The organism is Lentzea aerocolonigenes (genome assembly GCF_000955955.1).
GTDB classification, from domain to species: domain Bacteria; phylum Actinomycetota; class Actinomycetes; order Mycobacteriales; family Pseudonocardiaceae; genus Lentzea; species Lentzea aerocolonigenes_A.
The window spans coordinates 1-57,039 of the sequence record NZ_JYJG01000042.1 but is presented as its reverse complement, the minus strand read 5'-3'; the positions used below and the strand labels follow the sequence as shown (position 1 = coordinate 57,039).

57 protein-coding genes and 1 pseudogene (1 of these 58 only partly in view) are annotated in these 57,039 nt (G+C 68.8%); 31 read left to right on the top strand and 27 right to left on the bottom strand.

What is annotated here, in order from left to right; translation table 11 throughout:
* From UK23_RS08025 to UK23_RS07990, 8 genes are all read left to right on the top strand, one after another.
* Positions 1-203 carry the final stretch of a class I SAM-dependent methyltransferase gene (locus UK23_RS08025; RefSeq protein ID WP_045310751.1) on the top strand. Its footprint begins 640 nt before the window's first position, so 203 of the gene's 843 nt are visible here — the last part of the coding sequence; its start codon lies beyond the left edge, outside the window; the stop codon is at positions 201-203.
* Positions 204-271: 68 nt separating this feature from the next.
* Positions 272-1,189, top strand: coding sequence for an ABC transporter permease (locus tag UK23_RS08020; RefSeq protein ID WP_045310750.1), 918 nt, complete (start codon positions 272-274; stop codon positions 1,187-1,189).
* Positions 1,190-1,208: 19 nt separating this feature from the next.
* Positions 1,209-2,009, top strand: coding sequence for an ABC transporter ATP-binding protein (locus UK23_RS08015; RefSeq protein ID WP_045310749.1), 801 nt, complete (start codon positions 1,209-1,211; stop codon positions 2,007-2,009).
* Positions 2,010-2,012: 3 nt separating this feature from the next.
* Positions 2,013-2,915: a glycosyltransferase gene (locus UK23_RS08010; RefSeq protein WP_045310748.1), complete on the top strand. Its 903-nt coding sequence runs from the start codon at positions 2,013-2,015 to the stop codon at positions 2,913-2,915.
* Between the two features lie 71 nt (positions 2,916-2,986).
* On the top strand, positions 2,987-3,181 hold the full coding sequence (locus UK23_RS08005) for a hypothetical protein (RefSeq protein WP_156212935.1): 195 nt from the start codon (positions 2,987-2,989) through the stop codon (positions 3,179-3,181).
* A gap of 67 nt (positions 3,182-3,248) precedes the next feature.
* Positions 3,249-4,451, top strand: a complete 1,203-nt coding sequence (locus UK23_RS08000) for an ABC transporter substrate-binding protein (RefSeq protein WP_231114417.1) — start codon at positions 3,249-3,251, stop codon at positions 4,449-4,451.
* The gene (locus tag UK23_RS07995; RefSeq protein ID WP_045310746.1) at positions 4,448-5,326 is read left to right on the top strand and encodes a carbohydrate ABC transporter permease; all 879 of its coding nucleotides are present in this window, start codon (positions 4,448-4,450) and stop codon (positions 5,324-5,326) included. The genes UK23_RS08000 and UK23_RS07995 overlap by 4 nt, the downstream gene beginning before the upstream one ends.
* Positions 5,323-6,135, top strand: a complete 813-nt coding sequence (locus tag UK23_RS07990; protein WP_082114494.1) for a carbohydrate ABC transporter permease — start codon at positions 5,323-5,325, stop codon at positions 6,133-6,135. Before UK23_RS07995 ends, UK23_RS07990 begins: the two co-directional genes overlap by 4 nt.
* A gap of 56 nt (positions 6,136-6,191) precedes the next feature.
* On the opposite strand, the gene UK23_RS07985 is transcribed toward UK23_RS07990, so the two are convergent.
* From UK23_RS07985 to glf, 3 genes are all read right to left on the bottom strand, one after another.
* Entirely contained in the window at positions 6,192-8,054 is a 1,863-nt protein-coding gene (locus tag UK23_RS07985; RefSeq protein WP_231114416.1) for a glycosyltransferase, read from the bottom strand.
* A gap of 73 nt (positions 8,055-8,127) precedes the next feature.
* Positions 8,128-9,999 (bottom strand): glycosyltransferase, encoded by a 1,872-nt coding sequence (locus tag UK23_RS07980; protein WP_045310744.1) that lies wholly within the window; start codon positions 9,997-9,999, stop codon positions 8,128-8,130.
* A gap of 6 nt (positions 10,000-10,005) precedes the next feature.
* Entirely contained in the window at positions 10,006-11,193 is a 1,188-nt protein-coding gene (glf, locus tag UK23_RS07975) for a UDP-galactopyranose mutase (RefSeq protein WP_045310743.1), read from the bottom strand.
* A gap of 228 nt (positions 11,194-11,421) precedes the next feature.
* Between glf and UK23_RS07970 the strand changes: the two genes are divergently transcribed.
* Entirely contained in the window at positions 11,422-13,398 is a 1,977-nt protein-coding gene (locus tag UK23_RS07970) for a DUF6541 family protein (RefSeq protein ID WP_156212933.1), read from the top strand.
* A gap of 9 nt (positions 13,399-13,407) precedes the next feature.
* Here UK23_RS07970 and UK23_RS07965 read toward each other — a convergent pair whose 3' ends face one another.
* The gene (locus UK23_RS07965) at positions 13,408-14,178 is read right to left on the bottom strand and encodes a glycosyltransferase (protein WP_045310741.1); all 771 of its coding nucleotides are present in this window, start codon (positions 14,176-14,178) and stop codon (positions 13,408-13,410) included.
* 52 nt (positions 14,179-14,230) lie between these two features.
* On the opposite strand from UK23_RS07965, the gene UK23_RS07960 reads away from it, so the two are divergent.
* The 4 genes from UK23_RS07960 to UK23_RS07945 are packed head-to-tail and all read left to right on the top strand — an operon-like array spanning position 14,231 to position 17,759.
* Entirely contained in the window at positions 14,231-15,523 is a 1,293-nt protein-coding gene (locus UK23_RS07960; protein WP_045310740.1) for a hypothetical protein, read from the top strand.
* Positions 15,524-15,533: 10 nt separating this feature from the next.
* Positions 15,534-16,670 carry a glycosyltransferase family 4 protein gene (locus UK23_RS07955; protein ID WP_045310739.1) on the top strand — a complete coding sequence of 379 codons (1,137 nt, stop codon included), beginning with the start codon at positions 15,534-15,536 and terminating at the stop codon, positions 16,668-16,670.
* 43 nt (positions 16,671-16,713) lie between these two features.
* Positions 16,714-17,403, top strand: coding sequence for a glycosyltransferase family 2 protein (locus tag UK23_RS07950; RefSeq protein ID WP_082114491.1), 690 nt, complete (start codon positions 16,714-16,716; stop codon positions 17,401-17,403).
* A gap of 2 nt (positions 17,404-17,405) precedes the next feature.
* On the top strand, positions 17,406-17,759 hold the full coding sequence (locus tag UK23_RS07945; RefSeq protein WP_045310738.1) for a DUF2304 domain-containing protein: 354 nt from the start codon (positions 17,406-17,408) through the stop codon (positions 17,757-17,759).
* A 10-nt stretch (positions 17,760-17,769) separates the two neighbouring features.
* Here UK23_RS07945 and UK23_RS07940 read toward each other — a convergent pair whose 3' ends face one another.
* A complete protein-coding gene (locus tag UK23_RS07940) occupies positions 17,770-18,705 on the bottom strand; it encodes an NAD-dependent epimerase/dehydratase family protein (RefSeq protein ID WP_045310792.1) in 936 nt (311 codons plus the stop codon).
* A gap of 53 nt (positions 18,706-18,758) precedes the next feature.
* The gene (locus tag UK23_RS07935; protein WP_231114415.1) at positions 18,759-19,562 is read right to left on the bottom strand and encodes an HAD family hydrolase; all 804 of its coding nucleotides are present in this window, start codon (positions 19,560-19,562) and stop codon (positions 18,759-18,761) included.
* Positions 19,563-19,633: 71 nt separating this feature from the next.
* Here UK23_RS07935 and UK23_RS07930 point away from each other — a divergent pair, with 71 nt between their 5' ends.
* The gene (locus UK23_RS07930; RefSeq protein WP_045310737.1) at positions 19,634-20,515 is read left to right on the top strand and encodes an LLM class flavin-dependent oxidoreductase; all 882 of its coding nucleotides are present in this window, start codon (positions 19,634-19,636) and stop codon (positions 20,513-20,515) included.
* Positions 20,516-20,547: 32 nt separating this feature from the next.
* Positions 20,548-21,708: an L-2-hydroxyglutarate oxidase gene (lhgO, locus tag UK23_RS07925; RefSeq protein WP_045310736.1), complete on the top strand. Its 1,161-nt coding sequence runs from the start codon at positions 20,548-20,550 to the stop codon at positions 21,706-21,708.
* Here the strand turns inward: lhgO and serS are convergent.
* Complete coding sequence (gene serS, locus UK23_RS07920; protein ID WP_045310735.1) at positions 21,701-22,948, bottom strand: serine--tRNA ligase; 1,248 nt, start codon at positions 22,946-22,948, stop codon at positions 21,701-21,703. The two genes, lhgO and serS, sit on opposite strands and share 8 nt — an antisense overlap.
* Before the next feature lie 110 nt (positions 22,949-23,058).
* On the opposite strand from serS, the gene UK23_RS07915 reads away from it, so the two are divergent.
* Complete coding sequence (locus UK23_RS07915; protein WP_156212926.1) at positions 23,059-23,586, top strand: hypothetical protein; 528 nt, start codon at positions 23,059-23,061, stop codon at positions 23,584-23,586.
* A 27-nt stretch (positions 23,587-23,613) separates the two neighbouring features.
* Here the strand turns inward: UK23_RS07915 and UK23_RS07910 are convergent, their stop codons facing one another.
* Genes UK23_RS07910 through UK23_RS07900 form a run of 3 tightly spaced genes read right to left on the bottom strand, consistent with a single transcriptional unit; the run spans position 23,614 to position 25,896 of the window.
* A complete protein-coding gene (locus UK23_RS07910) occupies positions 23,614-24,069 on the bottom strand; it encodes a DUF350 domain-containing protein (RefSeq protein WP_045310733.1) in 456 nt (151 codons plus the stop codon).
* Between the two features lie 21 nt (positions 24,070-24,090).
* Positions 24,091-25,254 (bottom strand): glutathionylspermidine synthase family protein, encoded by a 1,164-nt coding sequence (locus UK23_RS07905; protein ID WP_045310732.1) that lies wholly within the window; start codon positions 25,252-25,254, stop codon positions 24,091-24,093.
* Between the two features lie 6 nt (positions 25,255-25,260).
* Positions 25,261-25,896, bottom strand: a complete 636-nt coding sequence (locus UK23_RS07900) for a hypothetical protein (protein ID WP_330769934.1) — start codon at positions 25,894-25,896, stop codon at positions 25,261-25,263.
* Between the two features lie 192 nt (positions 25,897-26,088).
* On the opposite strand from UK23_RS07900, the gene UK23_RS07895 reads away from it, so the two are divergent.
* Positions 26,089-27,108: a septum formation family protein gene (locus UK23_RS07895; RefSeq protein ID WP_196777653.1), complete on the top strand. Its 1,020-nt coding sequence runs from the start codon at positions 26,089-26,091 to the stop codon at positions 27,106-27,108.
* The gene (locus UK23_RS07890) at positions 27,105-27,455 is read left to right on the top strand and encodes a metallopeptidase family protein (RefSeq protein WP_045310730.1); all 351 of its coding nucleotides are present in this window, start codon (positions 27,105-27,107) and stop codon (positions 27,453-27,455) included. Before UK23_RS07895 ends, UK23_RS07890 begins: the two co-directional genes overlap by 4 nt.
* Here the strand turns inward: UK23_RS07890 and UK23_RS07885 are convergent.
* Positions 27,452-28,045 carry a histidine phosphatase family protein gene (locus tag UK23_RS07885; protein ID WP_045310729.1) on the bottom strand — a complete coding sequence of 198 codons (594 nt, stop codon included), beginning with the start codon at positions 28,043-28,045 and terminating at the stop codon, positions 27,452-27,454. The genes UK23_RS07890 and UK23_RS07885 overlap by 4 nt on opposite strands.
* Entirely contained in the window at positions 28,042-28,932 is an 891-nt protein-coding gene (pheA, locus tag UK23_RS07880; protein ID WP_045310728.1) for a prephenate dehydratase, read from the bottom strand. Before pheA ends, UK23_RS07885 begins: the two co-directional genes overlap by 4 nt.
* Before the next feature lie 147 nt (positions 28,933-29,079).
* Here pheA and UK23_RS07875 point away from each other — a divergent pair, with 147 nt between their 5' ends.
* Complete coding sequence (locus tag UK23_RS07875) at positions 29,080-29,598, top strand: macro domain-containing protein (RefSeq protein WP_082114502.1); 519 nt, start codon at positions 29,080-29,082, stop codon at positions 29,596-29,598.
* A 48-nt stretch (positions 29,599-29,646) separates the two neighbouring features.
* Here the strand turns inward: UK23_RS07875 and UK23_RS07870 are convergent, their stop codons facing one another.
* A complete protein-coding gene (locus UK23_RS07870; RefSeq protein ID WP_045310726.1) occupies positions 29,647-30,141 on the bottom strand; it encodes a GNAT family N-acetyltransferase in 495 nt (164 codons plus the stop codon).
* Between the two features lie 61 nt (positions 30,142-30,202).
* Between UK23_RS07870 and UK23_RS07865 the strand changes: the two genes are divergently transcribed.
* Positions 30,203-30,820 (top strand): response regulator, encoded by a 618-nt coding sequence (locus UK23_RS07865; protein ID WP_045310725.1) that lies wholly within the window; start codon positions 30,203-30,205, stop codon positions 30,818-30,820.
* Here UK23_RS07865 and UK23_RS07860 read toward each other — a convergent pair.
* From UK23_RS07860 to UK23_RS07845, 4 genes are read right to left on the bottom strand one after another with little or no spacing between them, the layout of a single operon-like run.
* Positions 30,798-31,904, bottom strand: a complete 1,107-nt coding sequence (locus UK23_RS07860; protein WP_045310724.1) for a GAF domain-containing sensor histidine kinase — start codon at positions 31,902-31,904, stop codon at positions 30,798-30,800. The two genes, UK23_RS07865 and UK23_RS07860, sit on opposite strands and share 23 nt — an antisense overlap.
* Positions 31,905-31,909: 5 nt before the next feature.
* Entirely contained in the window at positions 31,910-34,903 is a 2,994-nt protein-coding gene (gene cydD, locus UK23_RS54780) for a thiol reductant ABC exporter subunit CydD (protein WP_045310723.1), read from the bottom strand.
* Positions 34,903-35,874 (bottom strand): cytochrome d ubiquinol oxidase subunit II, encoded by a 972-nt coding sequence (gene cydB, locus UK23_RS07850; RefSeq protein ID WP_045310722.1) that lies wholly within the window; start codon positions 35,872-35,874, stop codon positions 34,903-34,905. Before cydB ends, cydD begins: the two co-directional genes overlap by 1 nt.
* Before the next feature lie 12 nt (positions 35,875-35,886).
* Entirely contained in the window at positions 35,887-37,341 is a 1,455-nt protein-coding gene (locus UK23_RS07845; RefSeq protein WP_045310721.1) for a cytochrome ubiquinol oxidase subunit I, read from the bottom strand.
* 329 nt (positions 37,342-37,670) lie between these two features.
* On the opposite strand from UK23_RS07845, the gene UK23_RS07840 reads away from it, so the two are divergent.
* Positions 37,671-38,249 (top strand): TMEM165/GDT1 family protein, encoded by a 579-nt coding sequence (locus UK23_RS07840; RefSeq protein ID WP_045310720.1) that lies wholly within the window; start codon positions 37,671-37,673, stop codon positions 38,247-38,249.
* A gap of 4 nt (positions 38,250-38,253) precedes the next feature.
* Here the strand turns inward: UK23_RS07840 and UK23_RS07835 are convergent, their stop codons facing one another.
* Positions 38,254-38,703, bottom strand: a complete 450-nt coding sequence (locus tag UK23_RS07835) for a MarR family winged helix-turn-helix transcriptional regulator (RefSeq protein ID WP_045310719.1) — start codon at positions 38,701-38,703, stop codon at positions 38,254-38,256.
* Positions 38,704-38,766: 63 nt separating this feature from the next.
* Here UK23_RS07835 and UK23_RS07830 point away from each other — a divergent pair, with 63 nt between their 5' ends.
* Positions 38,767-39,129, top strand: coding sequence for a cupin domain-containing protein (locus UK23_RS07830; RefSeq protein WP_045310718.1), 363 nt, complete (start codon positions 38,767-38,769; stop codon positions 39,127-39,129).
* On the opposite strand, the gene UK23_RS07825 is transcribed toward UK23_RS07830, so the two are convergent.
* Positions 39,126-41,432, bottom strand: a complete 2,307-nt coding sequence (locus UK23_RS07825; protein ID WP_052684454.1) for a DUF5682 family protein — start codon at positions 41,430-41,432, stop codon at positions 39,126-39,128. The genes UK23_RS07830 and UK23_RS07825 overlap by 4 nt on opposite strands.
* On the bottom strand, positions 41,425-42,510 hold the full coding sequence (locus tag UK23_RS07820) for an ATP-binding protein (RefSeq protein WP_196777652.1): 1,086 nt from the start codon (positions 42,508-42,510) through the stop codon (positions 41,425-41,427). Before UK23_RS07820 ends, UK23_RS07825 begins: the two co-directional genes overlap by 8 nt.
* Before the next feature lie 35 nt (positions 42,511-42,545).
* Here UK23_RS07820 and UK23_RS54950 point away from each other — a divergent pair, with 35 nt between their 5' ends.
* Complete coding sequence (locus UK23_RS54950; protein ID WP_419503872.1) at positions 42,546-43,349, top strand: Cys-every-fifth RiPP peptide CefA; 804 nt, start codon at positions 42,546-42,548, stop codon at positions 43,347-43,349.
* A 201-nt stretch (positions 43,350-43,550) separates the two neighbouring features.
* On the opposite strand, the pseudogene UK23_RS54945 reads toward UK23_RS54950, so the two are convergent.
* The 3 genes and pseudogenes from UK23_RS54945 to UK23_RS07805 all read right to left on the bottom strand — a co-directional run.
* A pseudogene (locus UK23_RS54945) lies at positions 43,551-44,153 on the bottom strand (DUF5691 domain-containing protein); the annotation flags it as partial.
* Positions 44,154-44,496: 343 nt separating this feature from the next.
* Positions 44,497-45,660, bottom strand: a complete 1,164-nt coding sequence (locus UK23_RS07810; protein ID WP_156212922.1) for an SWIM zinc finger family protein — start codon at positions 45,658-45,660, stop codon at positions 44,497-44,499.
* A 33-nt stretch (positions 45,661-45,693) separates the two neighbouring features.
* Positions 45,694-46,866: a homogentisate 1,2-dioxygenase gene (locus tag UK23_RS07805; protein WP_045310715.1), complete on the bottom strand. Its 1,173-nt coding sequence runs from the start codon at positions 46,864-46,866 to the stop codon at positions 45,694-45,696.
* Positions 46,867-46,947: 81 nt separating this feature from the next.
* On the opposite strand from UK23_RS07805, the gene UK23_RS07800 reads away from it, so the two are divergent.
* Genes UK23_RS07800 through UK23_RS07785 form a run of 4 tightly spaced genes read left to right on the top strand, consistent with a single transcriptional unit; the run spans position 46,948 to position 50,742 of the window.
* On the top strand, positions 46,948-47,811 hold the full coding sequence (locus UK23_RS07800; RefSeq protein WP_082114501.1) for a hypothetical protein: 864 nt from the start codon (positions 46,948-46,950) through the stop codon (positions 47,809-47,811).
* Entirely contained in the window at positions 47,808-48,971 is a 1,164-nt protein-coding gene (locus tag UK23_RS07795) for a fumarylacetoacetate hydrolase family protein (RefSeq protein WP_045310714.1), read from the top strand. The genes UK23_RS07800 and UK23_RS07795 overlap by 4 nt, the downstream gene beginning before the upstream one ends.
* Positions 48,971-49,603 (top strand): IclR family transcriptional regulator, encoded by a 633-nt coding sequence (locus UK23_RS07790; RefSeq protein ID WP_045310713.1) that lies wholly within the window; start codon positions 48,971-48,973, stop codon positions 49,601-49,603. Before UK23_RS07795 ends, UK23_RS07790 begins: the two co-directional genes overlap by 1 nt.
* Complete coding sequence (locus UK23_RS07785) at positions 49,600-50,742, top strand: VWA domain-containing protein (protein WP_045310712.1); 1,143 nt, start codon at positions 49,600-49,602, stop codon at positions 50,740-50,742. The genes UK23_RS07790 and UK23_RS07785 overlap by 4 nt, the downstream gene beginning before the upstream one ends.
* On the opposite strand, the gene UK23_RS07780 is transcribed toward UK23_RS07785, so the two are convergent.
* Together UK23_RS07780 and UK23_RS07775 are read right to left on the bottom strand one after the other, a co-directional pair.
* Positions 50,739-51,203: a hypothetical protein gene (locus tag UK23_RS07780; protein WP_045310711.1), complete on the bottom strand. Its 465-nt coding sequence runs from the start codon at positions 51,201-51,203 to the stop codon at positions 50,739-50,741. The genes UK23_RS07785 and UK23_RS07780 overlap by 4 nt on opposite strands.
* Entirely contained in the window at positions 51,200-51,664 is a 465-nt protein-coding gene (locus tag UK23_RS07775) for a hypothetical protein (protein WP_045310710.1), read from the bottom strand. Before UK23_RS07775 ends, UK23_RS07780 begins: the two co-directional genes overlap by 4 nt.
* 77 nt (positions 51,665-51,741) lie before the next feature.
* Between UK23_RS07775 and UK23_RS07770 the strand changes: the two genes are divergently transcribed.
* From UK23_RS07770 to UK23_RS07755, 4 genes are all read left to right on the top strand, one after another.
* Positions 51,742-52,506 (top strand): DUF2470 domain-containing protein, encoded by a 765-nt coding sequence (locus UK23_RS07770; protein WP_045310709.1) that lies wholly within the window; start codon positions 51,742-51,744, stop codon positions 52,504-52,506.
* Between the two features lie 73 nt (positions 52,507-52,579).
* Positions 52,580-53,278, top strand: a complete 699-nt coding sequence (locus UK23_RS07765) for a CPBP family intramembrane glutamic endopeptidase (protein WP_082114500.1) — start codon at positions 52,580-52,582, stop codon at positions 53,276-53,278.
* Between the two features lie 147 nt (positions 53,279-53,425).
* Entirely contained in the window at positions 53,426-54,613 is a 1,188-nt protein-coding gene (locus UK23_RS07760) for an arginine deiminase (protein WP_045310785.1), read from the top strand.
* A gap of 99 nt (positions 54,614-54,712) precedes the next feature.
* Entirely contained in the window at positions 54,713-55,273 is a 561-nt protein-coding gene (locus tag UK23_RS07755) for a ferritin (protein WP_045310708.1), read from the top strand.
* 49 nt (positions 55,274-55,322) lie between these two features.
* Here the strand turns inward: UK23_RS07755 and UK23_RS07750 are convergent, their stop codons facing one another.
* A complete protein-coding gene (locus tag UK23_RS07750) occupies positions 55,323-56,468 on the bottom strand; it encodes an RNA polymerase sigma factor (protein ID WP_045310707.1) in 1,146 nt (381 codons plus the stop codon).
* Between the two features lies 1 nt (position 56,469).
* Complete coding sequence (locus UK23_RS07745) at positions 56,470-56,877, bottom strand: YciI family protein (protein ID WP_045310706.1); 408 nt, start codon at positions 56,875-56,877, stop codon at positions 56,470-56,472.
* Positions 56,878-57,039: the final 162 nt, after the last annotated feature.

Below are 57,039 nucleotides of genomic sequence, written 5' to 3'. Positions count from 1 at the left end.
CCAAGACCGTGCTCGACCTGGTCGGCCCGCGCCTGGTCGAGGGCAGCATCGTGGTGTTCGACGAGTACTTCAACTACCCGCAGTGGCAGCAGCACGAGCACAAGGCCTGGATGGAGCACGTCGAGGCGCACGGCATCGGGTTCGACTACCTCGGGTACACCTACGACCACGAACAGGTCGTGGTCAAGGTCACCAAGGTCTGAGCCTGGTCATCGCACCGTGACCCACCGGTGAGCAGGACGCTCAGTTGACGCCGGTACGCTCAGTCCTCGTGCAAGCCACCAGTACTGTCGACCGACCAGAGGTCCCGCCCGCCTCCACGAAGTCACGCAGCTTCCGGCGCGCGTTCGCGGACGTCCGCGAAGCGTGGGCGCACCGCGAGCTGTGGGGCCACCTGGGCTGGCAAGACATCAAGCAGCGCTACCGCCGCTCGGTGATCGGCCCGCTGTGGATCACGATCTCGATGGCGACGACAGCTCTCGCGCTGGGCTTGCTGTACTCGACGCTGCTGGGCACGCCGATCGACACGTTCCTGCCGTACGTGACAGTCGGCTTCATCATCTGGAACTTCATCCTGGGCTGCGTCATCGAAGGCACCGACGTCTTCATCGTGAACGAGGGGCTGATCAAGCACCTGCCGGCGCCCATCACCATCCACGTGATGCGGATGGTGTGGCGCCAGGTGCTGTTCCTGCTGCACAACCTCGTGGTCTACGTCATCGTGCTGGCGATCTTCTTCACCGCGCTCGACAAGCCGTACCAGATGACCCCGAACGGCCCGATGAACCCCGGCCTGAGCTGGGAGATCGTGCTGGCGATTCCCGGCCTGGTCCTGCTCGCGCTCAACGCGGTGTGGGTCGCGCTGCTGTTCGGCGTGATCAGCACCCGCTTCCGCGACATCCCGCCGGTCGTGAACAGCTTCATCAACCTGGTGTTCTTCATGACGCCGATCGTGTGGGACGCCAGCATCCTCACCAAGGTCACCGGCGGTGGCGACATGGGGTGGCGGATGCTCGTCGCGGAGCTCAACCCGGTGTACCACTTCGTCGAGATCGTCCGAGCCCCGCTGCTCGGCCACACGGTCGACTGGCACCACTGGGCGATCGTCGGCGGCTTCACCGTCGTCGGCTGGTTCGCCGCACTCGTCATCCTGCGCAACTACCGCGCCCGCGTTTCCTACTGGGTCTGAGAAGGAGGCCGAGACAACCGTGGTCAGCATCGACGTCTGGAACGCATCGGTCGACTTCCCGATCTTCGACGCCAAGTCGAGGTCGTTGAAGAAGCTCGCGCTCGGCAAGGTCGGCGGCAAGATCGGCTCAGAAGGCCGGGTCCCGATCATCGAGGCGCTGCACGACATCTCGCTGTCGCTGAAGGAGGGCAGCCGCGTCGGCCTGGTCGGCCACAACGGCGCCGGCAAGTCCACTCTGCTGCGCCTGCTGGCGGGCATCTACGAGCCGACGCGCGGCCACTCGCGCATCATCGGCAAGGTGGCGCCGGTCTTCGACCTCGGCGTCGGCATGGACCCGGAGATCTCCGGCTACGAGAACATCATGATCCGGGGCCTGTACCTCGGCATGACCCGCAAGCAGATGGAAGCGCGCGTCGACGACATCTCGGCGTTCACCGAGCTCGGTGACTACCTGCAGATGCCGCTGCGCACGTACTCGACGGGCATGCGCGTCCGACTAGCGCTGGGCGTCGTCACGTCGATCAACCCCGAGATCCTCCTGCTCGACGAGGGCATCGGCGCGGTCGACGCCGCGTTCATGGCGAAGGCCCGCGACCGGCTCAAGGACCTGGTGGCCCGCTCCGGTCTGCTCGTGTTCGCGAACCACTCGGACGAGTTCCTCGCGGAGTTCTGCGACACCGCGATCTGGATGGACGAGGGTCACGTGAAGATGCACGGTGACCTGCGCGAGGTGCTGACCGCGTACAAGGGCTACGACCCGTTCGAGCGGATGCACATGCCTCACGAGGCTCCCGTCCTCAGCGGAAATGGCGGCGAATAGACCGTGAACCTCCAGGCACTGCCCAAGGGCTCCGTCGTCGCGGTGGTGGTCACCCGCCACCGCCGCGAGCTGCTGGCCGAGTCGCTCAAGGCGCTCGCGACCCAGACCCGTGTCCCCGACCACCTGGTCGTCGTCGACAACGGCCCCGATCAGCCGGTCGACGACCTCGTCGAGCAGTGCCCGCTGTCCACCACGTACCTGCCCTCGCACCGCAACCTCGGCGGCGCGGGCGGTTTCGCGCTCGGCATCCTGCACGCGCTCTCGCTGGGCGCGGACTGGGTGTGGCTGGCCGACGACGACGGCCGCCCCGCCGACGAGAACGTGCTGGCGGTGCTGCTCGAAGAGGCCGAGCGCCGCAACCTCGCGGAGATCTCCCCGGTCGTCACGAACATCGACAGCCCGGACAAGCTCGCGTTCCCGTTGCGCCGCGGCCTGACGTGGAAGCGCTCCGCGGCCGACCTCGGCAAGGACTTCCTGCCGGGCATCGCGTCGCTGTTCAACGGCGCGTTGTTCCGGGCGTCCACGCTCGACGTCGTCGGCGTGCCGGACTACCGGTTGTTCTTCCGCGGCGACGAGGTGGAGATCCACCGCCGCATGGTGCGCTCCGGCCTGCCGTTCGGCACGTCGCTGCGGGTCGCGTACGTGCACCCGGACGGCTCCGACGAGTTCAAGCCGATGCTGGGCGGCAAGTTCCACGCCCAGGACCCGGAGAACCCGATCAAGCGCTACTACACCTACCGCAACCGCGGCTACCTGCTGTCGCAGCCGGGCATGCGGAAGCTGGGCGCGCTCGAGGTGTTCCGGTTCGGCCTGTACTTCCTCGCCGTGAAGCGGGACCCGAAGGCGTTCGTCGAGTGGCTCAAGCTCGTGCGCCTCGGCCAGCGGGAGCGCTTCTTCCGCAAGTGATCTGCTGAGGGCGGAACCGCTACCAGCGAAACCGCCCTCAGCACGGCACTCCATCGCGGTTTGCTGTGGGCATGAGCCGACTTGTGCTGTTCCTCGCCGCGAACCCGAACCCCATCACTCTCACGGTCTCCGCCGAGACGCGGGAAGACCTCGCGCCGCGGTTGACCCAGATCGTCCGCAACGGCCACACGCAGCCGATCGCGGGCCCGGACGGCCGTGAGTACGTCGTCAACTTCTCGAACGTCGTGGTCGCGCACTTCGAGTAACCGCTCGCGCACCCGAGGTGATCGGAGTAAGACGTGATGAGTGATCTCCCGACGCAGACTTCTCTCCTTGGCCGGCGCGAGCGCGTTGCTGGCGGCGTGCGGCTCGAACACCGGCCGGGGCGGCAGCGGCCAGGCCCTCAAGCAGTGGTACCACGCTTACGGCGAGCCCGGCGTGCAGCAGGCCGTGGAGAAATACGCCAAGGCGTACCCCAAGATCCCGGTCGACGTGCAGTGGAACCCCGGCGACTACGACTCCAAGCTCGCGACGAGCCTGCTGTCCGACGGAGGACCGGACGTCTTCGAGTCCACCCTGCAGATCAGCTCGGTGCGGGCGAATCAGGTCGTGCCGCTCGACGACGTCTTCGGCGCCGCCAAGAGCGATTTCTCCGAGTCGATTCTCGCGACGCACACCGTCGACGGGAAGATCTACGGGGTCCCGCAGGCGGTCGACATGCAGATGTTGTTCTACCGCAAGAGCTTCTTCGCCCAAGCCGGAGTTCAGCCACCGTCCACTGTGGATGAACTCGTCGAGGCGGCGCGCAAGCTCACCCGTGCCGGGGTGAAGGGGATCTTCGCCGGCAACGACGGTGGCGGCGGGGTGCTGGGCGGGCCTGCGCTGTGGTCTGCTGGACTCGACTACGTGCGCGACCACCAGGTCGGGTTCGACGATCCCCTTGCGGCACAGGCGATCGGCAAGCTGCGCGAGCTCTACACCAGCGGCAGCATGCTGCTCGGCGCGGTGAAGGACTGGGCGGAGCCGGACGCGTTCACCCAGGGTCTCGTCGCGATGCAGTGGACCGGGTTGTGGGCGGTTCCGGCCGTGCAGAAGGCGCTGGGCGACGACTTCGGGGTGCTGCCGTTCCCGAAGCTGGGCGACAGCGGACGGCCGAGCGTGCCGGTCGGCGCGTTCGGGGCGATGGTCAACGCCAAGTCGAAGCGGATCGACGAGGCGAAGGAGTTCGTGCGCTGGCTGTGGATCGAGAAGACCGACTACCAGGAGGACTTCAACCTGAGCTACGGCTTCCACATCCCACCGCGCAGGAGCATCTCGGAGAAGGCCTCGAAGCTGACGTCCGGCGCGGCCGCCGACGCGGTGAAGTTCGTGCGGGACAACGCGAAGGCGTCCAACCCGCCGGACTGGACGTCGGTGATGCGGACGGCGTTCAACGACGCGGTGTCGCGGGTGGTCCGCGATGGAGCCAAGGCCGATGAGGAGCTGAAAACCGCTGCGGGCAAGGTGCGGGACGAGCTGAAGCGCCTGTACGGATGAGGAACGGGCGCGCGTTCTGGCTGTTCGTCGGGCCGTTCGCGATCGGGCTGCTCGTGTTCGTCTACGTGCCGATCGGGTGGAGCCTGCTGCTGTCGTTCTTCGACGCCCGCAACACGGTGACGCCCAGCGAGTTCGTCGGGCTGCGCAACTACGCGGACATGCTGACTGACCAGCCGTTCCTGTCGAGCCTCGGCACGTTCAGCGTGTTCGCGGCGTTCATCGTGCCGCTGACGTTCGTGCTGGCGCTGGCTTTGGCGTTGCTGGTCAACCAGATCAGCTTCATGCAGGGGTTCTTCCGGTCGGTGTTCTTCCTGCCGACGGCGTGCTCGTACGTCGTCGCGTCGCTGGTGTGGAAGCTGTCGATCTTCAACGGCGTGCGGTTCGGGCTCGCGAACACCGTGCTGGGGTGGTTCGGCGGCGAGCCGGTCGCGTGGACCGTGTCGACGTCGCCGCCCTGGTACTGGCTGGTGCTCGTGACGCTGCGGCTGTGGCTGCAGCTCGGGTTCTACCTGATCCTCTTCATCGCCGGGCTGCAACGGATTCCGCAGCACCTCTACGAAGCCGCGTGGATCGACGGCGCGCGGCCCGGCTGGCAGACCCTGCGGTACATCACGCTGCCGCAGCTGCGGACCACGTCGGTGGCTGTCGTGCTGTTGCTGCTCATCGCGGCGTACCAGGCGTTCGACGAGTTCTACAACGTGCTGGGGACGGACCGCGGCTACCCGCCGTTCGCGCGGCCGCCGTTGATCTACCTCTACTACACGGCGCTGGGGTCGGGTGGGCAGGACTTCGGGCACGGCAGCGCGGGCGCGGTCATCCTCACGCTGCTCATCGCGGGCGTGACGCTGTTGCAGGGCAGGGTGATCACGCGATGAAGGCGCTGAGGTACCTGGCGCTGTCGATGGCGGCGGTGCTGTTCCTGATCCCGTTCTACCTGGTGCTGCGCAACGGTCTGGCCACCGAGCAGGAGATCACCGCCCGGCAGTGGACGTTCTGGCCGAGCGAGATCCACTGGGAGAACTTCGGCGCTTTGTTCGCCAACCCGGCCGTGCCGATGGTCCGCAGCATGGTCAACTCGCTGGTCGTCGCCGTGCTGCAGACGGTGGGCCAACTGCTGCTGTGCGGGCTGGCGGGCTACGGGCTGGCCCGGATCCCGTACCGGTACGCGAACGTGGTGCTGTACTTCGTCGTCGCGACGCTGATGATCCCGGCGGCGGTGACGTTCGTGCCGACGTTCGTGGTCGTGTCCACCCTCGGCTGGGTCTCGGACCTGCGCGGACTGGTCATCCCCGGCCTGTTCAGCGGGTTCACCGCGTTCCTGTTCCGGCAGTACTTCCTGAACTTCCCGCGCGAGCTCGAGGAGGCCGCGCGGATCGACGGGCTCGGGCACTGGGGCACGTACTGGCGGGTCGTGGTGCCGAACTCGAAGGGGTTCTTCGCCGCGTTGGGCGTGATCGCGTTCGTGACGAGCTGGAACCAGTTCCTCTGGCCGCTGGTGATCGCGCAGGACCAGGACTCGTGGACGGTGCAGGTGGCGCTCTCGACTTTCCTCACCGCGCAGTCGATCGAGGTCACGCAGCTGTTCCTGGCGGCCGCGATCTCGATCACGCCCCTGGTGGTGGTCTTCGTGGCACTGCAACGCCTTCTCGTCCGCGGTGCGACGGAGACGGGAATCAAGGGATGAAGCGCAAAAAGCAGGCCCCGCCGGTCGGCAGGGCCTGCTTTGTCCTCAGGCTCTGATCAGCCTTCGAAGACCTTGCGCCACGACTCGGTGGACGTGAGCTCCGGCAGCGCGTTGCGGTAGACCTTCTTGAGCTGGTCCCACTCCTGCCCGAGGCGGCGGTAGTTGCGCGCCGCCCGCTTGGCGAGTGCGCGGAACTCCTTCGGGTCGCGCTTGTAGAACGCCACCGCCGTGCCGTCCGCGGTGGACACCGTCGCGCTGTCCAGGTTGCCCAGCAGGAACCACCTGGCGCTCAACGCGGGCACGTTCATCTGCGGCCTGCCCGCGGCGTCCGGCGCGGGCTCGCGGAAGTTGTGCAGCAACGACTTCGCGGCACGCTTGGCCGTGGTGATCTTCGACGTCGACGGCACCAGCAGCGCCTCCGCCCGCACCTGGTCGAAGGTCGGCGGCGGGAACTCGCGGGCCGACGGCTGGGTCTGGGCGTCGCTGTACTCCGCCCGCAGCTCGCGCACGGAGGGCAACGCCGAGCGCAACGAGTCGAAGAGCGACGACGGCCCGGCCAGGAAGTCCTCGATCGCCTTCTGCTGCAACGCGACCGTCGAGTACTCCATCGACAGCAGGTGCCGCAGCGTCAGCTTCAGGCCGTGCTTCACGATGCCGTTCTTGACGTCGTACGGGCTGTGCAGCGCGGCGAGGATCAGCCGGTTGCGCGTGTGGAAGTACGCCTGCCAGTCCGTCGCGTCGTTCTTGCTGGTCCACGGCATGTGCCACACCGCGGAGCCCGGCAGCGAGACCGTCGGGAAGCCCTTCTCCAACGCCCGCAACGAGTACTCGGCGTCGTCCCACTTGATGAACAGCGGCAGCGGGTAGCCGGTCCTGCGCACGACCTCGCGCGGGAAGAGGCACATCCACCAGCCGTTGTAGGTCGCGTTGACCCGCTGGTGCAGTTCCTCGGTCTCCCGCAACGACTCCTGGGCGAAGTCGTGGTCGGTCACCGCACCGGGAGCAGGACGCCAGAAGCACGTGTTGAGGTCGACGATCTCCGCGCTGCTGTGGAGCTTGGCGCGCGAGTGCAGGCTCAGCATGTGGCTGCCCACGATCACCGGCTCTGCGGCGGCACGGGCGAACGCGTTGGAGCGCAGGATCGCGTCCGGCTCCAGCCGGATGTCGTCGTCCATCAACATGATCTGGTCGACGTCGGTGTGCTCGATCGCCTCGAACATGCCGCGGGTGAAGCCACCGGCACCGCCGAGGTTGTCCTGCTCGATGACCTCGAGCCGATCCCCGAGAACCGCGGCCGCCTCCGCGAAACCCTTGGTGTCGCGAACCTTCACCGGCCCCTGGTCGGCGACGAACACCTTCTTCACGACCGACAGGACCGCCGGGTCCTCGCCGAGCGTGCGCAGCGCGATGATCGCGTCGACCGGGCGCATCGTCGTCATGCCGATGGCGACCGTCTGCTCCGGGAGCGGCTGACGCGCGGTCCACGCCGCCTCGCGGATCTCCAGCGGCGACTCGTCGGTGAAGACGTCGAACCAGATCCAGCCGCCGTCCTCGAACGGCTTGAGCGACACCGCGAGCTCGAGGTCGGTCCACTCGCCGTCGGACCGGACGTAGTGGCCCTCGACGTGGATGATCTCGCCGGACGGGCGGGAGCGGTACACGTCGACGCGGCCGCTGCCGCGCAACGACATCCGCAGCACCGTCTCGTCGACGGTCGTCCAGCGCTTCCAGTAGGAGGCCGGGAAGGCGTTGAAGTAGGTGGCGAAGGAGACCTTCGCGGACGGGGGAACCGTGGTGCTGCGACGCGACGCCACGTGGCAGTGCACGGTGTCCGGCTCGTCCAGGTAGAGCGGCCTGACGTCGAGCGGATCTTCGTCCCTGGGCAGGATGACCCTCTGCAGCACGCAGTTCTGGTCCACTGACCGTTCCCCTGTCAAAGTCGTCGGGCGGCCCGGATGATTCCGGACCGCCCGTGCGAAGCGTTTTCGGTGCCTACAGGTCGTACAACCGCGACCAGGTGTCGCGGCTCGTGAGCTGGCCCATCGCGTCCTTGTAGGAGCGCTGCACCTCGGGAGCCCTGCGGTACAGCTCGCGGAAGAGCTTGGCGCCCTGCTTGGCGAGCCGGACGGCGAGCTCCTTGTCCCGCTTGCGGATCCGCACGCCTTCCTGCGACGCGTCGGTCACAACCGCCGTGTTGAACAGCGAGACGTGCCACCACGCCGAGTCACCGGCGGGAACAGCGCCCACGTGGTGCACGGACTTGCCGAGCAGCTGGTGGACGAGGCGCTTGGCGAACACCGGCGCGATCAGCTTCGGCGTCGGCGCGGCACCGATCATCGGGAGGTCGCCGGGCTTGAAGCCGGGGATCTCCGACGCGGGGTGCCGCACGGTCTCCGGATATTCGGCGCGCAGCTTGCGGATGTCGGCCGCCGCCTGCACGCCGCCGTCGCGGAGGAACTCAGGACCCTTGAGGAAGTCCTCGATCGCCTTGAGCTGGGTGGCGGCGAGGCCGTACTGCATGCCCAGCAGGTACGTGGCGAACTGCGTCGCCATGCCCTTGACGATGCGCTTCGGCTCGAAGCCGCTGTGCAGCGAGGCGGTGATCAGGGCGTTGCGCAGGTTGAAGTACCTGTGCCAGTCGTCCCAGTCCTTCCAGTGGAAGTCCGCGTGCCACACACCGGCACCGGGCAGCGACACGGTGGCGAAACCGTGCGCACGAGCCCGGTAGCCGTACTCGATGTCGTCCCACTGGAAGAACAGCGGCAGCGGGTAGCCGACCGCCTTCACGATCTCCGACGGGATCAGGCACGACCACCAGCCGTTGTAGCCGGCGTCGACGCGCTTGTCCTGGACGTTGCGCTTGCCCGTCTCCTCGTCGTAGCCGGTGAGGTCGGCGTTGTGCAGCGCGCCGTCCACGACCTGGCCAGGCGCGAGGGTGTCGAGGTTGGCGTACTCGGCACCGACGTGCAGGAAGTTCGGGTGCAGCAGGTAGAGCATCTGACCGCCGACGATCGTCGGCTGCGTCGTGCGGTTCGCGAACGCGGTGAGCCTGATGACGATCTCGGGCTCGCACAGCACGTCGTCGTCCATGAACAGGACGTTCGCGTGCTCCGCGTGGTCGATCTCGGTGACCTCGTACAGGCCGCGGGTGAAGCCGCCGGCACCACCGAGGTTCGGCTGGCGGATGTAGCGCAGCTTGTCCCCGAGCGCGGCCGAGACCTCGGCGAACCGGGAGCGCGACTCGACCGGGTCCGAGCCCTGGTCGACGACGTACACGGTGTCGACCAGCTTGAGCGGCTCCGGGTCCGACGCGAGCGCGGCCATCGTGTTGAGGCAGTCGTCGACGCGGTTGAACGTGCAGATGACCACGGCGGTCGGGCGCACCGTCTTCGGCGGCGCGACCGTCCAGCGGACCTTCTCCACGGTGAGCGAGTCGTCCGCCGTCAGCACGTCGAACCAGAGGCCGCCGCCGTCGGTGAACTTGTCGATCTTGGTGCTCAGGCGCACGGTCTGCGCCTTCGCCCCCGAGACCTTCTCCGCAGCGACCGTGCGCGTCTCACCCTCGGAGTCCGAGGCGACGAGCGACAGCTGGCCGGAGCCCGTCACCTCGAGCTCGAGCTCGACCTCGGGGCTCACGCACCACCGCTGCCAGTAGGAGGCGGGGAAGCGACCGAAGTAGGTGTTCATCGTGACGGTCGCGTTCGGGTGCACCACCATGCGGTGGCGCTCCCGGTCCGCGATGCCGCGCTTGACCTCGGCGTACAGATCCTCGGAGACGATCTGCGACGGACCTGCGAACAGGCCGCGCTGCGTCAGGAGTTTCTCCGGCGCCTCGTGCTCGACGAGGTTGGACTTGCCCGGCATTGCGATTCAGTCCTCCAGAGACCCGTCCAGCGCCTGGCCGGACGCCAGGTGCGGAGCGATCTTGTTGTCGAACACGCTCAGCGCCGAACCGATCGCCATGTGCATGTCCAGGTACTTGTAGGTCCCGAGACGGCCACCGAAGATGACGTTGCGCTCCGCGGCTTCCTTCTTCGCAAGCTCGCGGTAGCGCTCCAGCTTCGCGCGGTCCTCAGCGGTGTTGATCGGGTAGTACGGCTCGTCGTCCTTCTCCGCTGCGCGGGAGAACTCACGCACGATAACCGTCTTGTCGGTCGGGTACTCGCGCTCCGGGTGGAAATGACGGAACTCGTGGATGCGCGTGAACGGCACGTCCGCATCGTTGTAGTTCATGACCGGGGTGCCCTGGAAGTCGCCGATCGGCAGCACTTCGCGCTCGAAGTCGAGCGTGCGCCAGCCGAGCCAGCCCTCGGAGTAGTCGAAGTAGCGGTCCACCGGGCCGGTGTAGACGACCGGCGTGCCCTCCGGGATCTCGTCACGCACGTCGAAGAAGTCCGTGGACAGCTTGACGTCGATGTTCGGGTGGTCCGCCATCTTCTCGAGCCACGCGGTGTAGCCGTCGACCGGCAGACCCTCGTAGGTGTCGTTGAAGTAGCGGTTGTCGAAGTTGTAGCGCACCGGCAGACGGCTGATGACCGCCGCGGGCAGCTCCTTCGGGTCGGTCTGCCACTGCTTCGCGGTGTAGGCCTTGATGAACGCCTCGTAGAGAGGACGGCCCACCAGCGAGATGGCCTTCTCCTCGAGGTTCTTCGCGTCCTTGGTGTCGATCTCCGAAGCCTGCTCGGCGACCCACTTCTTCGCGTCCTCCGGCGACATGTAGCGGCCGACGAACTGCGAGATGAGGCCGAGTCCCATCGGGAACTGGTAGGCCTGGCCGTCGTACATCGCGAAGACGCGGTGCTGGTAGCTGGTGAACTCGGTGAACTGGTTCACGTAGTCCCACACGCGCTTGTTCGACGTGTGGAACAGGTGCGCACCGTAGCGGTGCACCTCGATCCCTGTCTCGGGCTCAGCCTCCGAATAGGCGTTGCCACCGATGTGGTCACGCCTTTCGAGCACCAGCACCCGCTTGTTCAGCTGGGATGCGGCGCGCTCGGCCACAGTGAGGCCGAAGAACCCGGAACCGACGACAATCAGGTCATAACCTGCGAAGCTCACGACAACGAGGGTAACGCCGTCAGGTGCGTGCACTGCCAACCACCCCCGTGCGCGTGGGCCTACCTCGGGCGAAGCGCAAGCCCACGAACGGCTGACCGTAGACTCCCGGCGACTCCGCACCTTCGCTCGTGCAACCGCGCGCCGGGGTGCCGCGTCACGCAGAGGGAGCCGTTCGACCTGGGCACGGCTCGTTCGTCCCGATCACCTTCACTGCGAGGTAGCCCGACGATGAGTTGGTTGGATGCTGTCCCCGTCGCACTCGCTGCCGCGGGGTGGCTCGTCGGCCCGGGGCTGGCGCTCGCGTACGCCGTGGGCCTGCGCGGGATCTCCGCGCTCGGCATGGCACCGGTGTTCAGCGTCCTGCTCGTGTCGGTCACGGCCGTCGTGGGGCAGAAGGCCGGTCAGACGTGGAGCGTGTGGCTCGTCCTCGGCGTGACCGCGGTCACCGTGGTCCTCGCCGTAGTCGCCTCGCTGCTGCTGCGCAGGGTCGCACCGCCGCGCCAGAGCGATCCGCCCAGGACGCTGCTGGTCGCCGCCGCGGCGCTCGTGCCCGCGATGGCCGTGGCGTGGTTCGTCGTGGTCCGCGGCTTCGGGCAGCCCGACGAGCTGTCCCAGACCTTCGACGCGATGTTCCACTACAGCGCCGTCAGCTACATCCTCGAGTCGGGCTCCGCGTCGTCGCTGACGATCAACTCCCTGGGCAACCCGTCGACCGCCGCCGGCTTCTACCCGGCCGGGTGGCACGGCGTGACGTCGCTGGTCGTGCTGACCACCGGCACCGACATCGCCACCGCGACGAACATGGTGAGCTGGGCGATCGCCGGGCTGATCTGGCCGATCGGCTCGTCGTTGCTGGTGCGCCAGGTCGTCGGCCGCAACACCGCGGCGATGGCCATCACCCCTGTGTTGAGCGTGGCGTTCACCGCGTTCCCGTGGGGCCTGCTGAGCTTCGGCGTGCTGTGGCCGAACGCGCTGAGCCTCGCGCTCGTGCCCTCCGGTCTCGCCGCCGTGCTCGCCGCGACGAAGACCGCCAAGGACGACACGATCGGCTTCCGCCGGGCCATCACGCTCGCCCCGCTGGTGCTCGTCGCGTGCGCGTTCGCCCACCCCAACGCCGTGTTCAGCCTCGCGGTGCTCGCGGTGTTCCCGTTCGGCACCGCGGTGCTGCGCTACGCGCTCAAGACGTGGCGCGAGGGCCAGGCTTGGCGCGGTGTCGTCGCTGTTCTCGGCACCCTTGCGGTCCTGTTCGGGCTGTGGTGGTTCGTGGCGCACGCGGAGGCGTTCCGGCAGGTGCGGCAGATGTACTGGCCGCCGTTCGAGACCCCCGCCAACGCCGTCGGCGAGGCCCTGCTGAACGCGACGAACGGCCGCCCCGCGCTGTGGGCGCTGTCCGTCCTCACCGTGGCCGGCCTGGTCGTCGCGTGGCGCCTGGTGAACCACCGCTGGCTGATCGCGGCCGCCGCCGCGTCGACGTTCCTCTACGTGCTGACCGCGGCGATCAACCGGCCGGACACCCAGAAGTTCACCGGATATTGGTACAACGACTCGTTCCGGCTCGCCGCGATGCTGCCGATCACGGCCGTCCCGCTGGCGGTCCTGGCCGTGCTGCTGATCGCGGGCAAGGTGGCGGGCCTGTTCCCGGCCGGCTCGTCCCGGCTCGCGCTGCTGCGCACCCCGACCGCGCTGGCGTTGCTGGTCGTGGTCGTGCTGCTGCCGCTGACCAGCGGCTTCTACGCCAAGACGAACGCCGCCGCGCTGGCAGGCACCTACACGAAGGCGGACCCGAAGGCCGGCACCCTGGTGGACGACACCGAGGAGGCGTTCCTGCCGAAGCTGGCCGCCGCCGTGCCGAAGGACGCCGTGGTCGCGAACAACCCGTGGGACGGCAGCGCGGTGATGCTGGCCGAGGTGCAGCGCAAGGCGCTCTACCCGCACGCGGACATCGCGTGGAGCGCCGAGCAGGAGTACCTGTCGAAGAACCTGGACAACGCCGCGAACGACCCCCGCGTGTGTGCCGCGGCCAAGAAGGTCGGGGTGCGCTACCTGCTGCTGGGCAACAAGACGTTCTGGCCTCAGGACCAGCGGCAGAAGTGGTACACGGGGATCGCGGAGCCCAAGGCGCCCGGTGCGTTCGAGCTCGTGGCGCAGGAGGGGTCGGTCAAGCTGTACCGGCTGGACCGGTGCGGGAGCACGACGCTGCCGTAAGAGCCGCGGTCACCAGCGGCGGTTGGCCACCTGCACGCCGAGCCACGCCGCGTGCTTGGCCGCGGTGGCGGCGCCGCTGACGCCGATCCGCTTCGCCACGGCCTGCTTGCTGCGGTAGAGCAGCTTGGTCGCCGGGCCGAGCAGGCCGCCGCGGGAGTACTGGGTGGGGTGCACGCGGTAGCCGAGGAGCTCCTCGCCGATCACGTCGCCGTCGGCCTTGGCGAGCAGCCGCAGCCACAGGTCGTAGTCCTCCAGCCGGACCAGGCGCGGGTCGAAGCCGCCGACCTCCGCCGCCAGCTGCTTGCGCACCACGATCGTCGACGTGATCAGCGGGTTGAACAGCAGCATCGTGCGGGCGACCTCGGCGCGGCCGGTGACCGAGTGCAGCTCGCCGACCTGGTTGCCGTCGGGGTCGATCTTGTGCGCCCACGCGCCGACCAGGCCGAGGTCGGGCTGGTCGGTGAGGACCTGGACCTGCCGGGCCAGGCGGTCCGGGGTGCACAGGTCGTCCGCGTCGAGGAACGCCACCAGGTCGTGCTTGGCCGACTCGAGCCCGATGTTGCGGCCGACCGCGGGGCCGCTGCGGGGCGCGGGCGTCAGGTGCACCTGCACCCGGTCGCCGAGCACCTCGGCCGCGGCGCGGTTCTGCTCGCACTCGCCGTCGAGGACCAGCACGACCTCCCACTCCTCGTGGGTCTGCGCGGCCACCGAGCGCAGCGTCTCCTCGAGGAACGAGTTCTTGGGCGCACTGGGAATCACCACGGAGACGGGCGAAGTCATGGTCGTACAGTAGGGGAGCTTCCCCAACCGTCCGAGAGGGCCTTCCACCACCGTGACCACGGCAGCTCCCACCCCAACCGGACAGACGCGGCTCGGCGCGGTCAAGCGCATGGTGTCGACGGGGGTCTCCCAGTCCGCCGTCGCGCTGGACCAGCTGGTGTTCAGCGCGATCACGTTCGCCGTGCAACTGGTCGCCGCGCCCGTGACCACCGATGCCGAGTTCGGCGTGTTCTCGCTGATCGCGATCGTGCAGATCGGGCAGTGGTACCTGGGCCGCGCGATCGGCGCGGAGCCGCTGCTGGTGGCCAAGACGGTGAGCTCGAACGACACGCGGGGGGTCCGCGGCGCCGCGGCCGCCTCGCTGCTGGTGGGTGTGGCGATCAGCGTCGGCTGCCTGGTGGTCGCGCTGTTCGTGAGCGGCCCCGCCCGCACGCTGCTGCTGATCCAGGCCTTCGCCTCGCCGTTCACCGCCGTGCTGGACCACTCGCGGTACGTCAACTACGCGAAGCAGAAGCCGATGCGCGCGCTGTTCACGGACGCGTCGTGGCTGGTCCTCTTCCTGGCGGCGGTCGGCACGACGATCCTGGTCGGCGAGCTGAACGCAACCGGCACCTACCTGCTGTGGGCCCTGGCCTGCGTGCCGCTGACGCTGGTCGCGGTGGCGCTCACGGGCACGCCGCTCGCGTTCGGCGCGGTGAAGGACTGGGTGCGCTCGCGGCGCACGCTGCTGCCGGGGTTCCTGATCGACGCCGTCTACCTGACCGCGGGCACCTGGGCGACCTTCGGCGTGACGGCGGTCGTGACCGGACTCGACGGCCTGGGTCTGCTCCGCAAGGCGCTGGTGCCGGTCACCGCGCTGACGGTGCTGTTCATCGGCATCAGCAACTCCCTGCTGGCCCACCTGGCCGGCCGCACCCCGCGCGAGGTCGTCCGAGCCCCGATGCTGGTCTCCGCAGCGGCGGCGGTCGTGAGCGCCATGGCCGCCCTGCTGACCCTGGTCCTGCCGTCGGGCCTCATGACGACCGCGCTGGGCACGCCGTGGGACGGCCTGCGCCCGGTCGTCCTGCTGCTGCTCGTGTACGCGTTCCTGCTGGCCACCGCCCAGACCGCGATGGTGGCGGCGAAGGCGAGCGGCCGCGCGTGGCTGGGCCCGCGGGTGCGCACCGTGCAGTTCGTGACGGAGCTGACCCTGGTGGCGTCGCTCGGGTGGTGGCTCGGTGTGATCGGTGTGGCGCTGGGCATGACGGTCGCGTGGCTGGTGGCCGCGGGGCTGGCCTGGGGTGGCGTGCTGAGGCACGGCGACCAACCCGTGCCCGAGGCCGAACCCACCGCATCAGCCAGCTAGGGTCTGCGCCGTGCACCTGGTCGACATGCCGGCCTACTACCCGCCGCACAAAGGCGGCGTGGAGGCCTACGCCCACGAACTGCACCGCCGCCTCCTCGAGGCGAATCCCGACCTGCGGATCACGGTCTTCACCTCGGCCATCGGCGCGCCCGCCGGCACCGAACAGCTCGGTGACCGGTGGAAGGTCGTGCGCTGGCCCGGGTTCGAGATCATCTCGCACTACCCGCTGCCCAACCCCGGCTTCACCAAGCGGCTGCGGGCGGAGTGCGGGCCGGACACCGTGCTGATGACGCACACGCGGTTCTACTGGCCGCACGTGTGGGCCTCGTTGTTCGCCAAGCGGGCCAAGCTGCGGCGGTTGCACGTCGAGCACGGGTCCAGTCCGGTGCAGAGCGGCAACGCGTTCGTGCGCTTCGTGGCGTTCATGGTGGACGCGCTGACCAGCCAGCCCGTGCTGCGGTGGGCGGACGAGATCGTGTCGGTCTCCGGGTCCGCCGGGAAGTTCGTCAAGGACCTCGCCGGACGGGACGCCAAGGTGCTGCACCGCGGCATCGAGCTGCCGGACGACCTGGTCGCGCAGCCCGCCGAGGAGCCGCCGACGGTCGTCTACGTGGGCCGGCTGATCAACGGCAAGGGTGTCGCGGATCTGCTCAACGCGACCGCCGAGGTGCACCGCCGGGGTCTCCCGCTCAGGCTGCGGCTGCTCGGTGACGGGCCGAACGCGACCGAGCTCAAGACCCTGACGCGAACCCTGAACCTCCAGGACTTCGTCGAGTTCGTCGGCGCCGTCGACCACGACACTGCGCTCGCCGAGATGTCGCGCGGCACGGTGTTCGTGAACCCGAGCTGGACCGAGGGCCTGCCGACGACCGTGCTGGAGGCGGCGGCGATCGGCTGCAACGTCGTGGCGACGGACGTGGGCGGCACGGCGGAGATCATCACCGACGGCGTCACGGGACGGCTGGTGCCCGCACGGGACGTCACGGCGCTCGCGAACGCGCTCGAAGCAGCGGTGCGCGACCCGGAGCGGGCGGCGAAGGCCACCAAGCTCAGGGAGATCACCAGGCAGAACTTCAACTGGGACGCTGCCGTCGCCTCGTTCACCGGTTTGCTGGCTGGCGGCGGTGCTGGGAAGCCCGCGCGCTAGCCTTGTCCACGTCCCCCCGAAATTCACTTGCCTGGAGGCACCAGTGGCGGACCAGTCTGACGTGTGGCTGGTCGTACCGGTCTACAACGAGGCACAGGTGATCGCGGACGTCGTGCGCCACGCGCTCGAGACGTTCCCGAACATCGTGTGCGTCGACGACGGTAGCCGGGACGGTTCGGCCGATGCCATCCGCACGTCGGGTGCGCACCTGGTCCAGCACCCGGTCAACCTCGGCCAGGGTGCGGCACTGCAGACCGGAGTCGAGTACGCGCGCAGCCAGCCGGGCGCCGAGTACTTCGTGACCTTCGACGCCGACGGGCAGCACCAGGTCCACGACGTGCTCAAGATGCTGGAGCGCCTGCGCGCGGAGCCGTTCGACATCATCGTCGGCACCCGCTTCAAGGGCGACGACTCGCACATCCCGCTGATCAAGCGCATCGTGCTGAAGACGGTCGTCGCGATCAGCCCGCGGCTGCGCAAGCTCAAGCTCTCCGACGCGCACAACGGCCTGCGGGTGTTCAACAAGAAGGTGGCCGACGAGATGGCCATCACGCTCAACGGCATGGGCCACGCGTCCGAGATCGTCGAGATGATCGCGCGCAAGGACTGGCGGGTCACCGAGGAGCAGGTGGAGATCCTTTACACCGAGTACTCGATGTCGAAGGGCCAGTCGCTCATCAACGGCGTCAACATCCTGTTCGACTCCGCTCTCAAGACCAGTTCGAGGCGCTGACCATGCTGATCCAGTTCCTGCTCATCCTCGCGGTCGTCCTGCTGCTGGTGCTGTTCCTGCGCCACCACGGCACCACGAAGACCGCGGCCGGGGTCAAGATCGGCTTCGTCCTGTTCATGATCCTCGGCGCCGTCGCGGTGATCAGGCCGCAGGAGGTGTCGCGGGTCGCCGAGTTCGTCGGCGTCGGCCGCGGTACCGACCTCATGCTGTACGGCCTGATCGTGGCGTTCGGCTTCGCGACGATCAACACCTACCTGCGCTTCAAGGAGCTGGAGCTGCGGTACGCGCGTCTCGCCCGTGCGATCGCGATCCGCAGCGCCGAGACCCCGGCGGCGAACGAGAAGTCCGCCGCCTGAGCTCGTCGTCTCATGCGGTGCGGAAGTACTCCACGGTCCGCTCCGCACCGGTCTTGATGTCGACCTCGGGCACCCACCCGAGGTCGCGCGCCGCCTTCGAGGCGTCGAGCGCCGAAGCCCTCAGGTCACCGAGCCGCGCCGGCGCGTACTCCGGGGTGTCCGCTGCGCCCGCCGCCGCGGCGACCAGGCTGTGCAGGTCCTTGTCCGACACCTGCTGACCGGTGCCGATGTTGTAGCGCTGGCCGCCACCGTTCTCACCGGAGGCCGCCACGAACGCGGCCACGACGTCCTCGACGAAGACGTAGTCGCGCGTGTTGCCGCCGTCGCCGAAGAGCTTCGTCGGCTTCCCGGCCAGCAGCGCGTTCGCGAAGATCGCCACCACACCGGCCTCGCCGTGCGGGTCCTGCCGCGGGCCGTACACGTTCGCCAGCGCGAGGTGCGTGCACTCCAGGCCGTAGAGCTGGCGGTAGGTGTTCAGGTACACCTCGCCGGAGACCTTGCTCGCCGCGTACGGCGACTTCGGGTTGATCGGCACGGCCTCCGAGACCGGCAGCACGTCCGGCGTGCCGTAGATCGAGCCACCGGACGACGCGAAGCACACCTTGCGGGCGCCGGCCTTGCGGGCGGCCTCGGCGACGTTGATCGTGCCGATGACGTTCTGCTGCGCGTCGAGGATCGGGTCCGCCACGCTCACGCGCACGTCGATCTGCGCGGCCAGGTGGAAGAGGACCTCGGGGCCGAACCCGGCGACGACGTCGCTGAGCTCCGGGTTCGCGATGTCGAGCTGGGTGAAGGAGTACCGGTCGGCATGGGCCGGGTCCGCGGGCGCCGTGCGCGTGCCGCGGCGCAGGTCGTCGACGACGTGGACCTCGTGCCCGTCACGCAGCAGGCGGTCGACCAGGGTGGAGCCGATGAAACCGGCGCCGCCGGTCACGAGTGCACGCACGGAAACCTCTTCGAGTCGGGATCTGCCGGATTTGCCCACAGGGTATCCAGCGCTCAGAACCACCGTTCCAGCACCATGGCGACGCCGTCCTCGGCGTTCGGACCGGTGACCTCGTCGGCCACGGCCTTCGCGGCGTCGTGGCCGTTCGCCATCGCCACGCCGTGCCCGGCCCAGGTGAGCATCTCCACGTCGTTCGGCATGTCCCCGAACGCGATGACGTGCTCGCGCTCGACCCCGAACCGCTCCGCGACGTCCGCCAGCCCGGACGCCTTCGTGACGCCGTGCACCGAGGCCTCGATCAGGCCGTTGTTCGTGGAGTAGGTGAGGTCGACCTCGCCGTGCAGCACCTCGCTGATCGCCGACACCATCTCGGCGCTGGTCATGTTGCGGTGCCGCATCAGCAGCTTGATCGCCGGGTGGCCGAGCGTCTCCGCGCGGGTGAGGCCGCTGTGCGGGCCCTCCGGCCACGGGTGGGTGTAGCTGAGCTCGGCGACGAACGTCCTCTCGTCCTTGGGCGTGCCGACCAGCTCCACGGCGTACGTGCAGTCCTCCAGCACGCTGTCGACGGCCGCCGCGATGTCGTGCAACTGCACCGGCGTGAGGGTGCGCGCCCAGACGATCTCGTCGCGGCCGATGTCGTAGAGCACCGCGCCGTTCGCGCAGACGGCGAACCCGTCGAGCCCGGCCTCCTGGGCGATCCGCGGGATCCAGCGCGGCGGCCTGCCGGTGGCGAGGACGAACGGCACGCCTGCCGCGAGCACGCGCGAGACCACCTGCGCGGTGCGCGGGCTCACGGTCTCCTGAGGGTTGAGCAGGGTTCCATCGACGTCGGAGGCGACCAGGCGCGGCTGTTCCACACCGACATCTTGCCTTGTCAACTACGCGAGCCAAGTTCGTAACGAGCTGAACAGCTGGTTACCGTACGTCCGTGCGCGTAGGCATCGTGATTCTCCCTGAGCACCGCTGGTGGATCGCCGAACCGAAGTGGCGCGCGGCCGAGGAGTACGGCTTCCACCACGCGTGGACCTACGACCACCTCGGCTGGCGCACTCTGGTCGACGGTCCGTGGTTCGGCGCTGTGCCGACCCTGACAGCCGCGGCACTGGTCACCTCGCGCATCAGACTCGGCACGTTCGTGGCGAGCCCGAACTTCCGCCACCCGGTCCCGTTCGCCCGCGAGCTGCTGACCATCGACGACGTGTCCGACGGCCGCTTCACTCTCGGCGTCGGCGCAGGTGGGGATGGGTACGACACGGTCGTGCAGGGCGCGAAGCCGTTGCTGCCGCGCGACCGGACGGCCCGGTTCGGCGAGTTCGTCGAGCTGCTCGACCAGCTGCTGATCAAGGACCGCACGTCGTGGCACGGCGAGTTCTTCTCGGCGGAGGAGGCCCGCAGCGCGCCCGGCTGTGTGCAGCGGCCGCGAGTGCCGTTCGTGGTCGCCGCGAACGGTCCGAAGGCGATGTCCGTCGCGGCCAGGTTCGGCCAGGGCTGGGTCACCACCGGACCGCCGACCGAGGACCACGAGACGTGGTGGAGCGGCGTGGCGCAGCTCTCGGAGCAGTTCACTGAGACGTTGGCCACGCAGGGCCGCACGTCGCGGGTGAACCGCTACCTCAACCTGGACTCGGCTCCGGTCTACTCGCTGACGAGCGTGCAGTGCTTCGTCGACGCCGTGGGCAGGGCCGCTGAGCTGGGCTTCACCGACGTGGTGGCGCACTGGCCGCGGCACGACGGCATCTACTCCGGCAGCGAGCAGGTCGTCGAGGACGTGGCCGCCGACGTGCTGCCGACACTCGACCGGCACCTGTAACGGCGGACAGGCGAAAACCAGATTCCGTCACTGTGCGCTCTGTTGTGGTGATCGGTGGCGGAATCGTCGGGCTGGCGGTGGCGGCTGAGCTGGCCTCCCGCGGTGATCGCGTCACGGTGCTGGAGAAGGAACGGCACTGGGGCGCGCACCAGACCGGCCACAACTCGAACGTCGTGCACGCCGGTCTCTACTACAAGCCCGGCTCGCTGAAGGCCCGCATGTCTGTGGCGGGCAACGCGTCGATGGTCGCCTTCGCGCGTGAGCACGGTGTTCCGGTCGAGGTGTGCGGCAAGCTCGTGGTCGCGACCTCCTCCGACGAACTGCCACGGCTGCACGCGCTGGCTTCTCGCGCCGAGGCGAACGGCGTGCCCGCGAAGCTGATCACCGCTGAAGAGGCTTTGGAGTACGAGCCAGAGGTGGCCTGCGTGGCCGCGTTGCGGGTGGAGAGCACCGGGATCATCGACTACTCGGCCGTCTGTGCTGCGCTCGTGCGGTCGCTGGACGGCCACGACCTGCGACTCCGGTCCCCCGCGCTGGCGATCCGGACCGTCGGCTCACACGTGGAGGTGGCGACGCCGCAGGGAGTCGTGCGCGGCGATGTCCTGGTCAACTGCGCCGGCCTGCAGAGCGACCGGATCGCGCGGCTGGCGGGGCTCACGCCGTCGGCGCGCATCGTGCCGTTCCGCGGGGAGTACTACGAGCTGCGACGCACCGAACTGGTCCGCGGTCTCATCTACCCGGTGCCGGACCCGACGCTGCCGTTCCTCGGCGTGCACCTGACCCGGATGCTCGACGGTTCGGTGCACTGCGGCCCGAACGCGGTGCTGGCGTTGCGCCGCGAGGGCTACCGGTGGCGCGACTTCTCGCTGGGCGACGTGGTCGACGTGGCCCGGTTCCCAGGCACGTGGAGGCTGGCGCGGAAGTTCGCGCGGACCGGCGTGGAAGAGGTGCTGCGCTCGTTGTCACGTCGTCGCTTCGCCGCATCGTTGGCACGGCTGGTGCCGGCGGTTCAGGAGTCGGATCTGGTGCGGGCGGAGAGCGGTGTGCGCGCTCAGGCGATGCTGCCTGACGGGTCGCTGGTCGACGACTTCCTCATCGAGTCGGCTCCCCGTCAGGTGCACGTCCTGAACGCGCCTTCACCTGCGGCGACGAGCGCGCTGGAGATCGCGCGCCACATCGCCTCGCTCACTTGAGAACTTCGAGCCCACCCATGAACGGCCGCATGGCCTCTGGCACGGTGACCGACCCGTCGGCGTTCTGGTGGTTCTCCAGGATCGCGACGATCCACCGCGTCGTGGCCAGCGTGCCGTTCAACGTGGCCGCGATCTGCGACTTGCCGTTCTCGTCCCGGTAGCGCACGTTCAACCGGCGCGCCTGGAACGTGGTGCAGTTCGACGTCGACGTCAGCTCGCGGTACTTCTGCTGCGTCGGCACCCACGCCTCGCAGTCGAACTTCCGGTGCGCCGACATGCCGAGGTCGCCCGTGGCCGTGTCGATGACCCGGTACGGCACCTCGATCTTGGCGAGCATCTCCTCTTCCCACCCGAGCAGCCGGGCGTGCTCCGCCTCGGCGTCCTCCGGCTTCACGTACGAGAACATCTCGACCTTGTTGAACTGGTGCACGCGGATGATGCCGCGGGTGTCCTTGCCGTACGAGCCCGCCTCGCGCCGATAGCACGACGACCAGCCCGCGTACCGCCGCTCACCGTCGAGGATCTCGTCCGCGTGGTACCCGGCCAGCGGCACCTCCGACGTCCCGACCAGGTACAGGTCGTCGTTCGGCAGGTGGTAGATCTCGCTCGAGTGCGCCCCGAGGAACCCGGTGCCCGCCATGATCTCCGGCCGCACCAGCGTGGGCGTGATCATGAGCTGGAACCCGTTGGCCGTCGCCTGCTGCGCCGCCATGTTGAGCAGCGCGAGCTCCAGCTGCGCGCCGACACCCTTGAGGAAGTAGAACCTGCTGCCGCCGACCTTGGCGCCGCGCTCCATGTCGATCGCGCCGAGCTTCGTGCCCAGGTCCAGGTGGTCCTGCGGCTCGAAGTCGAACTCACGCGGCTCGCCCACGGTCTTCACGACCACGAAGTCGTCCTCGCCACCGATCGGCGCGTCCGGGTGCACCAGGTTCGGGATCCTGGCGAGGAGCTCGGTGACCTCCTCGGAGGTGGCGTGCTGCTCGGCCTCGGCGGCCTTCACCTCTGCGGCGAGGTCCTTGGCCTTGGCCAGCAGCTCGGCCCGCTCGTCGCCCTTGGCCTTGCCGACCTCCTTGCCGAGCACCTTCTGCTCGGCGCGCAGGGTGTCCGCGCGGGAGATCGCGGTCCGCCGGCGCTCGTCAGCGGACAGCAGGGAGTCGACGACACCCTCGTCCTCGCCACGGGCACGCTGCGAAGCGCGCACGATCTCCGGGTTCTCGCGCAACACCTTGAGGTCAATCACCTGGAGAAGGGTAGTCCGTGCCCGTCGCGCGCTTCACCCGGATATCCGGTCGGCGCAACGGGCGGCCCCGCCGTGACGTTGAAGAATGGACGGCGACGAGGAGGCACGTGGTGGACGAGTTCGTGCGAGACCAGGCGGGGGACGAGTTCGTGCCCAAGCCCCCGAGCGCGTGGGACCGCCCGTCGCCGATCCCGTTCCCCGAGCTCCGGATCGCCGCACCGATCGCGTTCGTCGTCGGCCTCGCCGTCACGACCCTCTGCGCGCTGGCCGTGCCCACGGCGCTCGACGTCTTCGCGGAGCGCGGTGCCCACGGCGTCTACGTGATCGCCGACGAGCCGACCTGCGGCCCGGATCGATGCCGCTCGCATCTCGGCACTTTCACCAGCGACGACAGGACGGTCGTCCGCTCCGGCGTGAGACTGGCGGGCAGCCCGCTCAAGTCGGTGGTGCAGAGCGGCCGCGTGCGCGCGTTCGACGTCGGCGACCCGACCGAGGTCTACCTGGAAGGCGACTCCGGGCAGCCGCGGGCCGTGCTGCCGTTCTTCTTCGGCATCCCCGGAGTGATCGCGTTGGTGTTCGGACTCGGTTACCTGGTGCGGGAGTTGTGGCGGAAACTCGGAGGGACCCGGCGCCAGTAGGCACCGGGTCCCTCGAAAACCGCGTGACTAGCTGATGGCGACCGCCACCACGAGACCGAGAGCGACGTGCGCGGACGCCACGACGACCGAGGCCGGCGCGAACCGGTCCGACTCGATGATCGAGCCGATGTCCAGCTTGGTCACCCACTCCAGCAACCGCACCGCGGCCACCTGCACGATGATGCCGACCAGGCCGTAGATCAGCGCGGACAGCAGGCCCTCGTCGAGCTTGCCGACCGACGACGTGATCGCGATGACGACGATGAACGCCATCGACAACAGACCTGAGGCGGTCACGATGACGGCGTTGGGGCAACCGTTGCGAACGAGGGCGGACAGCTTGCCCGGCGTCGTCCAGTCGATCGCGTAGAAGCCGAACACCATGAGGACGAGACCGACGACGGCGTACAGCGCGATCGCGCCGATGTTCCGACCCAGGGTCGCGCCGAAGCCAGGATCCAACGCGAGCAGCGTGGTCGTCATGTGCTGTTCCCTTTCGGAGTCTTACTCAACAATTCGATGCGGCACGAACGCCGCGCCATCGTCGGTCACCAGACCGACCGTTTCCCGGATGCCCAGGCCTGCCGACGTGTCGCCGACGACCCAGGCGCCCAATGCGGGGCGGTAGCCGTCGAATTCCGGAAGCGGATCGAACAGCTGGTACACGAAACCTTCTTTGCCGTACACACCACCGGTCTGCGTCTCGTAGCCCGGAGCGACGATCTGGATGTTCGACCCCTCGCGGCCGAGCAGCGGCTTGCGCACGTACTCGGTGAGCATGCCGGGGTCGTTCAGGTAGGCCGGGAGCAGGTTGGGGTGGCCGGGGTGCATCTCCCACAGGACCGCGAGCAGCGCCTTGTTGGAGAGCAGCATCTTCCACAGCGGCTCGATCCACAGGGTGCCGGGCAGCGACTCGACGGCGTTGCGGCCGAACTGCTCCTCGACCACCCACTCCCACGGGTAGAGCTTGAACGCCGCGTTCATCGGGGCCTCTTCGAGGTCGACGAACCGGTTGAGCAGCGTGTCCCAGCCGATGTCCTCCATCGCGATGCCCACGGTGTTCAGACCGGCCTCCGCGGCCGTCTCCTGCAGGCACGCGGCGGTGAGGTGGTCCTCGCCGGACGGGTCGGCGCTCGACCAGCTGAAGTGCAGCTCACCGGACGGCAGCTTGGCACCGATCTCGGTCCAGCGCTCGACCAGTCGTTCGTGCAGCGAGTTCCACTGGTCGTCGTCCGGGAAGACGTCGGTCTTCCAGTACCACTGGATGTACGCGGCCTCGAGCAGTGACGTGGGGGTGTCCGCGTTGTACTCGAGCAGCTTCGCGGGGCCGGAGCCGTCGTAGCGCAGGTCGAAGCGGCCGTACACGTGCGGGTCGCGGCGGCGCCACGACTCGGCGATGTGCGGCCAGACCCACTCGGGGATGCCGAAGTCCCGGTAGCGCTCGGTCAGGATCACGTTGTCGACCGCGTCGAGGCACATGGAGTGGAGCAGCTCGACGTCGGCTTCGAGCGACAGGATCTCGCTCATCTCGAACACGTAGTGCACCGACTCGTCCCAGTAGGGGCGGTCGGAGCCGTTCGCGTACTTCGCGGGCAGGCCGAAGACCAACCCCTGGTCCGAGACCGTGCGCTGCCAGTTCGGCCGCGGTTGCGAGGTTTCACGACGCAACTTGGGTCAGCCTCCGCTGCTGGACGAGCCGCTGCTGACGCCGAAGCCGCCACGCTGGATGGACGTGCCGGACTTCGTGCTGACGTTCGCGCCCTTGGGGATCGTGTAGCTGCCGCCGACCGCCTTCTGGCCGACCACACCGGACCCGCCGTAGTTGTAGCGGTACGACGAGCCGCCGATGTAGATGAAGCCGCCGCTGCTGTACCCGCCGTGACTGCGGTAGTAGCTGTCGGAGCAGTAGTCGTCGTCGACGATCACGTTGTTCTGGTCCGTGCACTGCGCCGTGACGTTCGACGGGCTCGCTGCCGCGTACCAGATCGCGACCAGCGCCACGATGCCCACGGTGACACCGCCACCGATGAGCAGGCGCTTGCGCGTCTTGCGCTTCTTCTCGAACGCGGCCGACTCGGCGGCGAACCGCTCCTGCTGGGCCTTCAGCGCGGCGGCACGAGCACGCTGCTCGGCCACCGTCGCCTGACGCGGCTGCGTCACGCCGGCCTGCTGCTGGCGCACGCTGCCCTTGCCCTTGGCGGGCGCGTTCGGCTGCGGCGCCGGCTGGTACGGCGGCGGCTGTTGCGGCTGGCCGGACGGTCCGGACTGGGGCGTCGGCTGGCCGGGCTCTGGCACGTTGTTGTCAGTCATCACCACTCCCGCGGGCAAGGTACCTAGCGACCCGGCTGAAACACGGCCGATTCGGTGACGAGTGTCCTAATAGCAACACTCGACCGAACCCGGCGCACAGCCGTCTCACACGGCACGGGCATCATGGATGAGATGTCTTCGAGCGCCGGTTGGTTGAGTCGATCTGGTCACATCCGCGACACGCGGCTTGTGATGGTCGGCGCTTTCCTCGGCGCGTTCCTGTTGTTGATGTTGTCCGCCTTCACATCCGTGCTGGCAGGCGGGCCTCTGGGCTCCAACCGGGAGAAGGTCAACGCCGCGTACCAGGCCGTGGCGGGCGAGTGCCTGAACTGGGAGCGCAAGGACCTCTCCGACGCGCAGAAGGTCGACTGCGGCGCCGCCCACCGCTTCGAGGTCACCGGCACGGCCGACATCACCGGCGCGTACCCGAAGGAAGCGCCGTTCCCCAACGCGGAGGCCTGGGAGAAGATCGCGGCAGAGCACTGCTCGCAGACCACCGCCACGTACATGTCCGGCAAGCTCGACCCCGAGGGCAAGTACGGCGTCAGCACCCTGAACCCGGACGAGAAGCGCTGGTCGGACGGCTACCGCCAGCTCCGCTGCGGCCTGCAGGTCACCGCGCCCTCCGGAGCGGCCCTGCCGTCGTTCGGCAGCGCGAAGACCCAGGACCAGTCGAACGTCTACGACCCGGCCGTGTGCCTCGCCCTGGCGGAGAACAACACGGTCGGCGACCCGGTCGACTGCGCCCAGCCGCACGCGTTCGAGATCATCGGCGTCGTCCAGCACCCGGAGGGCGAGTTCCTGGCCACCGAGAAGCAGGACGCGGTGATGTCGGAGAAGTGCGCCGCGATCGCCAACGACTACACCGGCGGCGCGGACCTGAAGGCCAAGAACCTGCTCGTCACCTGGGACACCCGCTCCGAGAAGAGCTGGGCGGTCGGCTCCCGCAAGGCCAACTGCAAGATCGGCGCCGTCCCCCAGGGCAACAACCTGGTGGCCTGGACCGGCAGCGTCCGCAACCCCAACGGCGCCCCGCTGACCACCGCGAACCCGCCCCAGACCACCTCGGTGAAGCCGCAGGACGAGCCGACCGGCGCCCCGCTGCACTCCGAGTCGGGCAAGCCGCCTTCGGAGTCGGGCAAGCCGTCGGACTCCGGCAAGCCGGACAAGCCGTCGTCGTCCGCGCCCACGACGACCTCCGAGAACCGATGACCGTCGAGATGACCAGGGCCCGCTTCGACGAGCTGGTCGAGGAGGCCCTGGACCTGGTCCCGCCGGAGTTCACGCACGCGATGAACAACGTGGTGGTGCTGGTCGAGGACCGCAACGACGTCGAGCCGTCGCTGCTGGGGCTGTACCAGGGGATCGCGCTGACCGAGCGCAACACGGACTACGGCGGGAACCTGCCGGACCACATCTTCATCTACCGCGAGGCGATCCTCGACATCTGCGACTCCGAGGAGGACGTCGTCGAGGAAGTGACCATCACCGTGGTGCACGAGATCGCCCACCACTTCGGGGTGGACGACGCGCGACTGCACGAACTGGGCTGGGGCTAGAGCTCCACGCCTGCCCAGGAGCGGCACACCCAGCCGTCGCCGTCGCTCTCCAGCACCACGACACCGGTGTTCGGCAGCAGGTTCTCCGCCAGCTCCACCGGCACGTTCGACGCCAGCGCCAACGCACCCATCCGACCAGAACCGCCGTGCGTCACGACCATGACGGTGCCGTCCTGCTTGATCGACTCGATGGCGCCGAGGAAGCGGTCCAACACCTGCTGCCCGGTCTCTCCGCCACCGGGAAAGGCGACGTCCAGCTCGCCCTCTGCCCACTTGATCACGGTGTCCAGGTATGTCTTGTAGGCCTCGGTGTCGTTGCGCCCCTCCAACGACCCAACCTGGATCTCGTGGACGCCCGGAAGGATCTGCACGGGCAGGCCGAGGCGTTCGGCGGTCGGGGCAGCGGTTTGCTGGGCGCGCAGGCCGATGCTCGCGTAGACGGCGACGATGTCTTCGCCGACCAGGACGTCGGACAGCTCGCGGGCCTGCTTCTGGCCCAGCTCGGTGAGGGGTGGACCGGGCATGGCCGTGTCCAGCTTGCGTTCGATGTTCGACGCCGTCTCACCGTGCCTGACCAGCAGCAACCTCACCCGGTCTCGCCCTTTCTGACAGCATCGACCCAAGTGGCTGCTGCGGTGAACTCGGCGTTGTGGGCCTCGACGGGCCTCTGGTCGGCCTTCGGGAAGGACCCGAGGAACCGGATCTCGCGCGAGTGTCGGTGCAGCGCGGCCAGCGCGTCACCGATCCTCGGTTCTGCGATGTGCCCCTCGACGTCGATGTAGAAGCGGTACTCCCCCAGTTTGCCCTTCGTGGGGCGCGATTCGAGGCCGGTGAGATTGATGCCACGCAACGCCAGTTCGGTCAGCAGCTCGGACAGCACGCCCATGCGGTCTGGCGTGGTCACGACGACGCTGGTGCGGTCTGCTCCGGTCGGCGCAGGCAGTGCGCCCGGTCGGCGGAGCAGCAAGAACCGGGTCCGCGCATCGGCCACGTCCAGGACGTCCGTCGCGTACTCGTCCAACGCGTAGTGGTTCACGGCCACCGGAGCGGTCACGGCGGCGTCGAACTCGCCGCGCTCGACGGCGGCGGCGGCAGCGGCGGTCGAAGAAGTCGCGATCGACGTGACGCCCGGAAGCGTTGCGGCGATCCACTCGCGGACCTGAGCCAGCGCGTGCGGGTGCGAAGCCACGGAACGGATCTCAGTCGTCCCCGGACGCACCAGGACGCTGAACCGGACGTCCAGCACGGTCTCGGCCACGGCGACGACCGGCTCGTCGCGGATCAGCGCGTCCAGCGTCGCGGGCACGGCGCCCTCGACGGAGTTCTCGATCGGCACGCACGCGAACTCGGTCTCGCCCTTGCGCAGCGCTGCGATCGCGAGCGGGATCGTTTCGAACGGAACCAGTTCGCCCTCGAAACGAAGCGCTGCCTGCTCGGTGAAGGTGCCCTGTGGTCCGAAGTACGCAATGCGCGGCATCGGGTCAGCGTAGTGCGGCGATCAGAGGCGCAAATCACGCCTGTGTCTGCCGCCAAACCTGGGTTCCGCCAGGACCGTTCGAACTGGAATGCTTGGGGCGTGCCCGCTCTAGCGCCAGAACTCGTGTTGTGCGCGGTCGACGAACCGATGGCGAACGCCTGGCTCGCTGTCGCGAACGGACGCGCCGGAGTGCGGGTGCATCGCGGGTCCGTGCTGGACATCCACGCGCAGGCCATCGTCAGCCCTGCCAACTCGCAGGGCTGGATGCGCGGTGGCATCGACGCCGTCTACGCCACGGCGTTCCCCGAGGTCGAGAACAACGTCCGCAGTGCCGTGCTCACGTTGCACGGCGGCGAGTTGCCCGTGGGCGAGGCGCAGATCGTGGCGACGGGCGAGACCGAACCGGCGTGGCTCATCAGCGCGCCGACCATGCGCCGGCCCGGTGAGCGGCTGCCGATCGACACGGTCCACCCGTACCTCGCGGCGCGGGCAGTGCTGCGGCTCTGGCTCGAAGGACGCCTCGAAGACGGCACGCCGGTGCGCGACGCCGTCCGCACCATCGCGATGCCGGGGCTCGGCACCGGGGTCGGGGGCGTCGCGCCGTCCACGTGCGCACATCAGGTCGCGGCAGCGTGGGACGAGGCGTTCAACCCGCTCCACGTGTGATCCGAAGCTGTGCACAACCCTGTGGACAGAGTTGTGGACACCTGTGGACTACTGCCGAGGCGCGACCCATCGCTCCAGGTCAACCTCATCTGTGATGGGGATACCGAAATCCCCAACCGCGGGGATCTCGGGCTTGAGCTTGCGAGCTTCGCGCACCGCGTCCGGTCTCAACGCGGAGAGCTTGAACCCGCGCCGCTGGTAGAAGCGGATCGCGTCGAGGTTGTCGTTGGTGGTCGTCAGCCTCACCCGAGTGCACCCGAGTGTGCGCGCCTGACGAACCGCGGCGTCGACCAGCGCGGTGCCGACGCCGCGGCCCCGCCGAAGCGCGTCGATCGTGACGATCTCCAGCTGGTGGTTCGCCACCGCGTAGGTCAGCAGACCCAGCACCTGACCCTGCTTCTCCACGAGGAAGCCCGGCAGACTGGCGGGGAAGAACACCTCGCCGTGAGCGACGGCGGTGTGCGCGCCCCATAGCTCGAGAACCAGTCGGGCGACAACTATGCGATCTGCTTCCTCGACCGGTCGTACCGAGCCTTCTGCCATGACAAGAACTGTGCCAATTTGAGTCACGCTCAGGAACAGCCATTCGACGTACGGTGGATTCGTGCCAGTGCGAGTTTTGTTGGTTGACGACCACGAAGTAGTGCGCAGAGGACTGCGCGAGATGCTCGACGACGAGTCGGACATCTCGGTCATCGCTGAGGCGGGATCCGTCGACGAAGCGGTTACTCGGGCTCAAAAGACACCGCCCGATGTGGCCGTCGTGGACGTTCAGCTTCCCGACGGCAGTGGCGTCGACCTGTGCCGATCACTCCGGGATCTCGGCATCCGCTGTCTCGTGCTGACCGCGTTCGACGACGAGGAGGCGTTGGTCGGGGCCATCATGGCCGGCGCTTCCGGCTATCTGCTCAAGCAGGTTCGCGGCCAGGACGTCGTGACGGCCGTCCGTGAAGTCGCGGCTGGACGGTCCCTTCTGGACCCCGCGACCACGAGCCGGGTACTCGAACGGATGCGCAATCCGGCCCCGGTCGGCCTCACCGATCAGGAACAGCGAGTGCTGGAGCTCATCGGTGAAGGCCTGACGAACCGCCAAATCGGTGAACGTCTCTTCCTCGCGGAGAAGACGGTGAAGAACTACGTGACGTCCGTGCTCGCCAAACTCGGCATGGAACGGCGGACGCAAGCCGCCGCCTGGGTGGCTAAACGGGGACGGACCAGGTGAGCGTCGTCCCGTTCGGCGAACTCACGACGCGGAAATCGCCACTCGCGGACTTCGCCCTCTCGGCGAGATGCCGCAATCCGCGCTGAGTCACGCCGGACGGGATGCCGCATCCGTTGTCCGCGACTCGCAGCAGCAGATGCTTCTCATCACGCCGTACGTCGATCTGCACGTTCGTCGCTCCTGAGTGGCGCACGACGTTCGACAACGCCTCGCGCAACGCCGCCCGCGCGTCGTCGGCGTGCCGCCGCGGCACGTTCGCCAGATCGCCGGCCACGTGCAGGCGCGGCGAAAATCCGAGCAGCTCACCGGCCGTGCGGACCTCGGCGTTGATCGAGTCGAGCAGGTCCGCGGAGTCGGCCGGGTCGGTGTTGCGCAGCTTGCGGACGGTCGCACGGACCTCGGCGATCGTCTCGTCGACCAGGTCCACGGCCTCGTTGATCCTGGCCCGCTGCGAGTTGTCGAGCTTCTTGCCCAGCCGGCGTTCCAGCAGGCTGAGCTGCACGCCCGCGCCGTAGAGCCGCTGGATGATCACGTCGTGCAGGTCGCGCGCGATCCGTTCGCGCTCCTCGTAGACCGCGACGCGCTGCCGTGCCGTGAAGCCCTCCGCGAGCACCACCGCGAGGCCTGCCTGCGCCGCGAACGCCGACAGCACGTCCACCGTCTCCTGCGTGAACGGCGGTTTGTCTCTACGGCGATAAACCGCCAGAGCGCCGATCTTGCGGTCTGACGTGCCGAACGGCGCCACCGCGAACGGTCCGTAGCCCCTCAGCGCGTGCGGCACGTACGGGGCCGTGCGCGGGTCGTTCGTGACGTCGTCGGCCATCACCGGAACGCCAGTGCGCGCCGCCTTGGCAGCAGCACTGCGCGGGCTCAGCGTCGCCACGACCGGCTCGCCGCTGGACGCCTCGACCGTGAGCGTGCCGTCGTCTTCCTCCGTGGCGAGCATGGCCAGGCCGAGGTCGGCGTCCGCGATCTCCGCGGCCGCCTCCACCACGAGCCGCAGCACGTTCTCCGGGTCTTCCAGCGCCGCCGACGTGATCTCGGTGGACGCGACGAGCACGCGCCGCGCCAGGGAGGGGTCCATGGTCCTCAACGGTATGCGGGCGTGCCGAGGTCCAGCACGAGGTCCGCCCTCGCGGCCTCGTCCGGCCGGTGGGTGATGTGCAGGATCGTCCTGCCGTCGTGCCTGAGCTGCTCCAACAGCTTGCGCGCGGTCGGTTCGTCCAGGTGGGCGGTCGGTTCGTCGAGCAGCACCACGTCGGCGTCGTGCAGCAACGCCCTGGCCAGCGCAAGCCTTTGCGCCTCGCCACCCGACACCTGGTCGGGCCTGATCACGGTGTCGAGCCGGTCCACCCAGTCCGGCAGGCAGGCCTTGCGCAGCGCGTCCTTCAACGCCTCGTCGTCGTGCTGACCCGACATCCGCAGGTTCTCCCTGACCGTCGTGCTGACCAGCATCGGCTCCTGCGGGCACCAGGTGGCGCGCGGCAGTTCCACGATCCCGCGTTCCGGCTGCAGGAAGCCGAGGAGCAGCGCGAACAGCGTCGACTTGCCGCTGCCCGACGGTCCGAGGATCGCCACGTGCGTGCCGGGTTCGATGTTGAGGTGGAGGTCCTTCAACGTCGGCTCGGTCGCGCCTGGCCAGCGAACGTCGACGTTCTCGATCCGGATCCGCTTGCCCTTCCGCTGTTCCGGACGCTCTGGTGCGTCGAACTGGAGCCGCGCGCTGGCCTCCTGGAGCGCCTTGCGCTGCTGAGCGGCGAGCGGCAAGGCGGCCAGTGGTTCAGCGAGAGCGAGCGGAACGAGGCCGAGCACCGGGTTTCCGGTGGTGGCGCAGATCAGGGCCGCCGCACCGGTCGCGAGCAGGACGATCGCCGTGGCAGCGCCCGTGCCAAACGCTTGCTTGCGGGTCTGAACCGACAGCTCGGCGTCCTCGGCTTGGAGCTGCTCCAACAGGCGGTGGTGGGCGTCGTGCGCGATGAGGTCCGGTGCGGCGGCGAGTGCGTTGATCGTGTCGCGGGCGACCTTGCGGCGGCCCCTGGCGAGCTTCGTGCTGGCCCGGCGTTCGGTCCACACCGCGACGGCCGGCGCGGCCAGCCCTGCCGCGAGCAGCAGCCCGCCGAGTGTCAGGGCAGCAGCCGGGTCGATGAACGCGAAAAGGATCGTGGTCGCGATACCTGCGCCAAGCGCCACGACCGGCGGCACGAGCACGCGCGGCACGAGGTCTCGAACGGTGTCGGTGTCGTCAACGAGCCGTTGCAGCCCATCACGGCGTTGACTGCGCACGAGCCGCAACCACAGCTCCGCGCGCAGGTTCGTGGCCAGCTGGAACGCCTCGTGGTGGGTGACCAGCCGCTCGACGTACCGGAGCACGCCCTTGCTCAGCGCGAACGTCCGCACGCCCACGACCAGCACCGACAGCGTCAGAATCGGCGGCATCTCGGCGGCTCGCGCGATCAGGTGCGAGGCCAGCGCCGTCAGCGCGATGCCCGCAGCGGTCGCCAGCACGCCCAACGCGGCACCTTTGAGCGGGATCGGCAGGCGCTTCGGACGTTCCTGCCGGGTCTCCTCGGTGACGACCCTGGCGAACGTCTCGTCCTCGGTCGCCGCCTTCTCACGGTGCGAGGCGAGGACGACGGCCGCCGTAGCGCTTGCTCTCTTGATCGCTTTGTCGACTTTGCGACTTGTCACCGGGTCGAGATGGGCCGTCGGCTCATCAAGCAACAGCACCGTCGCTCCGTGCCGAACCCTCAGCAAGGCGCGCGCGACAGCAACCCGTTGGCGTTCTCCGGTCGAGAGATCGGTGATCTGCCGGTCAAGCAGATGAGCAGCCACAACCTCGTGAGCAACGTCCTCGATGTCCTCCGCCCCAGGAACCGTCAGCTCAAGCTCGGCCCGAGGCGTGCTCGCCGCGAACGCCGGCTTCTGCGGTACATAGGCGATGTCGCCGGCGACGAACGCGGTGCCGTCCGTCGGCTCCAAGAAGCCCAGCAGCACTTGGAACGTGGTCGACTTGCCGGCGCCGCTCGCACCCTCGAGTCGATGAATCTCTCCAGGCCGAACGTCGAAGCTGACGCCGTCCGGAGCGAACCCGCCACGACGCAGGACGCGGAGGTTGTCGACGTGGACCGAGCCTCCAGGCACGCGCGGCCGCGACTTGTCCTCGTGCTCAACGACTTCGGCGACTCGCCTGACCGCCTCCAGGCCGTCCTCGCTGGCGTGGTGAGCGGCACCGGCAGCACGAAGAGGCAGGTAGCACTCGGGCGCCAGGATCAGCACGACCAGCGCCGTCATCAGCGTCAGGTCGCCGTGCACGAGCCGGATCCCGATGCCGACCGCGATCAACGCGACGCTCAGCGAGGCTGCGATTTCGAGGACCAGAGCCGAGAGGAACGCGATCTTGAGCGTGCCCATCGTGGCCTTGCGGTGCTGCTCACCGATCTGCCGGACCGCCTTGGCCTGCTGCTTCGCCCGACCGAAGACCGTGAGGACCGGGAGGGCGCGAAGGAGTTCGAGGAGCTGGGCCGAGAGGAGCTCGGTGACGTCGGCGGCCTTCTGCACGCGCTTCTCGGTGTACCAGCCGATCAACGCCGCGAAGACCGGGATCAGCGGCACCGTGACGGCGATCAGGACGGCCGACGGCCAGTCCGTGAAGAGAATCCAGGCGCCGACCAGCGGCGGCACGATCACGGCCGTGACCAGCGCGGGCAGGTAGCGGGTGAAGTAGGCGTCGAGCGCGTCGAGGCCCTTGGTCGCGAGCACCGACAGTTCGGCCGTACCGCGGTCGGCGATCCAGCCGGGGCCGCGTTCGAACGACTTGGCCAGCAGCTGGGTCCGCAGCTCTTCCTTCGCCCCGGCAGCGGCACGGGCGGCGGCGCTTTCCGTTGCCCACGAAAGACCCGCGCGCGCCAGGATCGCGACGGCGAGCAGCGGCAGGCCTTCGCGGGTCGTGATCACCGACGCCAGCGCGACGGCCTGGGCGACGAGCGCGAGGGCGTTGAGGAACGCCAGCGCGCCCACCCCGACGAGGGCGTGCCTGGCGTTCTTCGAGAGCTGGGGCAGTGCTCCCAGCGGGCCTCGCCTCATCAGTGGGCTGCCGGGATGTGCTGAACACCGATGCGCTTGCGGAATACCCAGTAGGTCCAGCCCTGGTAGACGAGCACCGCGGGCGTGCCGAACCCGGCGACCCAGGTGATCACCTGCAGCGTGTACGGGCTCGACGCGGTGTTGGCGACCGTGAGCGACCACGCGTCGTTCAGCGTCGACGGCAGCACGTTCGGGTAGAGCGAGCCGAACAGGATCGCCACGCTGGCCGCGATCGCCAGTCCCATCAACGCGAACGACTGGCCGTCGCGGTTCGCGAGCAGTCGCCACATCGCGGCGGCGAGCACCAGAACCACCACGCCTGCCCACAGCCCGGCAACGATCGCCAGCAGCGCGATCAGCGGAAGCAGCGCCACTGGAGCGAGCGTCAGTGCGACGCGGCGAGCCCGATCGCGGATCTCACCTTCGGTCTTCAACGCGGTGAAGACCGCGCCGTGCACCAGCGCGTACCCCGCGAAGGCAAGCGCGCCAACGACTGTGTCGAGCCGGAACGCCGCGAAGGCCGAGCCCACGCGGTCGCCGTTCGCGTCGATCGGCAGGCCCAGCACCGTGGTCGAGATCAGCAGGCCGACGCACAACGTCGCGGTCCACGAGCCGACGATGATCACGGTGTCCCAGGCCTTGCGCCAGCGCGCCGACTCGACCTTGCCGCGGTAGTCGAACGCGACCCCGCGCCCGATCAACGCGACGAGGAACAACGTTAGTGGCAGGTACGCGGCGCTCAGCAGCGCCGCATACCAGCCGGGGAAGGCCGCGAACGTGGCACCGATCGCGACGATGAGCCACACCTCGTTGCCGTCCCACACCGGCCCGATGGTGTTGATCATGACCCGGCGTTCGGCGTTGGTGCGGCCCAGGACGGGCAGCAACATGCCGACACCGAAGTCGAATCCTTCGAGGAACAGGTAGCCGAGCCACAGCACGGCGATCAGCACGAACCAGAGCGTTTCCACGTCGCCTCTCCCCTAGTACGCGAACGCCAGGGCGCCGTCGTCCGATTTCTGGGGCAGTACGCCGGGGATCCCACCTCTGACGTACTTGCGGATCAGGTAGAACTCCACGACCGCCAGCACGCTGTAGACCGTGGTGAGCGCGATGAGCGAGGTCAGGATCTCCGCGGGCGAGATGCCGCTCACCGCCTGCGCGGTGAACATCCAGACACCGTCCACTCCGGTCGGGTTGGGCACCACCACGAACGGCTGCCGCCCCATCTCGGTGAAGATCCAGCCGAAGCTGTTGGCCAGGAAGGGAGTCGCGATGCCGGCGAGGCCCAGTACCGGGAACCACCAGCCGGTGGGCGTCCGGTTCCTGCGCGTCAGCCACAGCATGAAGACACCCAGGCCGGCCGAGATCCCGCCGAACCCGATCATCAGCCGGAAGCCCCAGTACGTCACCGGAAGCGCCGGCACGTAGTCGATGGGCTTGCCGCTGAGCTCGCCCAGCTTGGGATCGACCGGGTAGAACTCGCCGTACTTCTGCTGGTACAGCGGGACGAGGTCCTGGATGCCCTTGACCTCGCTGCTGAAGTCGTTGTGCGCCAAGAAGCTCAGCAGTGCGGGCACGGTGATGCTCTTGACGTTCTCGCAGTCGGGCCGAGCGACGTCGCCGTACGCGAAGATCGAGAAGCTCGCCGGTTGCTCGGTGTGGCACAACGCTTCCGCGGCCGCCATCTTCATCGGCTGCTGCTCGAACATCAGCTTGCCCTGCAGGTCACCGCTGATGCTCAGCGCCGCGAACGCGACCACGCCGACCCAGGTGCCGAGCTTGAGCGAGCTGCGCCAGACGCGTTCCTCTTCCGACTTCCTGTACAGGTGCCACGCGGCGATGCCCACGAGGAACGCGCCGGACACCGCGAACGCCCCCGCGATCGTGTGCGGGAAGGCCGCGAGCACCGTGTTGTTCGTCAGCACGTCCCAGATCGAGTTCAGGCGCGGACGGCCGTCCTTCATCACGATGCCGACCGGGTGCTGCATCCACGAGTTGGCGGCGAGGATGAAGTACGCGCTGGCCATCGTGGCGAGTGAGAACGCCCAGGCGCAGGCCAGGTGGACCTTCTTCGGCAGCTTGTCCCAGCCGAAGATCCACAGGCCGAGGAACGTCGACTCGACGAAGAAGGCGACGATCCCCTCCATCGCGAGCGGCGCGCCGAACACGTCACCGACGAACCGCGAGTAGGCGCTCCAGGCCATGCCGAACTGGAACTCCTGCACGATGCCCGTCACGACGCCCATGGCGAAGTTGATCAGGAGGAGCTTCCCCCAGAACTTCGTCATCTTGTAGTAGCGCTCGTCGCCGGTGCGCACCCACGCGGTCTGCATCCCCGCCACCAGCAGGGACAGGCCGATCGTCAGCGGCACCATCAGGAAGTGGTAGACGGTGGTGATGCCGAACTGCCACCGCGCGAGTTCGAGTACGTCCACGATTCAGAGCCTAGGTCTGGATCATCGGCACCATCAGGTACGACGGTCCCGTCCCTGCTCGGGACCAAGGTCCCGTGCGCGAAGTCACGCCTTCTGGGTGACATGCGTCGGTTACGATGTGTGCGCCAGAGGGGAGTAGTTCCCACCGGAGTTCGCAGCCGGTGGCGTGGTGATCGACATACTGATCCGCCTTCGAGCAGATCCGGTCCCACACCCGACTTGCGCGGGCGAACGAGACCTCCGGCCAGGCTGCAGTATGCCTGGTCGGGGTCTGTTGCGCCTCCGTCCGGGCCCGTACTCGGACGTGGAGGAACCTCTTGGCCACCTCATTGCTCGCGTTCATCACCGCGTTCGCGGTGGTGTTCCTCGTCGAGCTCCCGGACAAGACCATGGTCGCGACCCTGGTGCTGACCACGCGCTACCGCGGGTGGCCGGTGTTCGTGGGCGTGATCTCGGCTTTTGCCGTGCAGACGGTGGTCGGTGCGGCGTTCGGCTCGGCCATCACGCTGCTTCCCGACCGTCTCGTGGCCGGGATCGTGGCCGTGCTGTTCGGCGTGGGCGCGTTCTTCCTGCTCAAAGAAGGGTTCTCGCGCGACGAGGACTCCGCTGACGAGGCCGGAACGCGTGCTGACGTGCCGTTCTGGCGGGCGGCGCTGACGTCGTTCGGCGTGCTGTTCGCGGCCGAGTGGGGTGACGCGTCGCAGCTCGCGACGGCCGGCATCACCGCTCGGTACGGGGCGCCCCTGATGGTCGGCCTCGGAGCTTGGCTGGCCCTGGTCGCCGTGGCCGGGCTCGCGGTGCTGGTGGGGCGGAAGCTCGCCGGACGGCTGCCGACGCACTGGATCCAGCGGGTCGCCGGGGTGATCTTCGCGGTGTTCGGCGTGATCGCGCTGACGCAGGTGTTCTGAGGGTTTACCAGACCGGTCGCAGGCCTGGCTGGTCGTCGCCGTGGACGTGCTGCAGGTACTCGGCGAGGCCGGTCTTGATGGTGTCGAGCGTGGTCTCCCCGATCGCCTCGGCCATCTCGTGCTCGAGGTCTGACCACAGGTTGTCGGCGAACTTCAGGTAGTCGCGGCCCTTGGTGGTCAGCGTGACGTACTGCGCGCGCTTGTCCGTGGGGTGAGGTTCCCTGAGCACGTAGCCCCACTCGTCGAGCTCGTTGACGATCTTCGCGGCTGCCTGCTTGGTGACGCCGAGGTGCTGTCCGATGTCGACGGTCGTGGCGCGCTTCTCCTTGAGGAACCGGAAGACGTAGCCGTGTGCGGGCCGCAGCGGTTCCAGGCCGATCTGCCTGAGACGGTCGTGGAACTGGTCGCCCATGGCGCGGTACGTCATCGCCAGCAGCATCGGCACCGGTTCCATTTCACTCCCCTAGTAGACAACCTGGTTGTCCATATTCTATGGTTAGACAACCAAGTTGACTACATGGAGGTTGTCTTGCTGGTTACGGGGGATTCCGTCGAGCCGTTCGAGTTCGGCGGGTTCGAGTTCAGGCCCTTCGCCTCGCCGTCGCGGGGCAGCACCGAGATCGCGCTGTGGACCGTGGACGTGCCGGAAGGTGGCGACCCGACGCCACACCGGGCGTCGAAGGAGGAGGTCTTCTACGTGCTGTCCGGGTCGGTGACGATCCAGGGGCAGACCGCGAAGGCAGGTGACGTCATCGTGGTGGCGCCGAACACCGAGCTGTCGCTGACCGGTGGCCCGGCTCGGGTGCTGGTCGCGACCTCGGTGGGGATCATCGGCACCTTGGCGGACGGGACGACCGTCACGCCGCCCTGGGCCGCCTAGTTGGCGGGCGAGCCCTCCTCCGGAGGGTCCGCCTCGGTGTCCGGGACCTCCTCGCGGAGGTCGCGGGCGATCTTCTTGGCCTCGTCGATGAGCTCTTGGGACTCGTCGAGGCGTTCTTCGTCCGGTGCGGTCACGGTGCTGGGATCGGCGGGTTCGCCGGTCGCCAAACTCATCAGGCTCCGGACGTGGGCCGCGAGGCGTTCCGCTATCTCGGGGTCCCATTCGTCGTCGGCCGCAGGCGCGGGTGCTTGGCCCGCGACGACGTGTTCGCCGAGCAGGCGCCGCTCGGCGGGCGTGAAGTCGGTGATGGCGCGGCGGAGCAACGGCAGCGCGTCGTCGAACGCCTCGCCGCGCAGGCCCGTCAGCCACTCGTCGATGAGGCCGAACAGCCTCGGGTCGGCCGCCAGCAGGGTGGCTGAGCCGCGGAGGAAGCCGGCGACGAACGCTGTCGCGACACTGCGGTGCAGTCTTGCCGCCACGTCGTCGCTGGTCAGCTCGCCCGCTTCCCAGAGCAGGCGGGTGGCTCGGCCCGTCGGGAGACCGTGGGCTTCTGCTTTGACGAGCGCGTGCAGGGCTCGCCACCAGGTCTTCTGGTGATCGTCGTCGGCGGCCAGGCGAGTGGCCTCGTGGGCGCCGTCGACGATCTGGAGTGCGTTCTCCGCGGTTTCGTCGTCGATGTTGCGGCAGGCGATCGGGAGGCCGACCGCGCCTCTGGTGAGGAGGCCGTGGAGGGCGACTCTGAGGAGTTCCGGGTCGGTGCCGCGAACCGAGCCGTAGCGGACCGTCCTGGCCAGGTCCGGCAGGGCGGCGAGGAGTTCCAGGGCGTCGGTGGCCATGGCTGCGCAGCGGTCGAGGGCGTTGCGGGACTCGATGACGGCCTTGGGGAGCTCGCAACCGACTGCCTTGCTCAGGGTGGCCGCTGCCGTGGCCACCCTGGTCGCGTCCTGGGCTGCTTGAGTGAGGACGTTCTCGGCTGCCGTGTGGACGGTGGTGCCGTGGCGGGCGGCTACCGCGACGGAAACCGCGAAGATCGGGTCCCAGCGGAGTTGCCAGACCTCGGCGAAGGTGCCGAGAGAGTTGGAGCGGTCCGGCTTGCCCCACGGGACGCCGAGAACTTCCAGGCGTTGCAGGAGTTTTGAGCGCTCGCGGTCGGTGTCCTTGCGGAGGTCCAGCTTGAGCTGCTTGGGCTGGACGTCCGCGGGGAGCCGCAGTTTCCGTTGCAGGCGTTGGAGGTCTGCTGCGAGTGGTGATCTCGGGACGGCCTCGCCGACCTCGCCCAGTTGTTCGCCCACGACGAGTTTGCGGTGGACCAGCTGGAGTGGGACCTCGTCGCCGCCGCACAGGACCGCGAGGGCTGCTTCGTTGACTTCACTGAGACCCGCGGACGGGCGTTCCCTCAGTGCGGCAAGGGTTTCCGACAGCCTGACGGCTTCTACCGCGCTCGCCGTCGACGCTGGGAGGTCTTCTGCTCGCAGCACGGCGGCGGCTTTGGCGAACCAGCGCGGGACGACGTCTTCCTGATGCTTCCAGAGGTGGGCGTACCAGCCCGGCGAGTCGACTCCCGCGCCGTAGCCCGACTCGGCCGCCAGCTGACCGTGGCTCCACGGGACCCAGGTGCCGGAGATTTTGCGGCGGCGCATGCCTTTCAGCAACGCGGTGTCGTTCGCGACGGTCGGCTTCTGGAGGAGTGCCGGGACGTGCCAGGCGCCGCAGACCACGGCGATCGGGCCGTCGGTCTCCTTGCGCGCCTTGCGGATCGTCTGGCGCATGAACGCTTCTCTTCTGAGGGTGCGTTCACCTACTTCTGCTTCGAACTCGTGGCGCACGGCGACCATGGCTTCAGCGATGGCGTTCGCCAGGTCGATCGGGTCCGACTCGCTGTGCTCGACGACGTCTTCCCACCAGCGTTCCGGGTCGTCGAACCCGGCCGCTTCAGCCAGCAGGCCGATGGGGTCGACGTTGCCGCTCGGGCCGTCGTCGCCGATCGAGCTTGCCGCCGGGAGGTCGAAGAAGCGTGCTGGGATGTCGTTTTCGTCGGCGTAGCGGAGCGCCTGCCACTCCGGGGAGAACTCGGCGAACGGCCAGAACGCGGCGTTCTCGGGCTCGGCCTCGTCGTGCAGCAGGATCGCGACGGGCGGCGTGAGGGCGTGGACGTGCTCGAGGAGTGCGTCGGCCTCGGGTGGTCCTTCGATCAGGATGAGCGCTGGACGGGTTTGTTCGAGCGCTCGTTTGACCATCCGGGCCGAGCCGGGGCCGTGGTGCCGGATGCCGAGGAGGACCGGCCCAGCGTCCAACTCAGTCACCGCTGGCGTCCAGGCAGGCGCGGTAGAGGTCACGCCACTCGGCGCGCTCCTTCAGCACCGTCTCCAGGTACTCCTGCCACACCGTCGCGTCCGACACGCGGTCCTTGATGATCGACCCGATGAGCCCGCTCGCCAGCTCGTCCGCACCGAGCGTGCCGTCGCCGAAGTGGCCGGCGAGCGCCATGCCGTTGGCGATGACCGAGATGGCCTCCGCCGTCGACAGGCTGCCGCTGGGCTTCTTCAGCTGCGTACGACCGTCCACAGTGGATCCGTTGCGCAGCTCCCGGAAGATCCTGACCACGCGGCGCACCTCGTCGAGTGCGGGCGGCTCGGCCGGCAGCTGGAGCGCCTTGCCGAGCTGCTGCGCGCGGGTGATGACGATCTCGACCTCGGCGTCCTCGGTGGCGGGCGGCGGCAGCACCACGGTGTTGAAGCGCCGCGCGAGCGCACTCGACATCTGGTTGACGCCGCGGTCGCGGTCGTTGGCCGTGGCGATGACCGTGAAGCCCGGCACGGCCTGGACCTGCGTGTTCAGCTCCGGGACCGGCAACGACTTCTCGCTGAGGATGGTGATGAACGAGTCCTGCACCTCGGACGGCATGCGCGTCAGCTCTTCGACCCGCACGACCGCGCCACTCTGCATGGCTTTGAGCACGGGACTCGGCACGAGTGCCTGCTCGCTCGGACCCTCGGCGATGAGGCGGGCGTAGTTCCAGCCGTAGCGGACCTGATCCTCGCTCGTGCCGGCCGTGCCCTGGACGACCAGCGTCGAGTCGCCGCTGATGGCCGCCGCGAGGTGCTCGGACAGCCACGACTTGGCCGTGCCCGGAACTCCGACGAGAAGCAGCGCGCGGTCCGTGACCAGGGTGCCCACCGCGACCTCGACGAGCCGCCTGGCGCCCACGTACTTCGGCGTGATCACGGTGCCGTCGGCGAGAGTGCCGCCGAGGACGTAGGTGACGACGGCCTGCGGGGACAGGTTCCAGTTGGGCGGCCGCTGACGGTCGTCCTGGGCCGCGACGGCTGCCAGCTCGGCGGCGTACTGCTGTTCGGCCGTCGGCCTGAGCACGGCGGTCACTGGGCCTCCTGGATTGCGTTGCCTTGGTTCGAAGTGTGCTGGTGCGGTCAGGCGGTGTCGTTCGCGGGGTCGGCGGCGAGCGGGCCGGGGGTGGAGCCGGCGGCGGGAGAGGGTGGCTGGGTGGAGCCGGACGGCTCGGTGGCTGGGCGCGGCTCGGTGGCGGTGCGCGGCTCGGCGGACAGAGTTGTTGGGTCGGTGGCTGCCGGGTCCGTGGCTGCCGGGTCGATGGCTGCCGGGTCGATGGCTGCCGGGTCGATGGCTGCCGGGTCGATGGCTGCCGGGCCAGTCGCCACCGGGTCCGTGGCGGTGCGCGGCTCGGCGGACGGAGTTGGTGGGTCGGTCGCCGCTGGGTCGGTGCCAGCTGGGTGCGTGCCAGCAGGGCCGGTCGCTGCTGGGTCCGTGGCTGCTGGGTCCGTGGCTGCTGGGTCCGTGGCCGCTGGGTCCGTGGCCACCGAGTCCGTGGCTGCTGGGTCCGTCGCAGCCGGGCCGGTCGCTGCAGGAGCGGTTGCCGTTGCGGTGGTCGGTGTTGGGTCGGGTGGGGCGAACGACTCGCGGAGGCGGATGCGCAGGCGGAGGACTTCCAGTTCCAGCGAGTTCTCGGGCCAGCGGCGGGTCAGGCCCTCCCAGTTGGCGCCGAGCAGGTCGGCGTTGCCTCTGGCCAGGAGGACGGCGGGTGGGCGGCCTGCCCGCCAGCGCGGGTCTGGGAGGGCGGCGTAGCGGTGCAGCAGGGCCCTGGTGGTTTCTGGGGACCACGGTGCTGGGAGTTGGGCGCAGGCGTGGTCCAGCAGGTCGTAGTGCCAGTTCACGGAGACGGCCACCACCGCCTGCTCGGCCACTGAGGCGGGGAGGGCGGCCAGCATTTCCAGCTGTTCCATGCCGGTGAGGGTTTCGGCGGCGGCCACTGCCCACGGGCGGGGGTCGGTGGCGGCGGCCAGTTGGTCGGCTATGCCCCGCAGCAGTGCGCCTGCCCAGGGGCCGCGGCGGAGGACCTTGGCCGCGCCTCGGTCGTCGGTCGACAGGCGGGTGGTCCAGTAGGACGGCGGGACGCTCGCGGCGGCCGCTCGGATTCGGCCTGCCACGCCCTTCTCGGAGCCGTCGCGCATGAGGTCGCGTAGTTCGTCGGCATCAGGCTGGGTGGTCCAGAGTTCGGCGGTCTGGACGTCGAAGCCGTCGGCGGTGAGGCGGAGGCCCTGACTCAGGCGGGCGGCGGCTCTGGCTGACAGGGCTGAGGTCGGGAGTTTGCGGAGCAGGCGCAGGGCCTCGTCGTGGACGGCGGAGGCCCGGTCTTCGAGCGCGGTTTCCAGCAGCTCCTCGTCGGCCGGGCCCAGGGCCGTTTCCAGGGCGCTGATCAGGACCTGGCGGTCGGCCGAGCGGCGGGAGGCCTCGAACTCCGCGGCGATGAAGGCACCAACGCCATGAGGGTCGGACTTGCGTTTGCGGCGCAGGGCTCGGACCCGTTGGGCGCTCGGGAGGTCGAGGACCTCGGCGAGCGGGACCTCGTCGACCAGCGGAGCGGTGCCGGACGCCCAGGACCAGCCCGGGCGGGTGCCGGCGAGCCAGCGGCCACGGGTGCCGAGGACCTCGACGACTGCCGCGCGCAGGCCTGGGCGGGCGGTGCCGAGGGCCAGCAGGGCGGGGAGCATGCGGTGTTCTGCCACCACGTTGTTGGCCTTGGCCAGGGCGCACCACTCCGTGAGGAGGACCTCGTCGTCGACGCTCATGATCGCTTCGAGGACGGCGCGGGCCGCGGGGCGCGGCAGGAGAGCGACCTCCGGCGGGGCCGGAGCCAACGGCTCGGCCTCGACCTCCTGGGGCAGGGTGGCGCCGAACGCGGCCACACCCAGCGCAGCGCAGGACGACAGCAGGTCTGTCGGGGAGCCGCCGCCGCGAGCGGTTCCGATCAGGAGCTCCTGGACGGTCTTGGACCACTCCGCCTTCACGCCGCCACCTCCGAAGGGCGCTGAGAGGCCCGCTGACGGGTTGTGGTCACGCGACCACCTCCAGGGTGCCGTCGACCGTCACGGCGCCCAGGCGGAGAGCGTGGCCGTCCCAGAGGCCCCACGCATCGAAGGGCGAGCCGCCCGTCAGCGCCAGCGCCATGTCGAGGCCGCTGTCGTCGCGGACCGGGAGGCCGAATCCGCCCGAGTCGACCAAGGAGGTGCCGCACAACCGGACCGAGGCGCAGCCGAGCGGGAACAGGCGTTGCCACGGGTCGGCCATCAGCATCGGTTCGAGCGAGGCCAAGGACGAACGCCACGAATCAGGAGCCGGCACAACGGCAGGCGCGCGGGAGCCGGCCAGTTCGCCCAGAGCCACTCGATCAGACCCCGGATAGAAGTGCACCAGAGCCGAGGACTCCTGACCGTGCGGGAGCAGCGGTACCGGAGCACCTACCGCCGAATGGCGAATGGCCACCACCCAGCGGCCGGAAGCGCGGCCCCAGCACCACTGGCGCACGGTGCGGACACGGCCGTCGTCGGTCTCCAGGCGCAGCAAGGCCACCCAACGGTCTGACACACCTGGCGTCGCCCGAACGGTTTCTTCCGGGATCGTCACGCCCAGGCGGGAACGCGGCTGCACGAAGCACAGCAGGTGCAAGCCGCCCAAGCGGTCGGCCACGTCCGAAGTCCAGCGCGGACCAGACCGAGCCACGATCTCCTGGATCTCCGACACCGCCGCGGCCACGCCGGGCACCTGGGCGTCGATCATGCGAGCCACGAACGCCTGCCACCAGGAAGCGGGACGGCCGGGCAACGACGCCACGCCGGCCGAAGCCACGTCCAGCAGCCAGTCGCGCAGGCCGTCGATGCCCGACGACATCGCGGCCGCACGGCGATCAGCCGTCTTCTCCCGCGCCCGCAACCGACGAGCCACGGCTTCCGGGGACGAGTCGAGCTCGCGCGCCGCCCGGCGAGTCGTCCACTCCTCCACCCAGTCCGGCGGAAGGGCGTCCGGGATGTCGAGCTCCTGCAACGAAACAGCGTGCTTGCAGGGGAACTTGCGAGACGGGCACGTGCACTTCGCCGAGCCCGCCGCCAGGTCGACGCACACGCGGTACGGCACCGAGCCCGAACCCGTGTAGAGGCCCCACAGCACCGGCAGGGCCTTGCCCAGGCCCTGCCAGCGCATCGGAACGGCTCGTGTCCTCACGAAACCAAAGTAGCGAGGACCCCCGACAGAAAATCAGGCCGGACCGCGACGGGCCCACGTCCAGGCATAAGCCGGATCCTCACACGCCTCCGCCGCCTCGCCCAGCTCCAACGGGCGGAACGTGTCCACCATGACCGCGGTCTCGTCGAAGTAGTCCACACCCAGGGAAGCCTCGACAGCTCCTGGCTGCGGTCCGTGCGTGCAGCCCGACGGGTGCAGCGACATCGAGCCGATCCCGATCCCCGAACCCTTGCGCGCCTCGTAGTTGCCGCCGACGTAGAACATCAGCTCGTCGGAGTCGACGTTCGCGTGGTTGTACGGCACCGGCACGGCCAGCGGGTGGTAGTCGACCTTGCGCGGGCAGAACGAGCACACCACGAAGTTCGGCCCCTCGAACGTCTGGTGCACGGGCGGCGGCTGGTGCACGCGGCCGGTGATCGGCTCGAAGTCGCGGATGTTGAACACCCACGGGTACAGGTGCCCGTCCCAGCCGACGACGTCGAACGGGTGGTTCGCGTAGGTGAACTTCGTGAGCCCCGCACGATGCCGCACGAGCACGTCGACGTCGGTGCCCTCCACCAGCAACGGCGACGAAGGCCCGCGGATGTCCCGCTCGCAGTACGGCGAGTGCTCCAGGAACTGGCCCTTCGCCGACAGGTAGCGCTTGGGCGGCCCGATGTGCCCGGTCGCCTCCAGCACCAGCAACGACATCGGCGACGACGGCACCACCCGGTAGGTGCACGAAGTCGGCAGCACGACGTAGTCGCCGTCCGCGACCTCGAGAGCCCCGTAGATCGTCTCGATCACCCCGGCCCCGGACTGCACGTACAGCAGCTCGTCACCAAAAGCGTTGCGGTACAACGGAGAAGGCGCGGAAGCGACCACAAAACCAATGGTGACGTCCGCGTTCCCGAACAGCTTCCGCCGCCCGGTCACCGCGTCGACGTCGTCAGAAGCCCAGGTCAGATCCTGCGTCTTGAACGCCCGCGGCTTCAGCGGCAGGTTCGGGGCGACGCCGCCGCGCTCGTCCTTCACCGTCTCCGCGTTCACGATCGCGGTCGGCAGGTGCCGGTGGTAGAGCAGGGCCGAATCAGCCGAGAACCCCTCGACCCCCATCAGCTCTTCCGCGTAGAGCCCACCGTCCGGTTTGCGGAACTGGGTGTGGCGCTTTCGGGGGATCTCTCCCACCTGGCGGTAGTAGGCCATGAGCGTTCTCCGGGTCCCTTCAAAGCGTCCGACTATCGGACATCTTTGTTCACTTACCGATACCCAGCTAGCGTGTCAGCCGTGTCAAGCGCTGTCGAACTCCGTGCGCCCGGTCCGCGCGGTACTCCGCCCCTGCTCGCGAGGCTTGTGGACGATGCCGCGCTGTTCCCTCCGGGGAACGCGTCGATGCCCGACGCGGTGCGCGGTCACCTCGACGGGAGAGTCGGCGAGTGGTCTGGCGTCATGGGACTTTTCCTGTGCCCCGCGTCCCGTCTCGCCGAGCTGATCACCGAGCTGATCAAGGTCAAGCCACCGAAGCCGATCGCGCTGAGCCTCGTGATCGACACGGGTCTCGGCGGCGTGCCGAAGGCCGTGTCCATCGTCGAGAGCAGAAGTGAGCTCCTGGCGCTGCGCATGGTCGAGATGCCCGCACCGTCCGATGTGGACGAGGTGTGGCTCGAGCGCGTGTCCGAGTTCGTGCCCGAGGACGTCATCCGCGTCGTGGAACCCCGTCGTGGCGGTCCCGAGTGGCTCGACGGCGTCCGCAGGGTGATCGAGCACGGCAGCTGGCCCAAGCTCCGCTGCGGTGGTCTCAGCACCGAGAACTTCCCCAGCGTGGACGAGGTCGCGGACTTCCTGTCCGTCGTCAGCGGTGGCGGCGTCGCGTTCAAGGCGACCGCGGGCCTGCACAAGGCCGTCCGCTACACCGACGAGCAGAACTTCACCCACCACGGCTTCCTGAACCTCCTCGTCGCCACGGCCCGCTCCCTGAGCGGCCGCGACGTCCGCGAGGCACTGGCGAGCACCGACGCCGAGGCGCTCACCGCCGAAGCCAAGGCGCTCAGCGACCAGGCCGCGCACGCCGTCCGCGGCGTCTTCGCGAGCTACGGCTCGTGCTCGCTCGCCGAACCGATCGCCGACCTCGAGGGGCTTGGACTGTTGTGAGCTGGATCAGCGACCCGAACTTCACCGAAGACCAGCCGTTCGGACCGCAGACCCTCCCCTACGGCGTCGTCGACGGGGGCGTGGCCGTCCGCGTCGGCGACCAGGCGTTGCTCCTCAAGAGCCTCGCGCTGGGCAAGTGCAGCGAGTACGTCCAGGGCGACTCGCTCGACCCGCTGCTGAAGGCCGGCCGTCCGGTCTGGAGCGTTCTGCGCGCCAAGCTCAAGGAGATCGTCACCGCGACCTCCGCGCCGAAGGGTGCCGAGCTGACCGGCATCGAGTCCGCCAAGCTGCCGTTCACCGTCGGCGACTACGTGGACTTCTACTCGAGCAGGCACCACGCCGAGAACGTCGGGAAGATGTTCCGCCCGGACGGCGACGCGCTCACCCCGAACTGGACGCACCTCCCGATCGGCTACCACGGCCGCGCGGGCACGGTGTACGTCTCGGGCACGGAGATCGTCCGCCCGAACGGCCAGAAGCGCGGCAGCGAAGGCCCCAAGTTCGGCCCGTCCGAGCGCCTCGACATCGAGGCCGAGGTCGGGTTCGTCTGCGGTGGTCCGCAGGCCGCGAACGTGTCCACGAGCAGGGCCGCCGAGCACGTCTTCGGCGTCGCTCTGGTCAACGACTGGTCCGCGCGCGACATCCAGGCGTGGGAGTACCAGCCGCTCGGGCCGTTCCTCGCCAAGTCGTTCGCCACGTCGATCGGCGCGTGGATCACGCCGCTCGAAGCGTTCTCAGTTGCACGCGTCCCGACGCCGCCGCTGCCGAACAAGTTGCACGACTACCTGGCCACCGATCAGCCCTGGGGCCTGGACATAACGATCACGGTGGAGCTCAACGACACCATCGTCGCGCGGCCTCCGTTCCGGGAGATGTCGTGGTCATTTGTGCAACAGCTGGCGCACATGACGGTCAACGGGGCTACCGTTCGCCCTGGTGATCTGTTCGCCTCGGGCACGGTCTCGGGACCGGAGAAGGACGAGCGCGGCTCGTTCCTCGAGCTCAGCTGGGGCGGCAAGGAACCGTTCAAGCTCGACGACGGCTCCACGAGGTCCTTCCTGGAGGACGGCGACACGGTCAGGCTGACCGCGACCGCTCCCGGTGAAGGCGGCTCCGTGGTCGGTCTCGCCGAGGTGGTGGGAACAGTTCGGAGTGCGTGATGGTCGGAGCGACGAAGGAGAGCTCGCTGACCCTGGAAAGGGGTCTGGCGCTGCTCCAGGCGGTCGCTGAGGCGGAGTCCGAGGCACCGTCGATCTCGGAGCTCGCCAACGCCATCGGCGCGTCCAGGGCCGCGGTCTACCGGCTTCTCGTGCCGCTGCAGGCGCGCGGTCTCGTGCGCCGGGAAGGCTCGAAGGTCCGGCTGGGCCTCGGCGTGCTGAGGCTCGCGTCCAACGTCCTCCCCCAGCTCCGCATGGCCGCCAATCCCGCGCTCCGAGAGCTCGCGGAGAAGGTCGGCGCCACCGCGCACCTCACCGTCGCGGACGGCAGCGAGGCCCAGGCCGTCGCGGTCGTCGAACCGTCGTGGACCGCTTTCCACGTGGCGTACCGGGTGGGTTCGCGGCACCCGGTGCACCGCGGGGCGGCCGGCAAGGCCATCTCGCAACCCGTCGACAGCTGGGTCGTCTCCACGGGCGAGCTGCAGCCCAACGCGTACGGCGTCGCGGTCCCCGTCCGCGGGGTCCCGGGGCTGCGCGCCTCAGTCGGCGTTGTGGCGCTGGAAAAGCTCGATGCGGACGTGGTCGGCCCGCACGTCATGCGTGCCGCCGAAGAAGTGGCGGCGGCGCTCAAATGACCGAGGAGCGGCTCCGGCGGTGGCGGCTCCTGTTAGGCCCCAGCGCGGAAGACGTGGCGCAGCTCGGCGATGACGACCAACGACGCGATGGCGCGCTGACGGGTCTCTACGGCGGTGGCGGCGATCGCGGAGCCGGTCTGGGCGCGAGCTCACCGCAGCTGCACCGCTGGCTCGGCGACGTCCGCAAGTACTTCCCGACGTCCGTGGTCCAGGTGATGCAACGGGACGCGGTGGAGAAGCTCGGCCTCAAGCAGCTCCTGCTCGAACCCGAACTGCTGCAGTCGGTCGAGCCGGACGTGAACCTCGTCAGCACCCTGCTGCAACTCTCGCGCGCCATCCCCGCCCGCACCCGCGACACCGCGAAAGCCGTGGTGCGCCAAGTGGTCGAGGACATCGAGAAGCGCCTCCAGGATCGGCTCGTCGAGGCCGTCCGCGGCGCTGTCGACAGGTCCAGGCGCACCAGAAGGCCGCAGCTGCAGGACGTCGACTGGGCGACGACGATCAAGGCGAACCTCAAGAACTACCAGCCACAGCACAAGACCGTCATCGTCGAGGACCTGATCGGCCACCGCCGGCGCAGCCGCACGGCCGCGATGCGGGACGTGATCCTGCTCGTCGACCAGTCCGGCTCGATGGCGGACTCGCTGGTGCACGCGGCCGTTCTCGGTTCAGCGCTGGCGTCCATCCGCTCGATCTCGACGAAGCTCGTCGTGTTCGACACCGAGGTCGCGGACCTGACCGACCAGCTCAGCGACCCGGTCGACCTGCTGTTCAGCGCCCAGCTCGGCGGCGGCACGGACATCAACCGCGCGGTCGCGTACGCGCAGACCCAGGTCCGCAGGCCCACCGACACGGTCGTCGTGATCATCAGCGACCTGTACGAGGGCGGGTCGGAGACCGAGCTGCAACGACGGGTTCGCGAACTGGTCGCGAGCGGCGTCACGGTCGTGAACCTGTTGGCGCTCAGCGACTCCGGCACCCCGGCCTACGACCACGAGCTCGCGGCCAAGCTGCACGCCCTCGGCGCACCCGCGTTCGCCTGCACCCCGGACAAGTTCCCCGAACTGCTGGCGGCCGCGCTGCGCAAGGACGACCTCACGCAGTGGGCGGAGTCCGAAGGCATCGCAACGGGCCGTTAGCGGTCCACGACCCGTCCACGCACCAGGAACGCCAGCCCGCGCGTCATCGCCACGAGCCGTCCGCGTTCGTCAGGGCCGGCGATCCACACCCGACCGGTGTGCCGCACCAGCACGCGCGCGCGTTCGGGCAACTCGGGCAGCCGCAGATTCTTCTCCGAGTCGTGCACCTTCAGGTACGCCTGCCGCCCGATCCGCCGGCCAGGCACGAAACTCACCGACACCGGACGGAACGGAAAACGCTCGATCAGCTGCAACGTCCCCCGTCGCTGGAAGAAGTGCCGCAACCCCGGCGCGGCCAGCTCCAGCGCCACCGGGACGGCCAGCACGGTGAGCCACAGCCAATGGATCATCAGCACGCCGCCGAACGCGACGACCGCGAAGATGATGTGCCCGACCGCACGCCGATCCGCCCGCGCCAGGCAGGTCTCGGTCCAGTTCTCCACACCGGTTTTGTGGATCATCTCTGCACTCGCGCCGGAATCAGCTGCGGCACCCCGCGAAACGTGACCACGGTGTTCCCGGCCGAGTCCGGCGGCACGAACCACACGCGCCGGTGGCGAGCGATGCGTCCGCGGAGGAAAGGCCCTACGCGCAAGGTCAACAGAAGCGGCGGCGACGACAACACGACGAGACGCCCTCCTTCCCACTGCACATGGGCGAAATGCCACGGTTCACCCTCCGGTAAACGCACCGGACGGCGACGTGTCACCACCCAGAGCACAGCTGCGGCGAAGAAGAGCAGGAGCAGCGCCACCGGAGATGACCACGACCACACAAGTACCAGCACGAACTGGAGAACGAAGGCCGACGCGGCGAGAACGGTCCACATCAGGGCACGACGACTCGATCGGTCGACACAGTGCCGCGTCCACCGATCGTCCAGCGCCGTCACCTCGGTGGAAGGCTTGTTGGGCACGACCACCTGTCAACCGTACAGGTGAAGCTTCCCATGGCGAGCGCAGCTAAGTTAGGCTTGCCTAACCTTCGAGGAGGTGGACGGTGACCGACACCCAGACCAAGCGCCCACCGGCGCCGCACGCCGCCGAGCGCGCTCGCACGATCGCGGCTCGCGGTGGTCACGCCGCCCTGCTTCCTCAGGCCGGATCCCGCACCAGTCCGTTGTTCCACCACGTGCACCCGTGCGGGACGACGATCTTGCTGCTCGCCGACGAACACCCGCTGGTCGGGCAGTTGTGGCAGACGCCGCGCACCGAGGTGACGGCGATGCTGGAGATCGCCGACCAGGCTCCGGTGCCGTTGCGCGAGCCCGTCCGCGGTCTGCTGTGGCTCACCGGCTGGGTGACCGCGCTGGACGGCCAGGAGGCGCGCGACGAGATCCTCGCGGTCGCCGACGCGCGCCCCGACCACCGGCTGCTGGACGCGGGGCACGGTGCCTCCGTGCTGAGGCTCACACCGGCGTCGCTGGTGATCGCGGACGCCGAGGGCACGTCGTCGATCCGGCCGGAGCAGTTCGCGAGCGCGGCGCCGGATCCGTTCTGCCGCAACGAGGACCACTGGCTGCGGCACCTGGAGGCTGCGCACCGCGACGTCGTCGGGCAACTGGCGCGCCACCTGCCGGAGGAGCTGCGGAACGGGAACGTGCGGCCGCTCGGGCTCGACCGGTTCGGGCTGCGGCTGCGGGTCGAGGCGGAGTGCGAGGACCACGACGTGCGGATCGCGTTCTCCAAGCCGGTCAGCACGCCGCAGGAGCTCGCCGGGGAGCTGCGCCGGTTGATGGGCTGCCCGTTCCTGTCCCAGAGGTAGCCTCGCGCGGGTGACCTTGATTGCCGACGACCAGAAGCGCGGTTACCAGCTCGAACTGCTGATCGTCTTCAGCATGACGCTGGGGTTGTCCGGTCTGCGCAGCCTCGTGCGGCTGATCGACAGCCTGCTGCAGCCGACCCCGCTGAACCAGCAGTCGGTCGCGATCAACGTCCCGCAGGCCAAAGCCGACCTGCTGGACCTCATCGCCCAGCTGCTCGGTGTGCTGCAACTCGCCGCGTGGGGCGGCATCGGCCTGTACCTGTTGTGGCGCACCGGGATCAAGCTCAAGGTCATCGGTCTCGACGGCACCCGCAAACTCGCCGACTCGCTCGGTGCGCTGGGGCTGGCCGCGATCATCGGCATCCCCGGTCTCGCGTTCTACTTCGCCGCGTGGGGGCTCGGGCTCAACCTGGCCGTGCAGCCGTCCACTCTGGACAGTCAGTGGTGGATGAGCGCGGCACTGATCCTCGCCGCCGCCGGCAACGCGTGGGCGGAGGAGGTGCTCGTCGTCGGGTACCTGATCACGCGGCTGGAGCAGCTGGGGTGGCGGAAGTACACGGCACTGCTCGCGGCGGCCGTGCTGCGCGGCTCGTACCACCTCTACCAGGGCTTCGGCGGGTTCGTCGGCAACCTGGTCATGGGCCTGGTGTTCGGCTTCTACTGGCAGCGAACCCGCAGGTTGTGGCCGTTGGTGATCGCTCACACGATCCTCGATGTTGTCGCGTTCATCGGTTACACAATGTTGCGCGGCAAAGTGAGCTGGTTGCCTTAATGATTCGCCGGTAGAGCTGAATATTCCGCACCATTCGTTGCGATTTCGAGGTCTACAGCGGCGATTTGTGCTGTTCAGGGTTACGCTCGTTCGGTGACTGCGCACACGATCGCTGAGACGGAAGCAATCCCGGACGCCGCGCCCCGCGTGGACAGCGAGGTCGGCCCGCTGCGCACGGTGCTGCTGCACCGGCCGGGCAACGAGCTCAAGAGGCTCACCCCGCGCAACAACGACCAGCTGCTCTTCGACGGCGTGCCGTGGGTCGGCCGCGCCCAGGAGGAGCACGACGCGTTCGCCGCGACGCTGACCGCACGCGGAGTCGAGGTCCTGCTGCTGGCGGACGTGCTCACGCAGGCACTCGAGGACAACCGGGCGCGCATCGCGGGCATCCACAGCGCGGTCAACGAGCGCCGGCTCGGCATCGACCTGGCCGACGCGTTGCGCAGCCACCTCACCTCGCTGCCGGCCCCGCAGCTGGCGCAGGCGCTGATGACCGGCATGACGTTCGAGGAGCTGCCCGCCGCCGAGGGTGCGTCGCTGGTGCGCAAGATGCACCTGCCGATCGACTTCGCCGTCGACCCGCTGCCGAACCTGCTCTTCACCCGCGACTCGTCGGTGTGGGTCGGCGATCGCGTGGCCATCACCTCGCTCGCGCTGCCCGCCCGCGACCGCGAGACGACGCTCACGGACCTGATCTACGCCTACCACCCGCGGTTCCGCCGCACGGGCCGCGCTTATGGCGCCCACTCGGCTCCGTTGGAAGGCGGCGACGTGCTGCTGCTCGCGCCGGGTGTGATCGCCATCGGCGTCGGCGAGCGCACCACCCCGGCGGGCGCCGAGTCGTTCGCACGCTCCGCGCTGGCGGACGGTCTGGCGCACACGGTGCTGGCGGTGCCGATCGCGCAGGAACGCGCCACGATGCACCTCGACACCGTCTGCACGATGGTCGACCGCGACGCCGTGGTGATGTACCCGGCGATCAGCGACAACCTGTCCGCGTACCCCGTGCGCTCCGACGGCAACGGCGGCGTGCGCGTCGACGGCCCGGTGCCGTTCCTGGAGGCGGCGGCCGAGGCGATGGGCATCGAGCGGCTGCGGGTGATCGACACGGGCCTCGACCCGGTCACTGCCGAGCGCGAACAGTGGGACGACGGCAACAACACGCTGGCGGTCGGCCCCGGTCTGGTCGTGGCGTACGAGCGCAACGTTGAGACGAACGAGCGCTTGGAAGCCAACGGCATCGAGGTGCTGCGGATCGCGGGTTCGGAGCTGGGCTCCGGTCGCGGTGGTCCCCGCTGCATGTCGTGCCCGATTGACCGCGCGCCATTGGTGTGATCGTTAGGAACGCCTAACCTTTGTTTGGATCACCTTTCCAAACAAAGGTTAGCTTTTCCTCGAATGCGAAGATCACCGTTCTGGGATAACGTACTCCGCATGGCCTCGAACGTGAAGAAGATCCTGTCCAAGAAGTCGAAGTTCCACGAGCTCCTGCAGGCTCAGGTCGGCAACGAGTTCTCCGCTTCGCAGCAGTACATCGCCCTCGCCGTGTGGTTCGACAACGAGGACCTCCCGCGCCTCGCGTCGCACTTCTACAAGCAGGCTCTCGAAGAGCGCAACCACGCGATGATGATCGTGCAGTTCCTCATGGACAACGACATCGCGGTCGCCATTCCCGGCACCGAGACGCCGATCAACGAGTTCAAGACGCCGCGCGACCTCGTCGACCTCGCCCTGCGCCAGGAACAGCAGGTCACCGACCAGATCGTCGCGCTCGCCAGGGCCGCCCGCGAGGAGAGCGACTACATCGGCGAGCAGTTCATGCAGTGGTTCCTCAAGGAACAGGTCGAGGAGGTCTCCTCGATGAAGACGCTGCTCACGATCATGGACCGCGCCGACGGCAACATGTTCTACGTGGAGACGTTCCTCACCCGCGAAACCGTGGGCGACGAAGGCGGCGACGCCGGCGCGCCGACCGCCGCCGGTGGCGCGCTCTGAGTTTTTCCTTCGCACGCACGAGTGCCTGAAATACGGGCCCGCCTCACCTTCACGGGTGCGGCGGGCCTTTTCGGTTCAGCCGCGCCGCTTGCCGCGTGAGGTATTCCCGCTCGGCGAGGTTCGACGCTTTCCCGGCGGCCTCGACGTAGAGCTCGGCCGCTGTTCGCTCGTCGCCGTCGCGTTCGTGGAGGTATGCGGCGACGGCCGTGTAGCGGGGCAGTTCCGGGTCGAGTTGTGCGAGTGCTTTCAAGCCAGCGCGCGGACCGTCGGCTTCTGCGAGTGCGACCGCGCGGTTGAGCCGCACGATCGGGCTGTCGGTCAGGTTCGCGAGCTCGTCGTACCACTCGACGATCTGCACCCAGTCGGTTTCCTCGGCCTTGGGAGCGTCGGCGTGCAGCGCCGCGATGGCCGCCTGGGCCTGGAACTCGCCGAGCTGGTCCTTCGCCAGGGCGTTCTGCAGGATGTCGACGCCCTGCGCGATCAGCCTCGTGTCCCACTTCGCGCGGTCCTGCTCCGCGAGCGGGATGAGGCTGCCGTCCTGCGCGGTTCGACCGGCCCTGCGGGCGTGGTGCAGCAGCATGAGGGCCAGGAGGCCGGCCACCTCGGGGTGGTCGATCACGGTGGTGAGCTGCCGGGTGAGCCTGATCGCCTCCGCGGCGAGGTCGACGTCGCCCGAATAGCCCTCGTTGAAGACCAGGTAGAGGACGCGCAGCACGGTGGCGACGTCGCCCGGCTGGTCGAACCGCACGTCGCCGACCGTCTTCTTGGCCCGGCTGATGCGTTGCGCCATCGTCGCTTCCGGCACGAGGTAGGCCTGGGCGATCTGGCGCGTCGTCAGTCCGCCGACCGCTCTGAGCGTGAGCGCGACGGCCGACGACGGCGTCAGTTTCGGGTGTGCGCAAAGGAAGTAGAGCTGGAGCGTGTCGTCGGTGCCGCTGACGGGTCCCTGTTCCGGCTCGGTGTGCTCCTCACGGCGTTTCCGCGCCGTTTCGGCTCTCGTGGCGTCGATGAACTTGCGCCACGCCGCCGTGACGAGCCAGCCCTTCGGATCACGCGGCGGGTCCTCCGGCCAGACCCGGATCGCCTCGATCAGCGCGTCCTGCACGGCGTCCTCGGCCGCCGCGAAATCGGCTCCGCGGCGGACGAGGATCCCGAGCACAGCCGGGGTGAGGCTCCTGATCAGTGCTTCTTCCACGTCACTCCGTGATCGTCGGCGCGTTGCCGTAGAACGGCCGGACCTCGAGCCACTCGTGGATCGGCTTGCCGTCCTTGCCCGGTGCCGCCGACAACTCCCCCGCGAGCTCGATCGCGCGCTCGTAGCTGTCGACGTCGATGATCATCCACCCCGCGATGAGGTCCTTCGTCTCCGCGAACGGCCCGTCGGTGACCGGCGGCTTCCCCTCACCGTCGTACCGGACCCACGCACCGGCCATCTCGAGCGCCTGCCCGTCGACGAACTCGCCGGTGTCCTTGAGCTTGTCGGCGAAGTCGTTCATGTACTGGATGTGCGCCGAGATCTCGTCCTGGGTCCACTGGTCCATCGGCACGTTGTTCACCGGTGCCGGGGCGCCGCGGTAGTGCTTGAGCAGCAGGTACTTGGCCATCTCGGGTGTCTCCCTCAGTGCTGTTGCGACCCATCCTGGCCGCTTTCACCACGGGGACGGAGCTGTTTGCCGCTTCTCGACATCGCGTCCCAAGATTTTTTCGCCTAGACGGCTGATTCCAAGGGGTCGGCTCTGTTGGCGTCTGCAAGTACCGCCAACTCT

Excerpts from the sequence above, each read along its gene's own strand:
- UK23_RS07965 (WP_045310741.1), bottom strand. The coding sequence starts at position 14,178 with ATGACTTCGCCCGTCTCCGTGGTGATTCCCAGTGCGCCCAAGAACTCG.
- UK23_RS07945 (WP_045310738.1), top strand. The coding sequence starts at position 17,406 with ATGCTGATCCAGTTCCTGCTCATCCTCGCGGTCGTCCTGCTGCTGGTG.
- UK23_RS07990 (WP_082114494.1), top strand. The coding sequence starts at position 5,323 with ATGAAGGCGCTGAGGTACCTGGCGCTGTCGATGGCGGCGGTGCTGTTC.
- UK23_RS07895 (WP_196777653.1), top strand. The coding sequence starts at position 26,089 with ATGGTCGGCGCTTTCCTCGGCGCGTTCCTGTTGTTGATGTTGTCCGCC.
- UK23_RS07830 (WP_045310718.1), top strand. The coding sequence starts at position 38,767 with ATGGAGGTTGTCTTGCTGGTTACGGGGGATTCCGTCGAGCCGTTCGAG.
- UK23_RS07890 (WP_045310730.1), top strand. The coding sequence starts at position 27,105 with ATGACCGTCGAGATGACCAGGGCCCGCTTCGACGAGCTGGTCGAGGAG.
- UK23_RS07870 (WP_045310726.1), bottom strand. The coding sequence starts at position 30,141 with ATGGCAGAAGGCTCGGTACGACCGGTCGAGGAAGCAGATCGCATAGTT.
- UK23_RS07835 (WP_045310719.1), bottom strand. The coding sequence starts at position 38,703 with ATGGAACCGGTGCCGATGCTGCTGGCGATGACGTACCGCGCCATGGGC.
- UK23_RS07745 (WP_045310706.1), bottom strand. The coding sequence starts at position 56,877 with ATGGCCAAGTACCTGCTGCTCAAGCACTACCGCGGCGCCCCGGCACCG.
- UK23_RS07765 (WP_082114500.1), top strand. The coding sequence starts at position 52,580 with ATGACGCTGGGGTTGTCCGGTCTGCGCAGCCTCGTGCGGCTGATCGAC.
- UK23_RS07860 (WP_045310724.1), bottom strand. The coding sequence starts at position 31,904 with ATGGACCCCTCCCTGGCGCGGCGCGTGCTCGTCGCGTCCACCGAGATC.
- UK23_RS07980 (WP_045310744.1), bottom strand. The coding sequence starts at position 9,999 with ATGCCGGGCAAGTCCAACCTCGTCGAGCACGAGGCGCCGGAGAAACTC.
- UK23_RS07900 (WP_330769934.1), bottom strand. The coding sequence starts at position 25,896 with ATGACTGACAACAACGTGCCAGAGCCCGGCCAGCCGACGCCCCAGTCC.
- UK23_RS07755 (WP_045310708.1), top strand. The coding sequence starts at position 54,713 with ATGGCCTCGAACGTGAAGAAGATCCTGTCCAAGAAGTCGAAGTTCCAC.
- UK23_RS07805 (WP_045310715.1), bottom strand. The coding sequence starts at position 46,866 with ATGGCCTACTACCGCCAGGTGGGAGAGATCCCCCGAAAGCGCCACACC.
- pheA (WP_045310728.1), bottom strand. The coding sequence starts at position 28,932 with ATGCCGCGCATTGCGTACTTCGGACCACAGGGCACCTTCACCGAGCAG.
- UK23_RS07875 (WP_082114502.1), top strand. The coding sequence starts at position 29,080 with ATGGCGAACGCCTGGCTCGCTGTCGCGAACGGACGCGCCGGAGTGCGG.
- UK23_RS07790 (WP_045310713.1), top strand. The coding sequence starts at position 48,971 with ATGGTCGGAGCGACGAAGGAGAGCTCGCTGACCCTGGAAAGGGGTCTG.
- UK23_RS07995 (WP_045310746.1), top strand. The coding sequence starts at position 4,448 with ATGAGGAACGGGCGCGCGTTCTGGCTGTTCGTCGGGCCGTTCGCGATC.
- UK23_RS07910 (WP_045310733.1), bottom strand. The coding sequence starts at position 24,069 with ATGACGACCACGCTGCTCGCGTTGGATCCTGGCTTCGGCGCGACCCTG.
- cydD (WP_045310723.1), bottom strand. The coding sequence starts at position 34,903 with ATGAGGCGAGGCCCGCTGGGAGCACTGCCCCAGCTCTCGAAGAACGCC.
- UK23_RS08005 (WP_156212935.1), top strand. The coding sequence starts at position 2,987 with ATGAGCCGACTTGTGCTGTTCCTCGCCGCGAACCCGAACCCCATCACT.
- UK23_RS07780 (WP_045310711.1), bottom strand. The coding sequence starts at position 51,203 with ATGATCCACAAAACCGGTGTGGAGAACTGGACCGAGACCTGCCTGGCG.
- UK23_RS07970 (WP_156212933.1), top strand. The coding sequence starts at position 11,422 with ATGAGTTGGTTGGATGCTGTCCCCGTCGCACTCGCTGCCGCGGGGTGG.
- UK23_RS07785 (WP_045310712.1), top strand. The coding sequence starts at position 49,600 with ATGACCGAGGAGCGGCTCCGGCGGTGGCGGCTCCTGTTAGGCCCCAGC.